The organism is Microcystis sp. 0824, from assembly GCF_003112475.1.
GTDB classification, from domain to species: domain Bacteria; phylum Cyanobacteriota; class Cyanobacteriia; order Cyanobacteriales; family Microcystaceae; genus Microcystis; species Microcystis aeruginosa_C.
In genome coordinates, this window is sequence record NZ_BDSM01000070.1 from 4,612 (window position 1) to 61,132 (window position 56,521).

The window sequence follows — 56,521 nt, forward strand, 5'->3', positions numbered from 1 at the left end:
TCGATTACTCGATCAACTTAAACGTCGAAAAGCTTAACACCATGGCAACACCATGATGAGTTGATATACTCTAAGGATAGCATCTTGAAATATTGAGTCAATGCAAGTTATTTAAGTAATAGATGACACATTATGTTTTTAACAAAACATCCCGATCTGAAGCTAAACATTCCTTGGTATTTAACTCAAATTAGTTTTTTGCTGTTGCCTATCAACCCCTTAGGGGGAATGTTAGTTATTTGTACAGCGATTATAATAATTTTTAGATTAAAATATAGAGTCATTATTTCTCAATATATTAATTGGGGATTTGCTATCTTAGGTGGCTCATTAATAATGACCAGCCTTTTTGCCTTTGATCGGGTTTCTGCCATCTCTGGATTGATAAATTTTTTCCCTTACTTCATTATTTTTGCTGGACTCAGCCAACTACTTTACTCAGTGAGTACATTAGAACAATTAGCAAGGATAATATACTTTGGTTCAGTTCCTATAACCGTGTTAGGCTTTGGACAAATTTGGTGGGGGTTACAAGGAGAAATACAAAATATATTGATCCCTGGATGGTATTTAAGAGCAATGGGCAATCCTTCTGGTAGGATGTCATCTTTATTTTATCATGCTAATTTTCTAGCAAGTTTTCTAACTATTATTTGGGTGTTGGGACTGGGCTTAATAATTCTAGAGTTAAGAAAATCGAATACTGATAAAAAATTTTTTTATCTTAGTCTGCTTTTGGTGATCAATTCCCTAACATTTATTGCTCTAATTTTAACTCATTCTCGTAATGGTTGGATGACTACATTAGTAACTTGTCTTGCTTTTGCTATTTATTTAGGCTGGCGATGGATTTTGCTAACAGTAGCAATCGTGAGCGGGGCGATTATTATCGCTGCTTTTGGCAATCCTCCAGTAAGAGATTGGTTTAGATTAATTGTTCCAATGTTTATTTGGGCTCGAATAAACGATCAATTTTATCCTAATCGAGATGTAGAAACTCTCCGAATAACTCTGTGGAAATTCTCCTGGCATTTAGCCCTTAAGTCACCTTGGAAAGGATGGGGTTTAGGAAGTTTTAAACATCTCTATCAGCCTCAATCTCAGATAGTAATAGGACATTCACACAACTTAACACTGATGCTTCTGTCTGAAGTGGGGATTCCCTGGACAGTTTTTTTCTATTTTTTAGTTGGCTGGATATTGGCAAAAGGGATTATACTTTTAACCAAAATAAATCTGGATAACTCAGAAGAAAAATTGATTATATTTACTTATTTAACAGCTTTTTTTGCTTGTATATTATTTCATGTCTTTGATGTTACTATTTTTGATGAAAGAGTCAATCTTATATCCTGGTCGATTTTGTCAGCGATTCATGGCTTAACAAATAATAAAAAAAGAAAATATTTTACCTAAACTAAATATTCTTGTAAATGCTCATGAAATTCAGTATTGTTATAACAACATATAATCGCTTACCATTTTTAAAATGGTCATTAGAATCGGCAATCAATCAAACTATAAACTGTGAAATTATTGTTGTAGATGATGCTTCTTCTGATCAAACTGAAGAATATATCAAGCAGTTAGGTGATCGAGTTATATATCATCGCAACTCGATAAATTTAGGACATTCAGAAAGTGTTAATATTGGAGTCAAAATTGCCAAAGGAGAATGGATTAAGCTGATTGATGATGATGATTATATTATGCCTGAATGTATCGAAATTATCGGCAAATCTCTCGTTTATTTTCCTGATGCTGTTATTTGCTCTTGTCAGGCAAAAAAAATTGATATAATAGGCAACATTATCGATGATAAACATCAAGTTCAATTTAATAATTTAGCTCTTTGTATTCGGCAAGAAGACATACACTACGGTATGCTTTTGGATATCTGTCCTTTGGGAACACCTGTTCAAGTTGCTTTTCAAAAAAAAGCATTTTTGCGATCGGGAGGCTGGGATAAAGACTTTGACGGTAATTATGATGATATTAACTCATGGATAGAAATTGCCAAGTACGGCGATGCTGTATTTGTCGGTAAGTGTCTATGTTTTAAAAGAGTATGGTCGGGATGTTGCAATAGCAATATATCAATAAAAGAGCGATACAAAAAAAATATTTTAATCAAACAAAAAATTTATGATATGGTACATCCTAAACATCGGAAAAAGTTACCAGAATTGTCAGTTATAGAAGGTTATATTTGCCTGCATTGGCTTTTGATTTATATTAAAAAATTAAACATAAAAATTGTCCTAGAATTGATCCGCTATGATGCAATTAATTGGGATGCTTTAAAATTGATGTTTAAAATAATATGTATAAAAAGATTTAGGCTTTTATTTAAAGAACTTTTACCAGAATTACAGCAAATTGATATTAAATAATGGTACAGCCAATACCCGACTAGATGCCGAAATACTAATGTTTTTTTGTTTGTCTAGGATTTAAGAGATTTCCTGTTGCTTTTCAATAGCACGGGCAATGAGAGGAGCTTTTCTTGCTAATCCCTCTAGGGTGATTTCACCTTGTTCATACATTCTAAACAACGGGAAGCAAACCTCAAATCCAAGCGGGGAAATCTGTTGCGCTTGCGAGGTGTTTCTGAGATTTCGGCAGCTACAGGGTAAACTAACGCCCCAACCGATTATGTAACCTATCTGATCGAGAAGTATCAATAATGCGAGTTCTGATTGATACCAATGTCATTCTTGATTTTCTACAAGAACGAGAGCTATTTGTGGAAAACGCAGCAAGATTATTTGAGCGTATTGATGCTGGGGAAATTCAGGGATTTATCGCATCAACGACAATAACTAACATTAGTGGATAGGATGCACAAAATTAGCATTCAGGTCTTGATTCAGCAACGCCTTTGACACTGGCAATGATTTGTCCGATGTCTTGAGGAGTGGCACCTGTTGCCAACAGCGAGGGGATAAGCAATTCCAGTGAAACCGACGGATCGCCATTTTCAGCTTTGGCAATCCGAGGTTGACTAGAGCCGATTTTATTGGCCAGTTCACTTTGAGTCATTATCTTCTGCCGCTGACTTTTCAAACTTTTGCTAAGAGCTAGTTTGATTTCAACAAGGATAATCTCTTCGGGCGTTAACTCTAAAAAGTCGGAAACGGTTCCGATTTTCCAGCCTTTTGATTCCAAAAGCCCTTTTTTAGTCTCTTCCATCCTCTTATTCCTGCTGATCAGTATCGTATTTACTCAAGCGTTTCTTACAAACCTCAATTACACTTTTGGGTGTTGCTCTTGTTGTCTTATTAAACACCTCAATAATCAAGATTGCATCTTCATCAATTCGATAAATAATCCTCCAATTTTTATCGATGTCTCTAATGCGTAGCTCATGACAATGATAGCCTACACTTGGCATAGGACGCGAATGTGGCAAACCAAGGGGTTCGCCTTCCTGTAGTTGCCTGAGTAAGACACCTGCTTCGATCCGTGCTTCTAAACTGAAAGGTGGGGTCTTGATCTCACCATGCAGCCAAGCTAAAGGTTTGCTTTGATCAGCCATGATGTGTTTATATCATATCTGATGTACTAAAATATGGCAATCGCCTCACTACTATCTAACAATTCAAAGGTGGCGGAGCGACAAAATATGAACAGTGAACCTACTTTGAGCAACTCTCAAACTGATTGGTAATCATTAGAGGCGATATTGATAGCGATGTGTGAGATTATTCTTGAGATAATATAAGGTCGATGTCTGATAACTGATAATTGATCGCTGAATTTAACTTCTTAAAGAAACTTGGAACTGTTTAACTAAAGCTTCTCGCACTTTTGTCATTAAGGGTTCCACATCTTCATCGGTTAAAGTTCGATCGCTGGCACGATAGACTAAACTAAAGGCCAAACTACAATGATTTTCTGGCACATTCTGCCCCTGATAGCGATCGAATAATTCGACTTTTTCTAAAAGAGTTCCCCCAGCATTTTTGATAGTTTTTGTCAATCTATCTACGGGTATATCTGTGGAAACAAAAAAGGCGATATCTCGTGCTGCCCCCGGATAGGTAGAATAGACCTGTAAACGCGGGGTAATTTTGGCACTATCGCTAAGAGTTGCTAACAGGATCGGGAACCGGATTTCAAAGGCATAAACTGCCTCAATTAATCCCTTTTGCTGACGCAATTGCGGGTGTAGTTGACCGAATATACCTAGGCGTTGTTTGCCAATCCATAAAGATGCTGTTCGTCCGGGATGAAAACGCGCATCTTCGGCATATTTTTCGTAGCTTACTGTCAGCGAAAGGCGATCGAATACTGCTTCTAAAATCCCTTTTGCTTCATACCAAGTCATGGCCACCTCTTTACCCGATCGCAGCCAACGTCCAGCAGGGAAGAAATCACCGCCAAAAATACCAGCAATTGCATCGTATTCGTTGATATTATCCGATTCTAAGCGAAAAACTCGCCCGATCTCGAAGCCATTTAAGGAACCGTTACCCTGAGACTGATTATACTCAAACGCTTCGATTAAACCGTCAAGGAGATTAGTCCGCAAAGCAGAATACTCGACAAAAAGGGGATTAGCGAGGACAACTTCCGCTAATTCCGGTTTAACTAGGGAATACTGGACTAATTCCGTCAAACCGACTGCTCGAAAAGCTTCCCGCACTCGACGCTGTATAGTTTCCTCAAAGGATAATCCTCCGGCTGCGGTTTTTGCTGGCAAAGTATCGACAAAGCGATCATATCCGTACAGTCGCGCCACTTCTTCAATTAAGTCAATTTCCCGTTCTAAATCCCGATAACGGTAGTCTGGGACTGTTACAGTCCACAGAACAGGATTTTTCGAGGTTAACTGCAATTCACAGCCTAAATTGCCTAAAATCCGTTCCACATCTTCGGCGATAATTTCACCGATCGCACCATTATCTAGGGTAACTTGACCCAGTAGCTGCTGCAAACGTTCTAAACGCAATTCGATCGAACCCCTGGACCGTTCGGCGCGATAATCAGCTTTAACCTGACTGCTGACAGTTCCCCCAGCTAACTCTAGAATCAAATCGATCGCCCTTTGACAAGCATATTCCAAAGCGGCGGGATTAACACCGCGTTCATAGCGTCCGGAAGATTCGCTGCGTAAACCCTGCGCTTTTGAGGAACGACGGATAGCGATCGGATCGAATAAAGCCGACTCTAGCACAAGATTAACGGTTTCCTCGTTAACTTCCGTATCTTGACCTCCCATCACCCCCGCTAGAGCTACTGGCTTATTATTGGCAGTAATTAACAAATTAAGCTCTTTTAAGCTTCTTTCCTGACCATCAAGGGTAATGATTTTTTCCCCTTCCTCGGCAAAACGGACCCCAATAGTAACGGATTTACCTCCGGCAAAACTTTGTAAACGATCGCGATCGAAAGCGTGTAAGGGTTGTCCCCACTCCAAGAGGACATAATTAGTAATATCGACCACATTATTGATCGATCGCAGTCCGGCTGCCTGTAAACGCTGTTGCAACCATAGCGGAGATGGGCCAATTTTTACCCCCTCGATCACCGTACCAATATAAGCAGGACAGGCTGTATTTTCTGATATTTCCAGCGTTAAATCTTTTTTAGGGGAAAATTCCCCTAATTTGACTTTTGGTAGGCTTAATTCTCCTCCTGTCAAAGCCGCCACTTCTCGCGCAACTCCGATCATACTCAAAGCATCGGCACGGTTAGCGGTGGGAGAAATATCTAAAATCACCTCATCGAGTCCTAAAAGGGGACGAACATCTGTACCTAAAGGGAGATTTTCCTGACTAAAAATGTGGATTCCTTCAGAATCCTTAGTTAATCCTAATTCTGCGAGGGAACAGATCATCCCTTCCGATTTTACCCCGCGCAATTTAGCCGGTTTAATCGTTAAATTGATTTTTGGTAAATGAGTTCCCAAAGTAGCCACGGGAACTAGAATATCAGCCCTAGCATTGGGCGCACCACAGACAATTGTACTAGGGTTTTCCTGACCGATATCCACCTGACAGACACTTAATTTATCTGCGTTGGGATGGGGTTGGCGATCGATAATTTTACCAATAACCACACCCTTTGCCCATTCTCGGCGATCCTCGATCTCTTCCACTTCTATTCCCGCAATTGTCAATAATTCGGCTAATTCTTGGGGAGATTGGACAATTTTGACTAATTCTCGTAACCAGTTGATCGAAATCCGCATCGTTAATTCTTGCTTGCCGTTGGTTCTTAACTATTGTAAACGGTGGGTTGTCACCGCGACTGGGTTGACAGGAAAGATCGCTTTCAGGTTTGCTGGGGATACTCATTTTTAAAAGTTGCCTTCAGCCAATTATTATTATAGACTATAAGTTACATGGAGTAAGAAAATCGATGAGGAAAGCAATCAGTCTATTTGCCTGTGGTGGAATTGGAGATATGGCTCTTCGCTCTGGGGGATTTGAAGTTGTAGTGGCGAATGAATTATTGAAAGATCGTGCAGAAGTATTTAAATTTAACCACCCAGAATCATTAATGATTATTGGGGATATATGGGATACAAAAAATGAGATAGTCGCAGAAACAAAGCAGCGACTCTCTGGACAAAATTTAGACATTGTTTTTGCGACTCCTCCCTGCCAAGGTATGTCTAGAAATGGCAGAGGTAAGCTGCTTAATTCTATTCGTAAAGGCTCAAAAAATGAAATCGACCAGAGAAATTTATTAATCATTCCCACCCTAGAAGTTTTTCTGGCTAGTGGAGCAGAAACACTGGTCATGGAAAATGTGCCAGAAATGCAAAATACTTATATACCCTTTCCCGAGAAAGACGATTATTTAGTAAATATTTTACATTATATAAAACAGCGTATTGGTGATAAATTTTTGAGTTCGCTTAGCATTATAGATTTTGCTGATTATGGAGTCCCGCAGAATCGTCAACGACTTATTTCAATATTTACTAAAAATGAGAAACTGAAGAATTATTTAAAAAAGAACAATTCTCTTTTTCCTAAACCAACTCATAGTAAAGAAGGATTAGAACTTCCTAAATGGAAAACTGTTCGAGACGCAATATATCATTTACCACCGCTTGACTCTCAACGAAAAGAAACTGCTAAATCAGATGATATACCATATCACTATGTACCCCTATTAGATGAAGAAAAATATTTTTGGATCAGTAATACACCCGAAGAAAAAAGTTCATTTGATAATCAATGTATTAACCCTGTTTGTAGATATAATGGTAATCCAACACACAGCGCACGCAAAAATAATGAAGGAATTAATCGAGCTAGTACAGAAACCCCCCTTTACTGCCTTAAATGTGGACACATTCTTCCTCGTCCATGGGTTAAAGAAGATGGAAAATACAGGTTGATGAAAGGTTATACCAGTGCCTATAAAAGAATGAGTTGGGACGCACCAGCCAGTACAATTACACGAAATCTCTCCTATGCTTGTAGTGACAATAAACTACATCCTATTCAAAATAGAGTATTATCTCTGTATGAAGCAATGATTCTTCACACAATTACCGAATACCCATTTTCATGGAAACGGGCAGATGACAAAAGAGTTAGTGATAAACTAATTAGAGAGTTAATTGGCGAAAGTATCCCACCTGCTGGATTACAAAAAATATTTGATCATTTAGTATCCATCCTCAATGATGATTGTTCTCTTGAGGAGCAAATCAAGGAAAAATATGAGCAGCTCTGTCTATTTTGAAATTAAATTGTCTTTGTTATATTTGTTGACAAAATCAATATATCTATCGTCATTCTTGATCATAATCCAGTTTTTATACATTTTCTTAACGCCTTGTCGTGACATAATTGAGACGCTAGTTGTTCTTCCACCGCCTTCTGTTGGCTGAACAATTTTACCCCAATCATTGTCAGTTAAGTTGTTGCAAAAAAAGACAGCAACTATTTGAGGTATAGTATTCTCAAAATCCCAGAGAATGCCAATAAGATTGTTAGTTTCTCTATGGTGAGCCTTCCAATCATAGCTTTTCATTACCTCGATTCTTGTGTCTCCCATATCGGGTTTTTCTTTTCCAGTCTTCTTTAATTCTCTTGGTGTAGGAACACTGCCACAAGTGGCTTTAACCTCTACTCCCCCATTAGCAAATGGACTAAATGGAGACTTATCTCGCATTCGTCTTTCTTGGGAAAGTTGTTCAAAAAAAACTTTGCCATTCTTATCCATTAACAGCAAATCTGGATAGCCGTCTTGATGCGGATTGTTGATAAATAATCCCTGGGATTTATTGGCAAATTCTATGGCAAATAGCTCACCAATAAATGCAGAAAGATTTCTTATACCTAGAATTCTAAATATATCTACGGGTATATCTTGGACTATTTTTTTAACAACAGAATGACATTCAACTAATGAATGCTCAAATATGACTTTATCGATAGTTATTTTCTGACCCTGTTTTGAGAAAAAGCTGGTATCAGAATGTTTATTTATGATATAACTCATTAATTTCTTCCGCAACAGTATTGACAAAAGTAACAATATCCATGTCCAGAGCTGAAATAATTTGTTCTAAGGAGTCCAAAGTAATGTTTCTTACTCCCCTTTCAACTCCAGATATGTAGGTTCTGTCAAGATTAGCTCTATACCCTAAAGCTTCTTGACTCAGATTACGTTTCTTCCGCAATTTTCTTACAGTCACAGCAACAGCAGTGACTAGCTTTCCTGCCATATATAAACTACCAAAGAAGATATTGAAATTCTCTACAGTCCATTTTCCTTCTATGATGACTATTAATCTACGGACTATAAGTCACAAAAGCTGATTCTGAATAAACCTGTATTCGGGAGCGGCAAAAACTCTGATTTTGTGTTTGACTAAAAATGTATCCTAAAGATTGCCATACCGTTGCGATTCTATCCGTGCCTTACTATTCCCAATATCCCGACGCTTTTACTCCCAGTTATCTGAGCGAACTACAAGGACAGATTCTCGCTTGTCCCCACTTCACAGTTAACAATTTAAATCGAGATTTCGTTAAAACCAAAGGCTTTTCTATCGCTTTTCGACGCACACAAATCAGCGAAGTTGCACGAATGTTTCCCTATTTTAAACCCTATCTTGATCGCAGTTTACAAGCTGACTGCAACGCTTTTTATCTTAATCCCTTACTCCTACAAACCGGTTCACGCGTCGATCCCCATATCGATCGCTCCCTGCGCTCCTATTGTAAAACAATCGATCCTCCGCTTCTAGTTAGCGTCCTTTATGTGCAGGTTCCTAAAGATATTCAAGGGGGGGAACTGGTACTAGCAACAGGCAATCGTTCCGTGGCCCAGATTCGTCCTTGTGCTAACACCCTGATCTTATTTCAAGGAGATCTCACCCATTCAGTTAATCCCGTTAGCTGTTCCGGTATTCGTCTCAGTCTTGTCTGCGAACAATATCGTTTAGATGCCGAAGAATTGCGAGAGATTCCCGAAATGCAGATAGAATCGCGAACCATAAAACCAGAAAAGAAAAAAAAGAAAGATCGGGTCGTTGCTCTACAATAAAAGGGCATTTTTGTAAAGATATTCTAGATGGTGATGCGCGAACCGATCGTCGAATTAAGGGGAGTGACTAAAGCTTTCGGTAAGAAAGTAATCTTAAATAGGGTATGCGGCAAAAAGTTTTTCCTGGGGGCAGGGTGTGGGGTTTTACCGATTTTGAGGTAGTCAGTTACCTAATTTTCAGCGAAAAAGTCCCGGAATTTTCCCCCCGATCCCCGCAATGGCTGGCACTTTTTGAGGGAAAAAAAGTCTAAAAGTCTTATCCAACAAAAGACATCTCCAAAAATTATAACCCAGTCACAGCTTGCTTTCGGTTTATGTACTAACTAAACAGTTCAATGGCTGCAATGTATATCTATCGTTGCTAATTCAATTTTACTGAAAAAATATGAGGCAATTAAAATAATTTTTATTCGGATAGATTCCTTAACTAGAAAGACTTTTAGTCTTAAGATAATATTAGGTCGAGGTCTAAAGTTTTTAGATTTATTCAGCAACCCCTATGTATGGGGGAAGTTCAGTTATGCAAGTCTTAGCTAGGGTTTGCTGAATAATGGTAAAACCCTTTTAAAATAAGGCTTTTAACCTGCTAAAATCCGATGTTCATGCTGCGAAAATAGGATTAAGACCTTCAAAAACCTTGCATTATCCTTCTTGCAGTACATAAACTGGTACAAAAAAGAGGATAACAAAGCCTGAAACGACCGGCTACTGACTCCTGATACCATTTTTCTAAAGTAATGGCAGAGATAGTTAATTGCCCTCACCCCAACCCCTCTCGCTTTCGGGGAGAGGGGAGTAGGATGTCTGCCACGAATAAAGAAAAATGGTATTATTTTTTACCAAGACGAAAGAGGTAATATACCAATTCTCGAATGGCTTGACAGCCTTCCTGATAAAGCTCAAAACAAAGGCTCTTCGGGACTTGGTATGGTTCGATAGGGGGGCATAAATCGACTAAATCCTTATCTGGCAAAGGATTTAATTGATTAGTTCGCTCCAGATCGCAAACAATTGACAAAAATTGCGGTAATGTCTGTCTCTATAAGGGTTTCATTCCTTATAACCCCGTCCATTGCATAAGACAAACCGAAGACCCAAAACAAATGCTTTGTCAAATTAGAAAGACTATAGCGGTGTGCAGTCGTATGAGGTACAGTATCACGAGCTATAAACCATGCTAGGCAAAGCTTGGTCTGTATCTCACTCAAGCGCTTACCGCTATAGCAGAACTAGGACATGAATTACGCAGACCAGAAGCAGACTTTTTGCGAGATAAAATTTATGAATTGAGAGTTAATTTTCAAGGAATAAATTATAGAATTCTTTATTTCTTTTATAAAAACCAAGCTGTGGTTATTTCTCATGGTATAATTAAAGAAAAAAAAGTTCCACCGCTCGAAATTGAGCAAGCAATTAAAAACAAGACTAAATTTGAAAAGAATCCCGAATTACACACTTATTTTCAGGAGTTAATATGAATACATCCCAAACAACAGCCGATGGCTTAAAAATTCTTTACCAACGTTATTACGCTAATAATCCAGAGCGTCAATTAGAATTAGAAAAGGCTCGTATTGATGACGAAGTAGCCAGAAAAATATTTAAGATCAAGGAAACATATCATCTTTCAAAAAAAGCTTTAGCAGAATTAATTAATACTGATGAATCCATTATTGAAGCTTTAGAAAATGCTGAATATGAAGTAAACTCTTTTTTGTTGTTAAATCTCATAGCTACAGCCCTAAAAATAAAGGTTGAATTTGAATTAGTTTTTTAGGTTTTTTTAGGAATAGCATAACGCACCCTACACTCTGTGATTGCGAGGGGGTGAGACCAGCGTTAATCTTTATCTATCTATCAACCAATATCCCCCGAGGCCATCTTCCCGTGGAACAGGCTAGAAGCCTATTTTAGATTAGGTACAATTAATGATACGATCGGTGCGTTACGGCGGCTTGTTAATTTTGGTTTTTTGACCGAATTGGTAGCCGCCTAACGCACCCTACATTTTACTAAATATATCGGTGAAAGAAAGGAGCATAAATTGGATGCTTACCTACAAAGCAATGTATAAATTTCTGGAACAGGGAGTCCATGGAGAAGTCTTGGATTTTCCCGGCGTGATTTCCTGGGGAAATGATCTAGCAGCAGTACGCCGTTCCTTAGCCAGTGCGCTGGTGGACATGGCAGAAGTTAATTTATCTAGGGGGGAATCCTTACCCTTGCCTAATGCGTTGTTAACAGACCCAGAAGCGGATTTAGAAGAACCAATTTATCTAATCTTTTCCGCATCAACCCATGTCCAAATTGTACCGACTTTGATAGCCTCATGAAGCGTCGAGATTTGTTACGTTATCTCAGTCAACAGGGTTGTCAATTGGTACGAGAAGGAAGTGAACATTCCATCTGGGAAAATCCACTCAATGGTCGGCGTACAGCCATCCCTCGACATAGAGAAATTGTCGAGTTTACTGCTGTGAGAATTTTTCGTCAGTTGGACATACCAGAACCTTGATCACAAGCGGCGATCGCTGACTACAATCAAGCGATTCAAATCAAACTTGACTATGCTTATCAGCAGCCTCCAAGACTCACCTCCCTTGGGGCTAGGCCTGCTGTAGAGAGTAAAACGTAGGGTGCGTTAGACGGCAAAAATTGCTGATTTGACTGGAAAGTGACAATCCGTCGTAACGCACCACCTATGATCAACATTTACTCATACCGGCGGTTACGTTTGCGGATAATCCAGAGGATAAACCAGATAACGAGGGCTATTAGAGCTATTTTTGAGACGGGAGCCAGATATTCTTCCACAAGGGGGTAATTTTTCCCTAAAAAGTAACCTGCTGCCGTTAAAAAAACGACCCAGAGGGTCGTGCCGATGGTGGAGTAAACTAAAAAGGGAATCATCGCCATGTGATTCATCCCAGCAGGCAGGGAAATCAAAGTTCGTACTCCGGGGACCAAACGACAGAGTAAAACCGCTTTACTACCGTGACGATTAAACCATTGATTGGCTTTTTGAATATCTTTAGCGGAAACAGTTATCCATTTGCCGTATTTATCGGCTAGTTTTTCGATTTTTTCCTCATCCACAACCCGACCGAGATAATACCAAGGTAGCGCTCCGACTACGGTTCCGACAATCCCCGCTACCACTGCCGGAATAAATTGCATTTGTCCCTCATGGACGGTAAAACCGGCTAGGGGCATAATTAATTCCGAGGGAATGGGAGGAAAAAGATTCTCTAAAAACATTAATAGGGCTATGCCTAAATAGCCCATAGAAGTCATTGTATTTGTAATCCATTCAGTCATATTTTTTTATGATTTAGAAAACAGTTTTAAAGTAAAGTATTTTCAGTAAACAGTAATCAGTAAAATGATAACTAATAACTAATAACTAATAACTAATAACTAATAACTAATAACTGATAACTAATAACTAATAACTGATAACTGATAACTGATAACTGATAACTGATAACTGATATTAGGTTCCGGAAGTCCAGGAGTTGATATATTCTAATTGGGCTTCGGTGAGAGTATCGATTTCAATCCCCATGGCTTGTAGTTTCAAGCGGGCGATTTCTTGGTCTAATTCGTAGGGAATCGAGTATATACCGGGGGCTAATTTACCCTTATTTTTAACCAAGTATTCTACACCGATCGCCTGATTAGCGAAACTCATATCCATAACGGCGCTAGGATGACCTTCGGCGGCTGCCAGGTTAACTAGGCGACCTTCACCGATAACAACGATGGATTTACCGCTTTTTAGGCTATATTGTTGGGTAAAGTTGCGAACTTCCTTGACATTATCGGCTTTTGCGCCTAAAGCTTGCAGGTCGATTTCAATATCAAAGTGACCGGAGTTGGAAACAATCGCCCCATCTTTCATCAGGTCAAAATGTTCGGCCCGGATAACGTGCTTGTTACCAGTGACAGTGATGAAGATATCGCCCTCCTTAGCGGCTTCATCCATGGGCATAACCCGGAAACCGTCCATCGCCGCTTCAATGGCGCGTACGGCGTTAATTTCGGTGACAATTACATTAGAGCCTAAACCTTTGGCCCGCATAGCCACGCCTTTACCACACCAACCATAACCAGCCACAACCACGGTTTTACCGGCGAGGAGGATATTGGTGGCGCGAATGATACCATCAAGGGTAGATTGACCTGTACCGTAGCGATTATCAAAGAAATGCTTGGTTTCTGCGTCGTTAACGTTCATTGCGGGGAAGGATAACACCCCGGCTTTGAGCATGGCTTGCAAACGGACGATACCGGTGGTAGTTTCTTCGGTAGTACCGATAATGTCGGGTAATTGGTGACTTCTTTCTTTAACCAGGGTGGCTACCACATCACAACCATCATCGATGATAATCTGGGGTTTATGATCGAGGGCGATTTGAACGTGACGGTGATAGGTGTCATTATCTTCCCCTTTGATTGCATAAACGGGGATGCCGTAATCAGCCACTAAACAAGCGGCCACATCATCTTGGGTGGAAAGGGGATTGCTGGCAATTAGTAACGCATCAGCGCCACCAGCTTTTAGTGCGATGGCCAAATTAGCGGTTTCGGTGGTAACGTGACAGCAAGCGACTAAACGCAGTCCAGCAAAGGGTTTTTCGATGGCGTAACGTTCGGCTAATTGACGCAAAACTGGCATTTCCCGACCGGCCCATTCGATGCGCTGTTTGCCGATGGGGGCTAAACTAATATCTTTGATGTCGTATTTCTGTTGAACTGGTGTTGCTACCATAAGGGGTTTTCCTTAAATACAAGCCTCGGCTATTGGTTAATTTAACTTAACATTGTCTGGGGATTTTCGCCAATGTCAAGCTTTCTACCGGTTTTTTATATAGGAAAAAGTTATCAATCCCTCGCTGACCTATCCAGAACTCAGTATATTGTCTCTATTCTGACCGATTATTTAGTACAATTAAACTATCACACAAGCTAAATTAAACTAGAAATCTCTATCTCGTGATGATAAGATCGACTAATGGGCGAGAAACTGACAGGCGTTAATCCCAAGATAATCCAATGGGCAAGAGAAAGGGCGAGATATTCTCTTGAGTCTGTGGCGGTCAAGTTTAAAAAAGATGTTTCTGTTATCGAAAAATGGGAGTCAGGAGAGGACTTTCCTACCTATAGTCAATTGGAAAAGTTAGCAGAAATATATAAACGTCCTCTCGCTTTATTCTTTTTCCCAGAACCTCCCCTAGAAGCGGAGGAAAAACAAGAATTTAGAACTTTGCCAGACTTTGAAATCGAAAATTTGGCCGCCGATACTATCTATGCTTTACGACAAGCCAAAGCGATGCAATTGTCGCTACAGGAAATTAATAATGGTATTAATCCTAGTACCAAGAAAATCTTTCAGGATATTGCGGTTAGCTCTAGGGATGATTTAAGGATATTAGCCGAACAGATCAGAAATTATTTAAACGTTACTCTAGAAGAACAACTGACCTGGAATGATCAGGAAACTGCCTTAAAAAAATGGCGGAGTGCCGTGGAAGAAGCCGGTATTTTTATTTTTAAGCGTTCTTTTAAGCAGCGAGAAATTTCGGGATTTTGCTTGATAGATATTGAATTTCCGATCATATATCTTAATAATAGCACGGAAAAATCTAGACAAATATTTACCATTTTTCATGAATTAGCACATATTCTTTTGCAGACTAATGGAATTACTAAGTCTGACGATAGATATATTAATAGTTTGCAGGGAGCAAATAAAAGTATCGAGATATTTTGTAATAAATTTGCTGCGGAGTTTTTGCTTCCTAATCATGTCTTTTCTGAGATAATCAGAGAAACAATAGTTAACGATAAAATTATCTCGAAAATTTCCAGTGATTATAAGATTATTCGAGAAGTAGTTCTACGAAAACTATTAGATAATAACTTTATTTCTCAGAAAGAATATACTATTAAAGTAAACGAGTGGTACAGTGAGCAGGTGGGAAAAAGTCAGGACAAAAATGAAAAATCTGGAGGTAATCCCTATGCTAATCAGGCGACATATTTGGGAGAAAATTACCTAAAACTTGTGTTCAATAAATACTATCAAGGCCAATACGATATCGAGCGTGTTGCTGATTATCTAAACATTAAAAAAGTTGCTACGGTGGAAAAACTTGAACAATATTTATTAGACAAAGGACTGTTTTGATGGTTTGCATTTTTGATACAAGTAGTTTTAAGGTTTTAGGAAACTATTTTCCCAAAAGTTTCCCCACCGTTTGGCAAAAAATCGATTTGCTTGTGTCAGAAGGTAAACTACAATCAGTACGCGAAGTGCTTAAAGAAGTAGAATATGGCAATAATCAACAATTTGTTTTAGATTGGATAGACTTCAATAAACAAATATTTTTACCACCCACTGAGCAGGAAAGTTTATTTATTCCTGAAATTTTTTCTATAAGAAACTTTAAGGATTTAGTGAGTGAAAAAGCAAGATTACAAGGAAAGCCAGTGGCAGACCCATTTATTATTGCCGCTGCTAAGATAAAAGACGGTTGCGTAATTACCGAAGAAGCCTTGAAGCCTAATGCTCCCAAAATCCCCACAGTCTGTCAACACTTTTCTATCGATTGTACCAATGTTCAGGGTTTAATGGAGCGAGAAGGTTGGCAATTTTAAAACTAAAATTAATGGATAAATTGCCAATAAATTTATATGTTGAAAAGGCTTTTTCTGGAAAACTAATAACCATGTTCAGCCAGAAATTCTAGGCTAATCTCGCTAGGAGGGTGATAAGAGCGCATTCCTAACAATTTTTCCACATATTTGCCTAAAATATCCCCTTCTAGATTCACCCAATCGCCTAATTTTAAATGGGAAAGATTGGTTTCGGCGTAGGTGTGGGGGATGACAGCCACTTTAAACCAGCTGCCGTAGGCATCACAATCGGCGACGGTTAAACTAATGCCATTAACAGCTATACTGCCCTTACCGACGATATAACGAGCTATGTAGTTATTCCACTGCTCTTCTAGGGAACTAGGGGCAGCAAAGGTCATTTCCCACGAATTAGCCACGATTATCGATTCGACTAAACAGCCAATACCGTCCACATGGCCGGTGACAAAATGACCGCCGATTTTACTACCCACCCGCAAAGAGGTTTCTAGGTTAACGTTGGTTTCTGTTTTAATCCTTCGTCCTAAAGTAGTGCGCTGTAGGGTTTCTGGGGAAGCGGTGGCCACAAAACCCTCTGGGAGAATTTCCTCGACTGTCAAACAAACCCCATCCACAGCCACACTATCACCAATCATTAAATCTCGGATAATTGTATCAGAGGATACAGACAAATATAGTCTATCGGTATCCACGACCCGAATCGTTGCCAAGGCTTGAATTAATCCTGTAAACATCGGCTTTTTTCTCGACTATAAATCCTTATGAGTGAAAGATTGGGCATTTTCCCCAGAATAATCGGCGACAATATGACCATCTCCGGCTAATTGATATTTGTAGGTCACTAATCCCTCTAATCCCACCGGACCGCGGGGAGGCATTTTTTGGGTACTGATACCCACTTCGGCCCCGAAACCGTAACGGAAACCATCGGCAAATCGAGTGGAACAATTATGAAAAACTCCGGCGGCATCGACTCGATCGCTAAAGGTTTTGGCCGTGTTAAAATTTTCGCTGACAATGGCTTCCGTGTGTCGAGAACCGTAATAATTAATATGTTCGATTGCCGATTCCAGACTATCGACAATTTTAATTGACAGGATTAAATCACTATATTCGGTTTGCCAGTCTTCTTCTGTGGCCAATGGTACGTTAATAATCTGACGAGTTGTTTCATCTCCTAATAATTTAACCTTTTTTTCCTCTAATGCCCGGGCTAATGCGGGTAAAAATTGTCTAGCGATGTCTTGATGAACCAATAAAGTTTCAATGGTATTACAAGCGGCAGGATATTGGGTTTTGCCATCGACGGTAATCCTAATTGCTTTGCTTAAATCGGCTTCTTTGTCGATGTAGAGATGACAGATACCATCGGCATGACCGAGGACGGGAATGCGGGTATTATTTTGGATATAACGAACAAATTCGTTAGAACCTCTAGGAATAATTAAATCGATGTATTGCTCAAGTTTTAATAGTTCCTGAATTTCTTCTCGTGTTGTTAATAATCGTACCGCCGCCGGATTAACTTTAGTTTGACTCAAGGCCTGATGAATAATTGTTACTAAAGCTTGACAAGAACGGATCGCTTCTTTCCCCCCTTTTAAAATAACGCCATTACCGGATTTAATCGCTAAACTGGTAATTTGAATTAAAGCATCGGGACGAGCTTCAAAAATAACCCCTAAAACCCCTAAAGGACAGGTTATTCTCCGAAGAGTTAAACCTTGATCTAATTCCCGATTAATTTGCATCGTAGCTAAAGGATCTGCTAATTTAGCCACATCTCGCACCCCGGCAATAGCGGCTTTTAATTTGCTGGAACTTAACTCTAATCGCGCACATAAAGCCTGAGATAATTCCATCGCCTTGGCGGTTTGAACATCGGCCATATTAGCTTCTAGTATCTTATCGGCATTGGCAGTTAAAGCCTCAGCAATAGCCTCTAAAGCTTCATTCCTTTCTTCGTTAGTCAGGATAGCCAGTTGACGACTCGCTTGACGGGTTTCTCGTGCGATTTCGGGGAGGGATAGAGAAGTTGTAACCATAGAAAATTAAACGTAATAACCGCTATCTTGTTTATTTTATCTTATTTTTGATCAAGTTTCAGGGTCATTAGACCTCATTGTAAAAATCAAAAATTGTTGTTAGGGTTAGGCTTCGGCCGTGAGCTCAGCCGAACGGAGTCGGTAGTTAGGAGAATTAAAGATGAATAATAATCAATTAAATGGTCTATTTAGGGATTTTATGGGTGCATCTCATTTTTGTAAATCTACTGAGTTGGGATTTTTAAGGGGAAACTCCCTGCTAAAATTGAGCGTTATTTCCGATTTTATCACTCAATCCAAACCTTTGGGGGGTTCTACCCCCCAAACCCCCCGTTGGGGGCGTGGCGCCGCCCCCAAACCCCCCGCGCATTAGCTTTTCGGTGAGATGCTTACACGCAGCTGCTGACACATTTGTAATCATTTAAGAGTCCCTGATAATTGCTGACTGTCGGTATTTCTGTAAGTGTGATACCATTTTTCTTTATTCCTGTCCCTCTCCCTTTCTGGGAGAGGGGTTCGGGATGAGAGTAATTAACTATCTCCACCATTACTTTATAAAAATGGCATAAGATGCACCTGATTTTAGGCAATTTAATCCTTATTTTTGCCGTTTTTGAACCATCAAAAATTAATTAGGCAAGAGGTTTATTGAAGGTTATCAACTTTTGTCATGACTGGCATAAATCTAGTTACCTAGAAAAAATAGCCGAAATTAGTGATTTTTCTATCCTAGACCTGTAGAGACATTATAGTTAACATCCCTACAGAATCTAGACTATCTAGACCGGATTGGCAATCAGACAGTTAGATACTTCTTGACGCGCCCAACTATCGGCGGCTAAAATATCATCTAGGCTAGGGGTAGAACTGTTATGAATCGCAAAACGATCGCACACTTTTTCAATCACCCGGGGAATATCTAAGAAACTAATCTTTTCTTCTAAAAATAATGCTACCGCTTGTTCATTGGCCGCGTTTAATACTGCTGGCATTGCCCCACCTGCGCGGCCGGCTGCATAAGCTAATCCCATACAGGGATATTTTTGATGATCGGGTTCTTTGAAGGTTAAACTGCCGGCTTTAACTAAATTTAAAGGTTCCCAATCCGTATAAATTCTTTCGGGCCAAGACAAGGCATATAACAGGGGTAAACGCATATCAGGCCAGCCTAATTGGGCTAAAACTGAGGTATCCTGTAACTCAATTAAAGAGTGAATAATACTTTGGGGATGAATAACAATATCGATCGCATTATAATCGACACCAAATAAATAATGAGCTTCGATAACTTCTAGACCTTTATTCATTAAAGTAGCCGAATCGATGGTGATTTTTCTGCCCATCGACCAGTTAGGATGTTTCAGGGCATCAGCTACGGTTACTTGCGGCAATTTTTCCACCGGTAAATCGCGAAAAGCACCCCCAGAAGCGGTGAGAATAATCTTTTTTAATCCCCCGGGGGGAACTCCCTGTAAACATTGAAAAATAGCTGAATGTTCCGAATCGGCAGGTAATAATTTAACTCGGTGTTTTTCCACTAAAGGCAGCACCACCGGACCGCCAGCAATCAGAGTTTCCTTATTAGCGAGGGCGATATCTTTACCGGCAGTAATAGCGGCAATCGTGGGCAGCAATCCCGCACAACCGACAATTCCCGTGACGACGCTTTCGGAATCGCCATAACGGGCCACTTCGATTACTCCTTCCTTTCCTGCTAGGATAATCGGGGTATAGTCAAGGTCGGAAATTAGGCTTTTTAGGTCTTCTAGTTGACTTTCGTTATTAATCGCCACGATTTGCGGGCGAAATTGCCGAATTTGCTCCGATAGTAGTTGAATATTATTACCCGTGGCTAATCCTACCACTTGAAACTTATCGGGATGATCGGTGACAATATCGAGAGTTTGAGTGCCGATCGAGCCTGTAGAGCCTAAAATCGAGATTTTTTTCATTAGAAACTTAATATAATTTGGGGATTAGCTTTAAATATACGTTCTCCGGGGTCTTTCCGGCACAGCAGCGTAAATATTAAACATTTGTTAAAAAAGTTGATAGTTTGACCTTTTTATGCTACGGCTTAGAAAAAGTTAGCGATAGAGATGGTGACAGAGAAGAAATCGAATAGAAAGGCCAATGGATTAGGCTGTCTAGCGGGGGGTCTGGTTTTTTGCCTCTTATTTCCCCTGTGTTTTTTCTTTTTTGGTTGGTTATCCTTCGCTCTTGGGATGAGTTGTGCTTTCCCCAGTCAATGTTCGACAGAGGAGGAAATAATCAAGTTTATCCTATCAATGATTTCGTTTTTTGGGGGAGGATTCGCCGTACCTATATTCCTCAGTTGTGCCGTGGGAAAAGCCGTCAGATTTGGGTTAAGTCGTAGAAAAAATAACCGAACTTAAACATAAGTTCGGTTAGATTTAATTTAACAACTGGATAAAACTAACTTTCTGTCGCCGTTGCTGTGGTGGGAGGCAACTTAATATTAGTAGCTAATCCCAGAATTTGCAGCAGACGAATGGTCATCCAAGTCAGGTCAACTTCCCACCATTGTAGGCCATGACGGGCAGAATACTGATAGGCATGGTGATTATTGTGCCAACCTTCACCGAAAGTTAAGAGAGCAACCCACCAACAATTTTTAGAATTATCGTGGGATTCATGGCTAACATAACCAAATTTGTGGGTGGCACTGTTGACAAACCAAGTGGAGTGGAAAACTAAGACCAAGCGAACAAAAATTCCCCAAATTACAAACGGCCAACCACCCATAGCATAGAGAATTAAGCCTAAAACAATTTGGATAGGAACAAAATAATTTTGACAGAATTTATAGAAAGGATCGTCGGCGATATCTTGGGTAAAACGGGCAATTTCTTCGTCGGCAGGAATTTCGTGTAACATCCAACCCATGTGACTCCACCAGAAACCTTTATTAGAATCGTGGGGATCGGGAGCAGTATCAGAATATTTATGATGAATACGATGTAAACCTATCCATGCGATCGCACCCCCCTGACAAGCGAGGGTTCCGCACAAAACCAAAAAGTATTCTAACCATTTGGGAGTCTTAAAACTCCGATGGGAGACCAAACGATGAAAACCGAGGGTAATTCCTAAACCCCCAGTAATCCAATAGAGAATTAATGTCACTCCCACAGCACCCCAGCTAAAATTGCCAGGCAAGAAGGCTAAAAGAGCCACTAAGTGGATAAAAGCCATGTAGATGAGAGTCACCCAGTCGATGGGAAGTTTTTCGGAAGTCGCAACAGTCATTGAATAACCCAAAGGGAAACAACAGGAGACAGAGCATCATTGTCTTATCTGTCTCGATTTGACACAGGGGGAACTTTGACGCTTATTGACACTCCCGTCGCTAAAAGCGAGGGATTCTTGGTTCAACGAGTCCACTTAAATTAGATGCCTTGCGTTATCCAACCCAGAGGTGGTTCTCTCCCCAAGCATTACTTTTCGTATGCCCCACGATAGTTGTATTTCTACAAAATTTGCTTGAATTGAAGTGTTAGCTTCAAATACTGCTTTGTCTAGTTCCTGCAAAGATTTTACCTACCTACAGGTAGAAACTAGAACAATTAGGCAGAACCCCAGCTCTTGATTGTCAAGGTGCATATAGCGTAGTGATTAGACTACATGGGTTTTTAGAGCGGTTGATTACCCTATCCGCTATACTTGTATGGTAGCTATTTTGCCTGGATAGGTCAAGACCCTTAAAAGAAGAAGTTATTCGAGATTTTGTCAGGAGACTGGACACCTATTTTTAATCGTGCTTCGTGTCACTGAGCTTGTCGAAGTGCTGTTCTAGGCTGCCCTTTGTTTCATCCCGTCGCTAAAAGCGAGGGCTTCGGCCGTGAGCTTAGCCGAACGGTCTTCACCCCGACACTTGAGATAAATAGTAACAAATATCACAGTCTATTGTTTGATGGATATCCCCTCTCTACTCCACAGGGCAGAAAAGGCCCTACTCCCCATCTTTTCGGAAATTGACGCACAGGTCAAGGAAAATCTCCGTAAAGTCCTCGCTGCTTTCCGTGAAAACCGCGTCGGGGTGCATCATTTCGCTAGTGTTAGTGGTTATGGTCATGATGACTTGGGACGGGATACTTTAGATCAAGTGTTCGCCCAAGCCCTGGGGGCCGAAAAGGCAGCGGTGCGGGTACAATTTGTTTCAGGAACCCATGCGATCGCCTGTGCCTTGTATGGGGTTCTTCGACCGGGGGATGAGATGTTAGCGGTAGCCGGTGCGCCCTACGATACCCTAGAGGAAGTAATTGGGATTAGGGGCAGTGGTCAAGGCTCTTTAAAGGATTTTGGCGTTAGTTATCGGCAATTAGAGCTAGATTCTACTGGTGCGATCGATTGGTTTGCCTTGACAACAGCAGTTAAACCCCAAACCCGTTTAGTGCATATTCAAAGGTCTTGCGGTTATTCGTGGCGATCGAGTTTGTCTATTGACGAAATCGAGAGAATTGTCCGTATAGTTAAACAACAAAACCCGCATACGGTCTGTTTTGTTGATAATTGCTATGGGGAATTTATCAACACCCAAGAACCCACCGACGTGGGAGCAGATCTGATGGCCGGTTCTCTAATTAAAAACCCCGGAGGTACAATTGTCACGGCCGGGGGATACATAGCAGGTAAAGCGGAATTAGTGGAAATGGCCTGCTATCGTCTAACAGCACCGGGGATCGGTGGGGAGGGAGGGGCAACTTTTGACCAAAATCGTCTTCTCTATCAGGGATTGTTTCTAGCGCCGCAAATGGTGGGAGAAGCGATGAAAGGCAGTCATTTAATTGCCTATGTGGGCGATAAGTTGGGTTATCCGGTCAATCCTGCCCCTTTTGTGCCTCGACGCGATATTATTCAAGCAATTAAACTCGGTTCTCCCGATAAGCTGATCGCCTTCTGTAAAGCCATTCAAGCCTATTCTCCCATCGGTTCCTACTTGGAGCCCATTCCTGCCCAAATGCCGGGCTATGAGAGCCAAGTAGTGATGGCTGGTGGCACGTTTATCGATGGCAGCACCTCGGAATTCTCCGCCGATGGACCCCTGCGGGAACCCTATATCGTTTTTTGTCAGGGAGGAACCCATTGGACCCATATTTCCTTGGCCTTAGAACAAGCGATCGCTGCTTTATCTTGAATGGTTCCTCTTAAAAAGTTTTTCTTGGGGGTAGGTTTTGGGGTGTTAGGGAATTTAGCCAAAATTTCCCCATCTCCCTAAATCCCTATCTCCTAACTTCCTGTCTTTGTGGTTAACAAAAAGGGAACAGTCAAGAAGCAAAAGTGCCATTAATACAGATTTTCCCCATCATTATTTATTCCTTTTTTATTTTTGTTCAGGACTTATTGATTCATTTAGGCTCTTTTTTGGGGACAATTCCTAATTTTTAAGATCAATGTAGATTGACAAAAATGAGATGCAGCCACTTCTCGAATTGGTTTAACTCGATGCCGGACGGGAAAATAACCACAAATCTAACTATACTCATTACAATATAAATATCAACGACCACGATAAAAGCTCTTATGCGGGTAACTCTAAAATCGGCCTTGAGTGACAGTAATATCGATGCTAATCAAAGCAGCAGTCAACGTCAACTGATGCTATCGATCGCCGCCACCAGTGAACAGATCAACACAAATTTACCGATTAATCTTTGTTTAGTTCTCGATCATAGCGGTTCTATGCAGGGAAAACCCCTAGAAACGGTCAAAAAAGCGGCTTTAAGTTTAATAGAATCCCTTGGTATTAATGATCGTCTCTCGGTGATAGCTTTCGATCATCGCGCTAAAGTTATTCTTCCCTCCCAATCACGACAGGATGATCTGACCTTAATTCGCTCAAAAATTAAACAGTTACAAGCGGGAGGAGGCACGGCGATCGATGAAGGGATAAAATTAGGCATTCAAGAAAGTTCTACCAGCAGCAAAGGTTATGTGTCTCATATTTTTCTGCTTACCGATGGTGAAAATGAACACGGAGATAATCAACGCTGTTTAAAATTAGCCGCAGTAGCAGCTGAGTACGGTATCACCTTAAATACCTTCGGTTTTGGCGATCATTGGAATCAAGATATCCTAGAAAAAATTGCCGATATCGCTGGCGGAAGTTTATCCTATATCGAAAGACCCGAACAAGCTTTAATTGAATTTACTCGTCTATTTAACCGTCTGCAATCTGTGCGGTTAACTAACGCTTTCCTCCAATTAGAATTAGATGCCCAGACTCATTTAGCGGAGTTAAAACCCATTGCCCAAGTTGCCCCAGAAACCATAGAAATGAGCCTACAAAAAGAGGGGAATTTTTACATCACCCGTTTAGGGGATTTAATGATAGATGAAGAAAAAATTCTCCTCCTCAATCTTTATATTGACCAAATTCCCCCCGGTACTCACACCATAGCTAAGGTAAAGATTCGCTACGATGATCCCGCTTCCGGTCAAAAAGGGCTAGAAACTGCGACTGTTAGCCTTGATATCACCTCCCAAGCTCTCTATCAATCCCAATTAAACGATCAAGTTCAGAAATCGATTCTGACTTTAGCCAAATATCGTCAAACCCAAATCGCTGAAGAAAAATTAAAACAGGGCGATCGAGCGGCCGCCGCCACCATGCTACAAACCGCGGCCAAAACAGCCCTACAATTGGGAGAAAAAAATGCCGCCACTGTCCTCCAAACTAATGCCACCCGTTTACAGGTGGGAGAAGAATTGAGCGAGGGAGATTTAAAGAAAACCCGCATTATTGCTAAAACAAGACTACAAACCGATGGATAAACCACTTATTGAAACAAAATCCCGATTCCCAGCAAAGCAATCATCACCCCGAAAATCGCCCGCAAGTTAATCCGATCCCCCATCATGGCAGCGATCGGCAGGACAAATAAAGGACTGGTGGCGGTGAGAGTTTGGGCAATACCCACAGGAGAGAATTTTAAAGCAGTTTGCTGTAACCATATCCCTAAAAACGTACTGCCAAAAGCGGTGACAATAATAATAGCAATCAGACGCAATGACCAGTTAATCGCTGGTGATGATTCCTGACGGCGAAAAAACATCATAATTAACACTATTCCCGTCCCCGCTAACAGACGAAAAAGGGTACTCTGCAAAGACGACATTCCCGACTCCACCAGTGCCTGACGAGATAAAACCGCCCCCACCGCTTGGGAAATCGCAGCGATTAAAGCCCAGGCAATTCCTCGCCGCCAAGGACGTTGACTATTGATTTCGGGAGTTTTTTCGGAAATAACCCAAGCAACCCCGAAGATGGTCAAAATAATGCCAATATAAGCCGATATTTTCAGGGATTCCCCCAAAAAAGTCGCCGCCAGAATCGCCCCCAAGGCAGGCGAAAGGGTTTCTAACAGGAGGGTTTTTCGCGGTCCCAAATAATTAAGGGCGGTAAAATAGGCCGTGTCACCGATTCCTATACCAATTGCGCCACTTGTCAAGAGTATAAATACCGAACTTTGTTGATTAACATCGCGCCATTGTCCGGAAAGGGGCAGCGTCAGGGCAATTAAAGCGATCGCGACTACTCCTTTCAGAAAATTAAGCAATAAAGGCGGGATTTTCTGGCCTAATAGGCTATAAATCGCCGCAGAAACCGCCCAAAGCGCCGCCGCACTCAAAGCCGCTATCTCTCCCGTTAAATTTTCACCGAGACTAAATCCGTTGGGCATTATCATATTTGTCAGGAGACAGTATTAAGAAGACTCCGAGACTCCGAGACTATTTTTATTTATTATCCCCATTTCCCACACGCCACACCCTTGACAATCAAGACAGTCGCTAATTTAGTGATTTAATAAAACCGACCACTGCTGCAGAAGATAAAAACTATGTGTATTCTCGGTTTTGATCCGGGTAAGGATAAATGTGGGATCGCCGTCAGGTCATCGACGGGGAAAATTTATACCCATGAGGTGATAGCATCGTCACAAGCGATCGAGCGTTTAGCCAGTCTCTGTCAACAATATCCGATCGAATTACTGGTGATGGGGAATCAAACCACCTCAAAAAGTTGGCGCGAAAAAATTGCCGCTCGTGTCACCATCCCGATTACTCTAGTAGATGAACGCAATAGTACCCTAGAAGCTCGCGATCGCTATTGGCAAATGTTCCCTCCCAAAGGATTACAGAAACTCATCCCCCAAGGTATGCGTCTTCCCGATCGCCCCATTGATGATATAGTAGCGATTCTGCTGATTGAACGTCATTTACAGTCCAAATAATGTCACACTACAAAATAGACACAGCAGGGTGAATTGACGATGCTCCTAAGTAAAGGTTTTGAAGTGGAAATGTACACCGGAACGGCAGCCGGAGAAGTTATCGGTTTATCCGATCGCATTGTCAAGGATTTAGATGGTTTTGTCCGAGAACCGGATAGTCGTAACGTAGAATATACTACGGCCCCCATGACTAACTATGACCGTCTTTTATGCGCTACTTTAAAACCTCGTCTGGCTCTACGGCAATATTTGCGTCGTTTAGGCGATTATACCCTCATCCCCGGCAGCACCCTCTCCTTGGGCGATAGTCAATATTTTTATCGCAGTGACCCCCACAATCCCTATCATGACTATATCGAACAGACCTACGGCACTAATGTAGTCACGGCCAGTATTCATATTAACGTCGGTATTAGCGATTATGAGGATTTAATGCGTGCCTGTCGCTTAATTCGCCTAGAAGCTCCTTTATACTTGGCTTTAAGCGCTTCCTCTCCTTTTCTCGATGGTAAAATCACCGGTTCCCATTCCCGTCGTTGGCAAGTTTTCCCCCAAACTCCCGCTTCTGTTCCCCTCTTTGAAAGTCATAAACATTTTGTCACCTGGACTGAGGAACAATTAAAACTCGGTACGATGCAGAATGTTCGTCATCTCTGGGTTTCGGTACGTCCTAACGGTAGCAATCGTCCCTATAATCTCAATCGTTTAGAATTGCGAATTTGTGACCTGATTGCTAATCCTATTAGTTTATTAGCAGTTATGGCTTTTTTAGAGGCCCGTTTAACTCAACTTTTACAGGATCCCCAATTAGACCCCTTAATTTTAAGTCAATTACCCAGCAGCAATCGCAGCGATGATTTATTAACTTTAACCCAAGAAAACGAACAGGCCGCCGCACGTTTTAGTCTTGATGCAACCCTGAAACATTGGTACGATGGCCGGGAAATCTTAGCTAGGGATTGGATTAAAGACCTCTATGTTCAAGTTTATCCGATCGCTAAAGAAAGGGGTTTTAGTTGTTTCCTCTCTCCCCTACAAAAAATCCTCCGCGAGGGTAACACCGCACAACAATGGTTAAAACAATACGACCAGGGTATGGATGTTAAAAGTATTATCAAACAGGCGATTATTACCCTAGAAAAACAGGAACGAGACTTAGAACATAAATTATGTCAGCATATTCTAGTCGCTTAAATAATTATTTTAAGGCCATGGTAATTAAACCCTGTTGACCGAGAAGAATTTCCCGCAGCAGCGTACAAATTCCCACCCAAATAATCGGAGAAATGTCAACTCCTCCCAAGGGGGGTATGAGTTTACGCACGGGGATTAAAAAAGGTTCCGTTGGCCAGGCAATCATATTAAAGGGAAAGCTATTTAAATCTACCTGTGGATTCCAAGTCAGCACGATCCGTAAGATAAACAAAAGGGTCATCAACCCTAAGATAATTCCCAATGTCCAACTTAATGCGATCGCTGTGTCCATAGTCTCCAATCCCTTCTTTTTTACCGATTATCTTCCCTAAAATATAACAGTTTTTGTCTCATAATCGCCCCAGCACCCTGCCAGTTATTCTTGTCAACCTCCCGGGTAAAAATGCCTCCAAGAAAAAGTCCCCATAGGGCTTGACAAATCAGCCAGACTTGACTTATACTTTTGTTATAATGGGAATCCGTGTCGTCCAGGAGACCCTCTCTTTTCAGGCCAGATAACGACCATCTTTTGCTGACCTCAGAAGTAATTAGGGTTTGCTGAACATCAGTGGGAGCCTTGCTAGAAAAAGGTTTTACTACTTTTTCAGAAAGAAGTGCAAGAAACAAATGTTGAGAAATCGATCCGAGGTACTCAAAACCCTTGCACTTTCGCTCCTCGATTGCAAAGAGTTCCGCTTCCCAGAGTGCGAGGTTATTCTGTTATTCTGACTTCCCCTACCGAAGACTGGCGGCCGGATTCTGACTCCTGACTCCTGAATACTGAATACTGACTCCTAACCCCACCAACAAACTTTTTGCCGCAAACCCTAATCAAAGATGACAGAATTTCGCATCGAGAAAGACAGCATGGGAGAAATTCCCGTACCTGCCGATAAACTTTGGGGAGCGCAGACCCAAAGATCCCTACAATACTTTAGTATCGGTGATAATCTCATGCCCCGGGAGATGATCCGGTCCTATGCCATTCTCAAAAAAGCCTGTGCAATTGTCAATCAGCAAAAAAATCGTCTCAGTCAGGAGAGAAAAAATCTTATCTGTCAAGTCTGCGATGAAATTTTAGCCGGACAACACGCAGATAACTTTCCCCTCTACGTTTGGATGACGGGAAGTGGCACCCAATTTAACATGAACATCAACGAAGTCATCTCCAATCGTTGTAGTCAACTGACGGGGAATCCTCTGGGTAGCAAAACTCCCGTGGATCCCAACGATCATGTTAATATGTCCCAATCGACTAATGATTCCTTTCCCTCGGCCATGTATATTGCCGTTGCCTTGGCAGTCAAGGAAAAATTAATTCCCAGTCTGCAACTATTACGGAATAGTCTCGATGAAAAGGCGCAATTATGGGCAAATATAGTTAAAATTGGTCGCACTCACCTACAGGATGCCACCCCTTTAACCCTCGGACAAGAATTCTCCGGTTATGTGGGTTTATTGGATGATGGCAGCGATTGGCTAGAAAAATGTCTAGAAAAAGTCTATCGTTTATCCTTGGGAGGAACTGCCGTCGGTACGGGAATTAATGCTCCCCCAGATTTTGATCGAGATGTGGCTGCCGAAATCGCTAATCTGACCAAATTACCCTTTATTACGGCTCCTAATAAGTTTACCGTGCAAGGTTCCCACGATGCTCTAGTTTTCTTGAGCGGGGGACTGAAAACTATCGCTAGTTCCCTCTATAAAATTGCTAATGATATCCGTTTACTTAGCTGTGGTCCCCGTTGTGGATTAGGAGAATTACAGCTGCCGGAAAACGAACCGGGTTCTTCAATTATGCCTGGGAAAGTTAATCCCACCCAATGCGAAGCTTTATCGATGATAGCAGTGCAGGTGATGGCTAATGATTTAGCGGTGACGATGGGAGGCGCCGGGGGACATCTGGAAATGAATGTCTATAAACCGCTGTTGATTCATAATCTCATGCAGTCTATCCGGCTGCTCACGGATGGTTGCGCTAATTTCTGTCAGTTTTTGGTTAAGGGGATGACTGCTAATCAAAAACAAATTGAGACTTTTTTAAATCAGTCCTTGATGCTGGTGACTGCTTTAAGTCCCGTGATTGGCTACCAAAAGGCTGCCTACGTCGCTCATTATGCCCTAGAAAGGGATTTAACCCTGAAAGTGGCAGCCTTGCAACTAGGATACATCAACGAGGCAGATTTTGATCGCATTGTTGACCCCGCTAAGATGGTGAATCCCTACGTTGCCGATGGTTAATTGTCTGAGGGGATAACTGCTGTAAAAATTAGAGGTCGCAGGCAGGCACGGATTCCCATTATATATATAAGCATAAGGCAAGCGGCGGGATTTGTCAAGCCCCGCCAGCAGAAATTTCTCCTAAACTTGGCTAATGATAGCGAAGAAAACAAAGAGAAAAATCATAAATGCTGCTGCCATGCGGAAGAAGGATTTAGGAAGATTAATAACTTTCTCCAGTTGTAGGAAACCCACCAGAAAATAAGCTGCGATTGCCAGGAGAATCGGGATAACTAAGCGCAATATTGCGCCAAGGGGACCAGAGAAAAACTCACCGATTTTATAGCGGGGTGTATTTTCTTCTGCGTGAGGAGGAATAGTTACACTTGTCCAAGTTTCTCCCCCATCGGTGGAACGAAAAACTGTAGTTTTAGCGCCACCAAAACCGAATAAAGTTTGATCTTGGGCGTAATTAGGAGAAAACTGGACGGAGATCCCAGAGGAAGGGATACTATGAATTTTCACTAGGGGTATTTTAGGATCACCAATTGATTTAAAAGTTTCTCCGCCATCGGTAGATTTAAACAATCCATCTCCCTGTAAACTAACTATTACCGTGCGATCATTAGCATAATCAGGAGAGATAGCAATGGTTTCTACTGATGCTTGCGGATTAAACCCCGGTTTCTCTAATTTTGTCCAACTTTTAGCCCCATCTTTGGTGACAAACAAACCAGAAATTGTCCCAGCAAAAATAGTTCCATCGCTGGGATAATTGGGAGACATTGCCAACTGCACATTAGAGCTTTTTGATAGGGGGGTTCCTTGACTGACATTTTTCCAAGTTAGTCCACCATCAACACTTTGATAAATCCCCTCTTTTCCCGTGACAAACAAAGTTTTATCCTTAGCAAAATCGGGGGAAGCTACCATAGCAGGGGCATAATTACCAGAAATTCTGCCCACTTCACTGATATTTTTAACCGTATTTCCTCCATCGGTAGAACGAAATATTCTACCCTGCTGATTGGTGAGAAAAAGAGTTTTATCCTTGGCAAAATCTGGAGAAGGAACTATCCTCGGACCGCGGACTCCTTTGTCAATTTCGATAATTTTCCAGAAATCACCACCGTTATCGGATTTGGCAAATCTATTGCGTAAAAACCCAGCAAAAATAGTTCTATCTTCTCCATAGTTAGGAGAAAAAGCAATGTCAAAGAAACGCCGGGGATCCTGTCCTGATTCTTCGGGATCTTTACCAAGTCGATAAACCTCTAAACCGCGATTAATTGGTGTCCAAGTTTCCCCTTTATCGCGACTGATGAAGATATTGCCTACATAATTAGCAATGACGACAGTACCATCCTGGGCATAATTAGGAGAAACCGCCATAGCGGTAACTGTTGCCCGGGCTAAAGTTTCTGTTTCCTGCCATTTCTTGCCGCTATCCGTGGTTTTAAATAAGCCATTAAATCCCCCTAAAAACATCGTGTCTTCAACGACTTTTAAATCCATAAAGTGGGGAACTTTATAATCATCAGCCTGTTTATCTTTCGTTAAACCCTCGCTCATTCTTGTCCAACTTTTGCCCCCATCCTGAGAAACATACATTCCGTCATACCAAGTAATGGCATAAAGGGTGGAGTTTTGGGCATAGTCGGGAGAAATAACGATGTCTTCGATGATTTTATCCTTAATTCCTTCGTTGACGGATTGGAAGGTTTTACCATCATCAACGGTTTTAAAAATACCTGCTTTTTTTGTGCCGACAAAAAAGGTTTTATCCCTGTCCAAATTAGGAGAAAAAGCAATTGTATCTACTGCCCCCACATTGGTAGGTAAGGGGAGATTCTGCCAAGTTTTCCCCCCATCGGAGGAACTGTATAATTTACCTTCTTCATCCCCGAAAAAAATTCGCCCCGGATTGTTGGGGGTAATAGCTAGAGAGGTTATCAGTGCCGTGGTGGGGAAAATATTTGACCAATTTTTACCGCCATCTTCGGTTAAATAAACCCCTTTTTCTAATCCCACTGCCGCTGCTATATTGGGATCAGAAGGGGCAATTTCTACGAAGTTAATAAAGTTAGTTTCTAAACCCTGATTAACTTTCTGCCAAGATTCCCCCGCATCTTCACTTTTATAAATACCATCGGATCTTGAAGCTAAATAGAGAATATTTTTATTGAGGGGAGATAGGGACAGGGAACTTAATTCCCCCGTATAATCTAAACCTTGAATTAATCTTTTCCAGTTGCTACCTCCATCGCTAGACTTATAAAAGTTATTTCGCACCAAGATATATACTGTATTATCTGTCTGGAAATCAGGAGAAACTTCCACTTGACTAATTACATCATGGGGACGATGGGAAAAAGCAGCATTACCCCAAAGACAAAAAACTGTAGCGATTATCAATAAAATGAGATTAAACTTGTGGCCGAATCTCAGCAAACTTTGGCGATTAATCATAGTTAAACTGCTAATATCGAGGATAAAAATTGACCTAATCTAGCAAAGGGCGATCAAAATTTAAGCAAGGGTTCTGTAAGAGTATAGACGAAAATGGCGATTATAACCATTACTAAAATCGGGCTTATTTGCCATCAGCATAGATTAGAACCAATCTCTACACTTTGATTATTGTAGAGACTCATTGCCTTTTGTAACCCTTGTTTGAGACCAAGTTCGATCGCTTTTCTGGACAAGTCTAACACTTTCAAGATCACTTCGTTTTCTTGGGGAGTGAATCGGCCTAAAACATGGGAAATAGTCGCTTTTTCGGTTGATTTACCGATTCCTATGCGTAAACGAGCGAATTTTTCCGTGCCAACGTGGGCAATCATCGATTTAATACCGTTGTGTCCGCCCGCCGATCCCGATAGACGGATTCTCAACCGGCCTAGGGGCAGATCCATATCATCGTAAATGACTAAAATCGACTCTGGTGCTAGTTTATACCAGTCCAGCACCGAGCGCACCGATTGCCCGGAGCGATTCATATAGGTTTGGGGTTTCAAAAGACGAATTTTGCCAGGGAGGGGACCGTCACCCTCGGCGATAAAACCTTGAAATCGCTTGTTTTCCTGCCAAGATAGCCCCCAATCCCTCGCTAATGAGTCCACAGCTTCAAAACCGATATTATGACGGGTGCGATCATATTTGGGTTCGGGATTACCCAAACCGATAATTAGCCGAGGAATAATTAAATTAGGGGTTTTATCGGAATTCATAGGGGAAAATCGGGTTTTTAACCAGGACCCGATTCTTATTATCACCGAATTAGCACTCCGAGCGCTGGAACAAAGTTTCTAGATAAACCTTGGCACAGCTATTTTGTTCCTCAAAATTCATCCTTTCGGGGGATTGACAATTAAGTAGGAAAAATGATAATGCCGCCGTAAACACACCATCTTGATCCCAACTGGGGTGAGTTTCTAGGTATTGTTGTAGGGATTGGTGGAGGATTTCGGGGATTTCTGCCAAGATACTGACTGATGTATTCATATCGTTTACCTCTGATCGGAAGTGGGGAAATCCCTGACTGGTGCAGTGGACAGTAAGGACTATTGTGAGCCAAGTTGGGGGGAGTTGCAATATTACCAGATGTAAAGGAATGCTTTAGAAAAACTTAATATTTACGAGGGAATAAGGGTTAGAGCTAGATTTTATTTACTTAACTTAACAGTAACTCAGTATCTATCGATGGGGATTTTGACAATCAAGATTAATTTTTTCTCGAAGCAAGTGCCGATTCTATCGCTGTTGCCTGTGGAAAAGTCTGGGTAAACTGTGGAAAACTTAAGAGTGAGTGGGGAAATACCGGGGAATGTATGGGGGAAAACATCGGGGAAAAATAAGATTTGCAAATTTTAGTCAGCAGTGATGGCAAATTAATTTTCATCTTTGAAATAGGCACTCTTGCCAGAGTACCTTTTCTAGCTGAATGCTGGCTGCTATGCTTTTACCACCAATACTGAACAGGTAGCTTCTGCCACCACGAGACTACTAACAGAATCTTCGATCACCCGTTGAACTCCCGTTAATCCCCGACTGCCGATCACGATCAGATCAGCATGATAGATATTAGCTAAACGAATAATTTCCTCCGCTGGATCGCCAAAGATGACCTCGATTTCACTGGGGGCAGCAATCTGGGATTGATAGCAGCGCAATTGATCTTCAATGATCTCACGGGAGGGGTGAGGACGATCCACTGCCGATTCATCTCCCTCCTTACCAAGAATATGGGTGATGATGATGTAAGAATTTGCCGTTAGAGAAAGGTAATTCAAGGAATGAAGGACTCGATGCGATAATTCCCCACAATCTAAGGCAACAACGATATTTTTAAACATTTTGACTAAATCCTGCCACTAAATAAATTTTCAATTAAGATTCCGGAGCAAAAAATCTATAGACAATTTTATAGGTTATTGCGATCGGTTAAGATTTCGTAACCCGTGGCGGTTACTAAGACGGTATGCTCAAATTGAGCGGAGAGAGCATTATCCATCGTCACCACCGTCCAACGATCGCGCAAAGTTCTGGTATGTTTAGATCCACCGTTGACAATTGGTTCAATTGCCAGAGTCATCCCGGTGCGGAGCTTGACATTGGGTAACTGATGAGTGCGAAAATTAAATACCGACGGTTCTTCGTGGAGATTTCTGCCGACTCCATGACCGGTAAAATCTTCTACCACTTGGAAACCGTTAGCTTGAACGTGATCTTCGATCGCTCCAGCGATATCGAGCAGATAATTGCCCGCTTTTACCTGATTTATGCCTTTATATAAAGCTTCTTCCGCCACGCGGATTAATTTTTCGGTTTTTGGAGAGACGGAACCGATAGCGATCGTGATACAGGAATCCCCATGATAACCTTGGTAGTAAGCCCCCGTATCTACCTTTAACACAGAACCGGCTTTGAGGCGTTTTTTCGGGCTAGGGATACCGTGAACGACTTCGTTATCGACGGAGGCACAAATCGAGGCAGGAAAGCCATAATAACCTTTGAAACTGGGAGTAGCACCCATTTCGCGGATACGTTTTTCCGCATAGACATCCAGATCCGCCGTCGTCATCCCGGGTTGAGCGATCTCGGCAATTTCCTTGAGGACTGTGGCGGCAATTTTACCCGCTTGTCGCATAATAACGATTTCTGCGGCGGATTTGGTTTCGATTCCCCGGCGGCTTTTCTGTACTCGCGGTGAACCTACTTGCTCTGGGGTTTTAGTTTCGGGAAAAAGCAGCTTGGTTAGGATGTTCATGGAAAGTTGGCTGTCGAGTCTTTACTTAACTTAGCATTTTCCCGGCGATCGATGACTGCTCTGGAGAAATCAAAAATCTTCGGTTAGGTGAGGAGATAGGAGACTCCGAGACTCCGAGACTCCGAGACTCCGAGACTCCGAGACAGGAGCGGGGAGACAGGAGACTCCGAGACAGGAGCGGGGAGAAGGGAGCAGGGAGTGGGGGAGAAGGGAGATGAGGATAAAAAACTATCCTAGGCATAAAACCGAAGATTATCGCAAATTTATCTGATTTTTAAGATATTTTGAGCCGATAGGTAGTCGGACATAAATTCTGTTGTCTATCTTAATAAATGTAAATTGCCGCAATTCTTACTGACTCCTTACTCCTGACTCCTTACCCCACAGTTAACTTTACTTTTGTCCAACTACTTAGCGGCTCGAGAACTGACTTTTACAGGAGGCCTCAGGAACATCCAGAAAAGCTATAGTAGGAAAAGGCTATTTTTCTGGCGAGGTGATAATTTATGGCAGTCAAAAAAGAGTTTTCCAGTTTTCAGGAACTGTTGCAAACCACTAATCTCCCCGTGTTAGTGGATTTCTATGCCACTTGGTGCGGTCCTTGTCAAATGATGGCTCCGATTCTAGAACAAACGGGAATGTATTTCAAAAATCGCCTACAAATTGTCAAAATTGATACAGACAAATATCCCAATTTAGCCAGTAAGTACGGTATTCAAGCCTTACCCACTTTAGTAGTCTTTAAAAATGGTCAACCGATCGATCGAATTGAGGGAGTGATGCAGGTTAACCAACTGGTTCAACATTTACAAACTCTGTTGTAAGATAATTTTGAACCGGAACTAGGAGTTAGTGTCATGGCAAAGGCGATTTGGAATGGTGCAGTGGTAGCGGAAAGCGATAACTGTGAAATTGTCGAGGGAAACTACTATTTTCCCCCCGATACCATCAAAGCTGAATATTTTCAACCCAGTAACACCCATACCATTTGTTCTTGGAAAGGAGAGGCTAGTTACTATACTCTTAGGGTAGATGGACAGGACAATAAAGATGCCGCTTGGTATTATCCCGATCCTAAGCCAAAAGCCCAAAATATCAAAGGATATATCGCCTTTTGGCGAGGTGTGAAGGTTGAGAAATGATCGCCATCTACCCCGGCAGCTTCGATCCAGTTACATTCGGTCATTTAGATATTATCGAACGCAGTGTGCCACTATTCGAGCGAGTCATCGTGGCAGTTCTCTGCAATCCCCATAAAAACCCCCTGTTTACCGTCGAACAACGCATAGAACAGATCAGCTACTGTACAAAACACCTGAAAAACGTTGAGATAGACAGTTTTTCGGGATTAACGGTTGAATATGCCAGATTAAAAGGTGCTAAGGTACTTTTGCGGGGGTTGCGCGTTCTCTCGGACTTTGAAAAAGAACTGCAAATGGCACACACCAATAAAACTCTCTGGGAAGGAATCGAAACGGTTTTTTTAGCCACCACGAAAGAATATAGTTTTTTAAGCAGTAGCGTGGTTAAAGAAATCGCTCAATTCGGTGGCTCCATCACCCATCTAGTCCCGGAAAACGTTTCTAGGGATATTTACTCATACTACAGTTAACATACTAAAATACAGTAATGAGGACGATCTGAACCTATGGCGCGCCGAGAACCTAATGATCCCAGAAAAGCAGTACCTAACACTTCTAATAGTGGGGTTCCCAGTCCACCCGTCGATTTCGATATCTATCAGGATCTGGCGCGTCTGCAAGAGATGATTTTTGATAGTTTCCATATCCCCCTCACCCGTTGGACAATGATCGATGAGGGACAGATTTCCGAACAGATCGATCTCATCTATGAAACCGTGCCACCAGCAGTACAGAAAGCTTTAGCAATTTTGCAGGAAGAACAGGAAATTATCACTAAAGCAGAGGAATACGCTCAACAAGTCCTTCGTTCCGCTCAACAAAGAGCCGCCCAAATTCTCGATGAGTCCGGTATTATTCAACAAGCAGAACGGCAAGCAGCCCAAATTCGTCAACGGGTTCAGCAGGAGTGCGAATCCTTGCAACAACAAACCCTCGATGAAATCGAACAGATGCGTCACAGCACCTTGCAGGAAGTGCAACAGTTACGACAAAAAACCCAAGCTGAATGTCATGAAATTCAAAAAGGTGCTGACAACTATGCCGAAGCGGTTTTAGAAGATCTCGAGGGACAATTAGGGCAAATGTTACAAGTTATCCGCAACGGTCGTCAACAGGTAAGATCGAAACCAACATCGTTAAAAAATCTACCCGGAGAACGTCTTTAATCAGTGATCAGTTATCAGTTATCAGATGTAAGTTTTAAGTTAATTAGTTAGTTAGTTATCTTTATCCCTGATTACTGTTTACTGTTTACTGTTTACTGATCGCTGAAAAGAACCAAACCCCCAATTACTCACCGATAACTGATAACGGAATTTCATGAATAACTCCTCCTCGAATTCCCATCTATTCGGACGCTTTCTTAGCGGGTTATTCAGCTGGAAAATTTGGTTATTTGTCCAGATATTTCAAGGTAGTAAAAGCTTTTATCGATTCCTGTATCATTATTTATATCGTCGTCCTAAAATCGATCGCATTCTCAGTAGTGATGTCATCTATATTCCCGATAAAAAACTTTATAGCATTCCCCTCGATGTGCTGAAAATGGAGCAGCAAATGGTTAATAGTGATCGCCAGCAGTTGACTTCTATTACTACTTGGAAAGTTAAAACGATTCATCCCACCATCACTGAAACCGAGATACAATTCCACGATATTACTGTCGATTTACAACAGGTACACCTGATTAAATCAGACCTTAATAACTACGATTATACTAACACTCGCCGCTTGGCTCCTCTGGTGAAAACCTTACTTTTTGAAATTAACCCCAAAATTGCCAGTTTAGTAGAAAAGAGAAATCAATTACATAGACTGCGAAATCTGGCCGCATCCTCGGAAATTTTTCATTCACAAACCCCATTGTATGATCGAGCAATTAATCAAGTCCAGCTAATTATCGATCAAGCGGAAGCTTTAGGACAAGAATGTTTAAAATTTATCCGAGAAACCCTAATTGAACGGGAATTAGTGCAATCCGATATCGATAGCAATCTCGTTGATTGTCACCTCGATTTTGCCAGTCAATATCAACTAATTCAAGAAAAATATCAACTCTGGAAAGAGGAAGTACAAGCTTATTTTGAATTAAAAGATTCTTCCCTACCCAAAAATTAACTATAGCCGTCAGTTATCAGTTATCAGTTATCAGTTATCAGTTATCAGTTATCAGGAGATTATTTTGATTTATTCTCCCCACTTCATAATTCATAATTCATAATTCATATACTTTTTCAACAGGATTTAGTATTATGTCTAATTTAATGGCAATTCGTGAACATATTTTTGCTTGGGGAAAACGCACCTATATCATGGGTGTTTTGAACGTTACTCCCGATAGTTTTAGTGATGGGGGAGAATTTGACAATGTTGAAAATGCCCTGCTACAGGCGATGAAAATGATCGAGGCTGGGGCTGATATAATCGATATCGGTGGTCAATCCAGCCGTCCGGGAGCGCAAGAAATTAGCCTAGAAGCAGAATTATCGCGAGTTATCCCCGTAATCACCGCTATTCGACAACAAAGTTCTATTCCTATCTCTCTCGATACCACTAGGGCGATTGTAGCAGCCCAAGGTATCGCCGCCGGGGCCGATTTGATCAATGATATTTCCGGGGGAACCTTCGATCGCCTATTATTGCCGACGGTGGCTAAATTGGCCGTTCCCATCATCCTCATGCACCTGCGGGGCAATCCGCAAACCATGCAATCTCTAACACATTATGATGATTTAGTCAAGGAAATTAAAGAATTTTTACAGAATCGTGTTAAGGAAGCTTTACAGTGGGGTATTGCTAGGGAAAATATTATCATCGATCCGGGGATTGGTTTCGCCAAAACTGGCACACAAAATCTTGAGTTATTGCGAGAATTAGGGCAATTTCGGGATTTAGGTTTACCTATTTTAATTGGATTGTCGAGAAAACGCTTTATCGGCGAGATTACAGGCAAAGATGACCCAAAAGAACGAGTTTTCGGAACGGCGGCGGCCTGTGCTATAGCGATCGCTAAGGGGGCCGATATCCTGCGCGTCCATGATGTGGCCGCGATCCTAGATGTGAGTAAAGTGGTGGACGCAATCGAGCGAGGTTGAAAATTTTTGCTAGTCTTAAAATCATCCACACTTCGATCGAAATTAGCGATGAATAGCCAACTAACCAGCGATCATTGTATGCTACCCGTGATTCGATCTCCCCGGGATTATCAAGTTTTTCGCATTAGCGCTGGGGATACGAATCGTTTAGCGATCGTCTTCGATTCTACCGTAGCGGGGGATTCCTTGACCGTCTGTGTGGAAATTTTCGATCCCCACGGTTGCACCCCTACCCATCGTCATCATTTTGCCGTAGAAATGTTTTTTATCCTCAAAGGGGAGGGAATGGCTATCTGTGATGGTAAACCGATTCCCCTAGGTCCAGGGGATAGTTTATTAGTCCGTCCCACGGGTATTCACGAGATTAGAAATGTGGGGGACGGAAGACTTTATGCACTATGTTTTATGGTTCCCAATGAGGATTTTTCGGAATTAATTCGCAATGGTATCCCAGAGGAGTTAGACGCAGAAGATTTAGAGGTGTTGATGGGAACTATTAAAGGATAATCAAGCCATATTATCCCTTAAATTTTGTCCTTTTTTTTCAGGAAAAGAGCGATAAAAAAGGTAAAGGTTCCCCCCAGAAGGCCGAAGATTAGCCAATTTAATCTTGGATAGCCTTTATTGATAGCGATGATTGTAGCAATAGCACCGATGAGACAATGCCAGAAAAAAAGCAACAAGAACAAATCTAAGTTCGGAGAAATATCACCAATTAGTTTCATATTTTATCAGTAGAGCGAATAGAATCTTTCCAATGACCGAATCCCTTGTCCGGTGTTATGTTTATTAACCTCTATAAGTATTTCTATTTTTTTTTCCAAGGCCATTTTGTTCCCATCTCGGTTAAAGCTGAAAAAACTAGATAGAGAATGAGAAGGGCAACACCAAAGAGAAAAGTCAATAAGTCGTTATTCATCGAGTCATCACTGATAGGTTAAAGGTCACTGATTCGCTACTATCCCTTTGTCCACTACTTAGCAATTACTGCTTTTCTAGACTGTTGAAACAGGATTGATCATTGTTGCTGTTGTGCCAAATAGTTAAGCACTGTTTCCAGAGTCAAGTCTAAGCGTTCCGAGATTTGTTGCGGGGTTAAACCGAGGTCTTGCAATAGAGGAATTGTGTTCAATTTTTGCAAGTTTATTCCCTGTTCAATTCCCTGTTCAATTCCCTGTTCAATTCCCTGTTCAATTCCATCTCCAAAAGCTTCTTGATAGAAACGAGTTTGTTTTAGGTCTTGTAGTTCTAACATAGCTTCAATTTCCTCTCGACTTTTTTGGGGTAACTTATAAATGATTATGGTTTCGATTAAATCAATGACATTTCTCTGCACTAAGCGATCGCTCACTTCTCTTTGAGCCTGTTTAATTAAAATCTTAGCAGAATTAACAGCTTGACTCTCACTTTCCGTAACTAATTTGACCATGGCGATCGCTAAGGAAGGAGTCTCATCATTTGCCAATTCATCCAGATAGATTCTTTTAATCCTGTCCAAAGATAAAAAATCGGCAAATTGCTGGGGATGTTCTCGCTCAATGTCTCGACTGGGATAAATAACAACTATCTGCCAGGGTGACAAAGGTTTATACTGTCTAAGATACAAGAAAAGTTCCGAAAATAATCGATAATATAGGTCTTCATCCTTTTGAAACTGCACTTCTACCAGATAAAAAGGCAAATTTTCCAGATTATCGAGCGGCAAAAATAAACCATCCAATCGAAAAGCTAGTTGTTTGACTTCTTGGGAAGTAAATCGATAATTGCTAACCCTAGCATCGGTTCGCTCGATTAATTCAAAGAACGAATCGGGAAAATCGAGAAACATTCGATAGAATATGCTGTCAGTTTTCATGTCATCGCTGATAGCTTAAAGGTCACTGATTCACTACTATCCATTCTACTTAGCAATTGCGGCTTTTCTAGACTGTTGAAACAGGATCGATCATAGTTCCTGTTGTGCCAAATAGTTAAGCACTGTTTCCAGAGTCAAGTCTAAGCGTTCCGAGATTTGTTTTGGGGTTAAACCGAGGTCTTGCAGGAGAGTAATTGTTTTCAATTTTTGCAAGTTTATTCCCCGTTCAATTCCCTGTTCAATTCCCTGTTCAATTCCATCTCCAAAAGCTTCTTGATAGAAACGAGTTTGTTTTAGGTCTTGTAGTTCCAACATAGCTTCAATTTCCTCTCGATTACTGCTTTTCTAGACTGTTTAAACAGGATTGATTATTGTTGCTGTTGTGCCAAATAGTTAAGCACTGTTTCCAGAGTCAAGTCTAAGCGTTCCGAGATTTGTTGCGGGGTTAAACCGAGGTCTTGCAATAGAGGAATTGTGTTCAATTTTTGCAAGTTTATTCCCTGTTCAATTCCCTGTTCAATTCCCTGTTCAATTCCCTGTTCAATTCCATCTCCAAAAGCTTCTTGATAGAAACGAGTTTGTTTTAGGTCTTGTAGTTCTAACATAGCTTCAATTTCCTCTCGACTTTTTTGGGGTAACTTATAAATGATTATGGTTTCGATTAAATCAATGACATTTCTCTGCACTAAGCGATCGCTCACTTCTCTTTGAGCCTGTTTAATTAAAATCTTAGCAGAATTAACAGCTTGACTCTCACTTTCCGTAACTAATTTGACCATGGCGATCGCTAAGGAAGGAGTCTCATCATTAGCCACTTCATCCAGATAGATTCTTTTAATCCTGTCCAAGGATAACAAATCTGCAAATTGCTGGGGATGTTCTCGCTCAATTTCTCGACTAGGATAAATAACAACTATCTGCCAGGGTGACAAAGGTTTATACTGTCTAAGATACAAGAAAAGTTCCGAAAATAATCGATAATATAGGTCTTCATCCTTTTGAAACTGCACTTCTACCAGATAAAAAGGCAAATTTTCCAAATTATCGAGCGGCAAAAATAAACCATCCAATCGAAAAGCTAGTTGTTTGACTTCTTGGGAAGTAAATCGATAATTGCTAACGATAGCATCGGGTTGAGCGATTAATTCAAAGAACGAATCGGGAAAATCGAGAAACATTCGATAGAATATGCTGTCAGTTTTCATGCTGTCACAAAATTACCTGTAATTTCAGCTTAATCCGCCAACAAAAGAGAATTAACCTATGATCATCCCATCGTTTCTGCAACCCGGCGCTAAAGTTTCTCTGGTGGCCACCAGTGGCGCCGTCAAGGAATTAGCCGCCCTAGAAAAAGGCGTAGAAATCTGGCGATCAAGGGGTTATCAAGTGGAATTTAGCGAGAATTGGTCGAATCGTCTCGGTTATCTCGCCGGTAGCGACAAGGAACGTCGTCAAGCTTTAGCCCAAGCATGGCAAGATCCCGATTGTCAAGCAATTCTCTGTGCTAGGGGGGGTTACGGTAGCGCTCGCCTCTTGGAAAATTGGACATGGGCAAAAACTAACCCGAAATGGTTAATCGGTTTTTCTGACGTGACGGGGATTTTATGGAGTTTAGCGAAACAAGGCATCTGTAGCGTTCACGGGCCAGTTTTAACCACCTTAGCCCAAGAAAGTCCCCAATCAATTGATCGCCTCTTTTATCTTCTGGAAGGTCGTCCTTTAGCCCCTCTTATCGGTCAAGGTTGGGGTGGGGGCAAAGTGCGGGGACGCTTATTACCAGCTAATTTAACCGTAGCCACCCATCTCCTCGGAACCTCGGTTCAACCCACCCTAGAGGGGGTAATTTTAGCCCTAGAGGACGTAACCGAGGCCCCCTACCGGATCGATCGAATGTTGACTCAGTGGCGAATGCTGGGCATTTTCTCCCAAATTAAAGGCATTGCCCTCGGTCGTTTTAGCCGTTGTCTGGCGGCCTCCGGTAGTGATAGTCAAACCGTAGAGGAAGTCTTAAAAGAGCGTTTGGGCGATTTGGGTATTGCGGTTATTGCTGAGTTACCTTTCGGTCATGATGGCGATAATGCCGCTTTACCGGTGGGAACAATGGTAGAACTGGACGGGGATCGGGGAATCTTAGAATTTTTCTATCCAGAATGATCCACTTTTTTGATACTATCTTAGAGAAGTGTTAACAAATGTAACAAAAAATTAATTATAGATGAAAGTATTAGTTGTCGGTGCGACGGGAACCCTAGGGCGACAGATCGTGCGTCATGCCATCGATCAGGGACATCAAGTGCGTTGTTTGGTACGCAGTCAGAGAAAAGGGGCTTTTTTGAAGGAATGGGGCGCGGAATTAGTCGGGGGAACCCTACGCGATAAGAGTACCATTATTGCCGCTTTAGAGGGAATGGACGCGGTGATCGATGCCGCTACTGCCCGGGCGACGGACTCGGCCAGCATTAAACAGGTGGATTGGGATGGTAAAGTTAATCTGATTCAAGCGGCCAAAACTGCCGGAGTCGATCGCTTTATTTTCTTTTCGATTCTCAATGCCGAAAAATATCCCAACGTGCCTTTAATGGAGATAAAACGCTGTACGGAGAAATTTCTAGCAGAATCGGGCTTAAAATATACAATTCTCCGTCCCTGTGGCTTTATGCAGGGTTTAATCGGTCAATACGCCATCCCGATGTTAGATAATCAAACCGTCTGGATCACGGGGGAAAGTACAGCGATCGCCTATATGGACACCCAAGATATCGCTAAATTCGCCGTTCGCGCCCTAGAAGTCCCCGAAACTGTCGGTCAATCCTATCCCGTGGTCGGCAGCAAAGCGTGGAAAGCTGAAGAAATTATCGAAGTTTGCGAGCGCCTATCGGGTAAAGAGGGGAAAATTTGGCGTTTACCCATGGGATTACTGCGTTTTATGCGAGGAATAACCCATTGTTTCCAATGGACCTATAATATATCTGACCGACTAGCTTTTGCGGAGGTTCTCGCTAGTGGTCAAGCTCTTGATGCTCCAATGAAAGAAGTTTATCAAGTATTTGGCCTTGATCCGAGTCAAACAACTACTTTAGAATCCTATTTACAAGAATACTTTAGCCGCATTCTCAAGAAGCTCAAGGAAATCGACTTCGAGAAACAAAAAGCTCAGAAGAAGAAGAAAACTCCTTTCAAAAAGAAAGCGTGATTCAGCAGTAGGAAAATTTGTCAATGCCCAAAATCGGCATTATTTACAACGATATTAAGCCTATCGCTTGTAAAACAGCCCATCAGATACAAGATCAGCTACTTTCCTTAGGTTGGCAGGTGTTTATGGCTACCGGCAGCGGTGGCCTACTAGGCCATTCTAAACCCTCTCGTCCGGTTTGTTTTACCCCGATCGATCAGTTAGTCCCCCCCCACTTCGATCAGGATTTAAGTTTTGCGATCGTTTTGGGGGGCGATGGTACAGTCCTATCGGCGGCCCGGCAATTGGCCACCCTCAATTTGCCCCTGTTAACGGTCAATACGGGACACATGGGTTTTTTGACCGAAATTTACCTAAATCAGCTTGAACCCGCCTTAGAGCAGGTTTTAGAGGGGAATTACACCATCGAAAATCGCTCGATGATCACGGTGCGACTGTTTCGCGAAGATACCCTCCTCTGGGAGGCACTTTCTCTCAATGAGGTGGTCGTCCACCGGGAACCCCTCACCAGTATGTGTCATTTTGAGATTCAAATTGGTGAACACGCACCCGTCGATATCGCTGCCGATGGGGTGATTCTCTCCACTCCTACTGGTTCTACTGCCTATGCTCTCAGCGCCGGTGGTCCGGTAATAACTCCCGATGTGCCGGTATTACAATTAGCCCCCATTTGTCCCCATTCTTTAGCTTCCAGATCCTTGGTATTTTCTGACAAGGAAACTGTGAATATTTTTCCAGCAACTGCTAACCGGATGGTGATGGTAGTGGACGGTAATGGCGGTTCTTATATCTTGCCAGAAGATCGAATTAATGTGCAGAAATCGCCCCACCAAGTCCATTTTATTCGTCTGCAATCGACGGAATTCTTCCGCATCCTCCGGGAAAAATTGGGCTGGGGTTTGCCTCATATTGCTAAACCAACTTCGGTGGAATTACCTTAATCAGTTATCAGTTATCAGTTATCAGTTATCAGTTATCAGATGGGATTTTTCAGTTCACTGATTACTGGTTACTGTTTACTGATAGCTGAATTTATACTAAATCCAGTTATTAAAGACTGATTATTTATTCCTCCTTTTGCCTCTTGCCTCTTGCCTGTCCTCATAAATAGCCTATACTCAGCGTATTTAGTATTATGCTCTCTTTTCGTGCCAAGATAGCTTTTTATTTAGAGGATGTCACCACGGCGATCGGACTGACGGTAAATCTGCTTATCTTGGCATTAATTTTACTCTCTTTGGTGATTTATGTGACTCAAACCTATCCCTTATCCGCCACTTGGCAAATGTGGTTACGTCAGCTTGATTGGGGAATTTTAAGCTTATTTTCCCTAGAGTATTTAATTCGGTTTTGGTGTGCGGAATCAAAACTAGGCTTTGTTTTTAACATTTTTTCCATCCTAGATTTATTGTCAATTCTGCCTCTATTTTTTGGTTTTTTTGATATTAGATTTTTTAGAATTTTTCGCTGGTTTAGAATTTTGCGAGTCATTCGTTTTTTTGGTTCAGATCTTTCTATTTTTCAAATCAAAACTTCCGATCAGATAGTATTTACTCGCATATTACTAACTCTATTTTCGATTATTTTTGTTTATGCTGGTTTAATTTATCAGATCGAACACCCAATTAATCCCCAAGTCTATCGGACATTTTTTGATGCTTTTTACTTTGCCGTTGTGACTATGACTACCGTGGGATTTGGGGATGTGACTCCCCTTTCTGATGGGGGCAAAATGGTGACAGTTTTAATGATTTTAACGGGAGTTTTGTTAATTCCCTTGCAAATTAGCGATCTGACCAAACAAACATTAAAATCTGGCACTCAAATTGATTATCCTTGTCCAGATTGTGGTTTACCCCGTCACGATATAGATGCCAACTTTTGTAAAAACTGTGGCGCAAAACTCCTAAAAAAACCTGATTGAGACTAATTCTGGCGAAATGGGGAGCGGGGAGCTTTTCAGTGTTGCCAAAGGCACGGCGTAGCCGTCCAGTAAACAGTAATCAGTAATCAGTGAACTGAAAAGGCTCTCTTGGATATTGGCTGAAAAATGTTCACATTGTTACATTATGGGCGCAAGCAGTTCGATAAACTCACTGACCACGTTACGCCCCTACATTGCACCTGTGTGATTGGTAGGGACCTATAGCCCACGCCCTTTCTTCGATAAGAGCTGCTCATCACCATAACCCCAAGAGAGCCACTGATAACTGATTCAAGGCTGATGGCTGAGAGCGGTGGGAATCATGACAATTTACAATTGCTTAATAATTGTTGCCACTGCCGTGATAATATGTGTTGTGGCTCACCTGAGCGTCATAGCTCGGAAAGCAATCCAGATATTGAGATTAGTCTATCGCTGATTTAGGTGTACCTTGTCTGACCCATCGATCGAATCTCCCCCAACCCCAGAAACCAACCCGCCGTCAGATCCGATGCGGGAATACTATCAACTACAAAACACCCTATTGATCACCACCCTGATCTTAAGCGGTCTGATCTTTATACCCGTGTGGCTGTTTTATTCCCTCAATACCGCCCTTAATTACCTATTAGGGGCAATGGTGGGAGTTGTTTACCTAAAACTCCTCGCCGGGGAAGTGGAAAAATTGGGGGTAACGAAAAATCGCGTGGGCAAAAAAGGATTAGCCCTATTCGCCGGATTAATCATCATCGCCAGTCGTTGGCAAGAACTGCACATAGTGCCAGTTTTTTTGGGGTTTTTGACCTATAAAGGGGCGATCATCGTCTATACCCTGCAAACCATCTTCAAGCTGGAGCAGAAAGCCGATTCCTAAACCCTTTGACCGTTAAAATAACCCTGATTTGCGAACCCGAATCTCTCTAAGGTAGAAATGTTAGACAGTTTAAGTGTGCTTAATTTTTATAGCCTCGCTTCTCTGGAAGTGGGACAACACTGGTACTGGCACATCGGCGGACTAAAAATTCACGGGCAAGTGATCGCGGTCTCCTGGATCGTCTTCGCTATCTTAATCATCGCCTCGATCGCCGCTACCCGCAAAATCCAGAAAGTCCCTAGCGGTATTCAAAACCTCATGGAGTACGTTCTGGAATTTCTGCGCGATTTAGCCAAAAACCAGCTAGGAGAAAAGGAATATCGACCCTGGTTGCCCTTCATCGGCACCCTATTTTTATTTATTTTCGTTTCTAACTGGTTAGGGGCTTTGATTCCTTGGAAGTTAATCGAACTGCCCGAAGGAGAATTAGCCGCCCCCACTAACGACATCAATACCACGGTGGCGTTAGCCCTACTGACTTCCCTCGCTTACTTCTACGCAGGCATCAGTAAAAAAGGACTCGGTTACTTCGCTCACTACCTAGAGCCGATTCCCGTGCTATTACCGATCAAAATTTTAGAAGACTTTACCAAACCCCTCTCCCTCAGCTTCCGTCTTTTCGGAAACATCCTCGCGGACGAGTTGGTAGTAGCCGTATTAGTCTTCCTCGTCCCCCTAGTCGTACCCCTACCCCTGATGGCTCTCGGTTTATTTACCAGCGCTATCCAGGCCCTTGTCTTCGCCACCCTTGCCGGGGCCTATATCCATGAGGCCCTGGAATCGGAACACGAAGAAGAACACGCTTAAAAGCGAGGGACGAAAACAGAAAAATTTCTTAGGGAAAAGTGTCCAAATAATAGGATAATAACTAAGAAATTATTGGTCGAATTCAGTATGAGCAACTGAATTCTAGGATCGTTCTTTCCCAAAAACTCTTTCGGGAGTTTTGAGCAGAAAACCAGCTATTTTTTACGGCTGAGAACGCGCTCTGTAAACAACAGATTGAAATTGATTAGTAAATAGAGGAAAAAATCACCATGAACCCCACAGTAGCTGCCGCTTCCGTTATCGCCGCCGCCCTCGCCGTTGGTTTAGCCGCTATCGGCCCCGGTGTTGGTCAAGGTACCGCTTCTGGAGAAGCTGTTTCCGGTATCGCCCGTCAACCCGAAGCTGAAGGAAGAATTCGTGGTACCCTTCTCCTCAGCTTGGCATTCATGGAATCCTTAACCATCTACGGCTTGGTTATCGCTCTCGTTTTACTGTTCGCTAACCCCTTCGCCTAATTAAAAAAGCAGTCGGTTATCAGCCCCCAGTCCCCAGCTTGGCAGCGGAGTTTTCAAAACTCTCAAAAAACGCCGAAGCAGCTAACTAAAAAGTCTGGTTTTTGGGACAGAAGGCTGATAGCTAATTAAGGGAATTTTGCTGATCCCCCCTGACTGTTCATCGTTAAATCAGGGGGATCGTCTTCCTTTTTTGAACCTGTCTATAGCTTCTATTTATCAGGAATAAATCAATGTTTGATTTCGATGCCACCCTGCCAGTGATGGCACTACAGTTTATTCTTTTGGCAGTGATCCTGAACGCCGTTTTTTATAAACCCCTCAGTAAAGTTTTAGATGAACGGGCGGAGTATATTCGGCAAACGGAAGGCGGAGCCAAAGAACAACTAGCCAAAACCGAAGCACTGGTACAAGAGTACGAACTACAATTAAGTTCGGCTCGTAAACAATCCCAAGAGATTATCGCCCAAGCGCAAGCTGAAGCCCAAAAACTAGCCAGTGAACGAGTTGCCGCAGCCCAAAAAGAAGCGATCGCCCGTAAGGAAGCCGTCGCCGCCGAAATTGCCCAACAGAAAGAAGAAGCCTTTCGTTCTCTAGAAGGACAAGTGGCCTCTCTTTCCCGTCAAATTCTCGAAAAACTCCTCGGCCCCGAACTCGTTCGCTAAACCCCAGCCATTGGTTAATAACAGTGATCAGTAAAAAGATAAAACTCAGTCGTCAGGAGTTAGTCCCGATGCCAAAGTTGGCACCGCCAAGCATGAAAGTAGTACCTACTTCCCACTTCCCACTTTCAAGTTAGAAGACTGATAACTGATAACTGATAACTGATAACTGATAACTGAACAACCTACTCCCCGCCCTCAATAATCATGATCATCGACACAGTTTTATTATTAGCCACGGAGGCGAAGGAAGCGGCAGCAGAGGGATTCGGCATCAACACCGATATCTTAGGAACTAACCTATTTAACCTCTCGATTCTGCTCGGTTTAATCATCTTCTACGGCCGCAAAGTTCTCGGACAAATCCTCGGAGAACGTCAGTCGAAGATTGCTGAAGCTTTAGCCGAAGCTGAAGACCGGAAAAATATTGCCGCTAACGCCCTCGCCGAAGAACAGAAAAAACTCGCCCTGGCAAAACAAGAGGCCGAAAAAATTATCGATAACGCTCGAACTAGAGCTAAAACTGTCACCGCCGACATCGCCGCCCAAGCCGAACTCGATATTCAAAGAATGCGCGAAAGTGCCGCTAAAGATCTCTCGGCGGAACAGGATCGCGTTTTAGTAGAATTACGCCAAAGAATTACCGCTTTAGCCTTAGCTAATGTGGAATCCCAATTAAGCACCGGCCTGGAAGAATCGGTACAACAAACCCTAATTGATCGCAGTTTGGCCAACCTAGGAGGTAAATAGATGCAGGGAAGTTTAATCAGTTCAGAAATAGCCGAACCCTACGCCCAAGCATTACTTTCCGTCGCCCAAAGCAGCGGACAATTAGAAGCGATCGGCGGCGAAATTAAATCCCTCTTAGAATTCTTGGAAAATGCTCCCGATCTAAGAGCTTTTATCGGCAATCCCGTCATCAAAGAAGAAGCTAAAAAAGCCGTTCTTTCCCAAGTAATGGGGAGCAGTGCCAATCCCTATTTAACTAACTTCATGATGTTATTAGTCGATAAACGTCGGATTCAATTTTTAGAACCCGTTTGTCAACAATATCTCACCCTGGCCAGAGCGCTGACTAACACCGTTTTAGCGGAAGTTTCCTCGGCCACCGAATTGAACGATAGCCAAAAACAAATCGTCATCGACAAAGTGAAAACCCTAACCGGGGCGAACGTGGTCGAACTGAAAACCAAAGTTGATACCAGCCTGATCGGTGGTGTGGTGATCAAAGTCGGTTCTCAGGTCTTTGATGCCAGCATTCGCGGTCAACTACAACGCCTCAGCCTCTCCCTGCGCTAAGGTCATCTAATCTCTCTTTTTTGCAGTTTTTTCACCTTCTAATTTTTTACCTTTTCCCAGATTAAACTATGGTAGCTATCAGACCCGACGAAATTAGCACGATTATTCGTCAACAGATCGAATCCTATAACCAAGAAGTACAGGTCTCCAACGTGGGAACCGTCCTGCAAGTGGGTGACGGTACTGCCCGCATCTACGGCCTACAACAGGCCATGTCGGGAGAACTATTAGAATTTGAAGATGGAACCGTCGGCATCGCCCTTAACCTCGAAGAAGATAACGTCGGCGCGGTGTTAATGGGTGACGGTTTCGGAATTAAAGAAGGCGGTACGGTGAAAGCTACCGGTAAAATCGCTCAGGTTCCCGTCGGTGACGCCTTAGTCGGCCGCGTGGTTGATGCTCTCGGTCGTCCCATCGACGGGAAAGGAGACATCCTCACCAGCGAAACCCGTCTGGTGGAATCCCCCGCCCCCGGTATTGTCGCTCGCAAATCCGTCTGTGAACCGATGCAAACTGGCATTACCGCTATCGATGCCATGATTCCCGTCGGTCGCGGTCAACGGGAGTTAATTATCGGTGACAGAAAAACTGGTAAAACAGCGATCGCCATTGACACGATCATTAACCAGAAAAGCGAAGACGTGATCTGTGTCTATGTCGCCATCGGTCAAAAAGCCTCCACCGTCGCCCAAGTAATCGACACCCTCACCCAAAGAGGCGCCATGGATTACACCGTGGTGGTGGCCGCTAACGCTAACGACCCCGCCACCCTCCAGTATATCGCCCCCTACACCGGAGCTTCGATCGCCGAATACTTCATGTATAAAGGCAAAGCGACCCTAGTTATCTACGATGACCTCACCAAACAGGCTCAAGCTTATCGTCAGCTATCCCTGCTCATGCGTCGTCCTCCCGGTCGGGAAGCTTACCCCGGCGACGTTTTCTATCTCCACTCCCGTTTACTAGAGCGCGCCGCTAAACTCAGCGATGCCCTCGGTGGTGGTAGCATGACCGCCCTGCCGATTATCGAAACCCAAGCCGGTGACGTTTCTGCCTACATTCCCACCAATGTAATTTCGATTACTGACGGTCAGATATTCCTCTCCACCGACCTCTTTAACGCTGGTTTCCGTCCCGCGATTAACGCTGGTATTTCCGTATCCCGCGTGGGTTCGGCGGCCCAAACGAAGGCAATGAAAAAAGTTGCCGGTAAATTAAAACTGGAATTAGCCCAGTTTGACGAATTAGAAGCTTTTGCTCAATTCGCTTCTGACCTTGATGCGGCCACCCAATCACAACTGGCTCGCGGTCAACGTCTGCGTCAAATCCTGAAACAGCCCCAAAACTTCCCCCTCTCCGTTTGGGAACAGGTGGCGGTGGTTTATGCCGGTTTAAACGGTTATCTCGACGATATCCCCACCGATAAAGTTATCGATTTCTGCACCGGTTTACGCGAATACCTGAAAACCAGCAAACCTCGCTACGTTGAGATCGTCAGCACTGAAAAACAACTCAACGACGAAGCAGAAGGCCTGCTCAAAGATGGCATCAACGAGTACAAACAGGCTTTCAAGTAAACTTCTGTGAGCTTTAAGCTGTCAGCCTTTTCAGTTATCAGTGATCAGTAAACAGTGACCAGTAAACAGTGAAAAGATGGCCAGAAACTACTATTTAGTACTGCTCACTTAACACATACTGCTCACTTAAAACTCCAATCTGATAACTGATAACTGATGACTGATAACTGATAACTGATAACTGATAACTGAATTATGCCTAATCTCAAAGCGATTCGCGACCAAATTCAATCGGTCAAAAATACCAAAAAAATTACCGAGGCCATGCGTCTGGTGGCGGCCGCCAAAGTGCGCCGCGCCCAAGAACAAGTTCTCTGTACCCGTCCTTTTGCCGATGCCCTCGCTCAGGTACTTTATAATCTCCAAGGTCGTTTAGCCTTTAGTGATGTTAATTTACCCCTACTGGCCCAACGGGAAGTAAAAACCGTGGCTCTGTTGGTAGTCACAGGCGATCGAGGTCTTTGTGGCGGTTATAATACTAACGTCATCCGTCGTGCCGAACAACGGATGAATGAATTAAAAGAGCAAGGGATTAACTATCAATTAGTTGTTGCTGGCCGAAAAGCAGCACAATATTTCGAGCGCCGCAATGCTCCCATTGCCGCTAAATTTATTAACCTCGAACAGATTCCCACTGCCGATGAAGCTGGCACGATTGGGGATGAATTGCTTTCCTTATTTTTATCGGAAACTGTTGATCGTGTCGAGTTAATTTATACTCGTTTTATCTCCCTGATCAGTTCCACTCCGGTGATTCAAACCCTGTTACCTTTAACTACCCAAGGTTTAGCGGTACAGGATGACGAGATTTTCCGTTTGGTGACTAAAGAGGGAAAATTTAAGGTACAACGGGAAAAAATGGCCAGCCAACCAGCGCAGGTTTTTCCCCAAGACATGATTTTTGAGCAAAATCCCGTCCAAATTCTCGATTCTCTCCTACCTTTGTACTTAAATAACCAATTACTGCGCGCCCTCCAGGAATCGGCAGCTAGTGAATTAGCAGCCCGGATGACAGCGATGAGTAACGCCAGCGATAACGCCAGCGAGTTAATTGGCACTTTAAGCCGTACCTACAACAAAGCGCGTCAAGCCGCTATTACGCAAGAATTGTTAGAAGTAGTAGCGGGAGCCAATGCTCTCTAGGTTTAAGCCAGTTTTTCTTTTAATTATCAGTAGGAGTGATTATTTTCACTCCTTTTTTTTATAGTAGCTGGCGTAAAATCCCACACCCTGCCCCACGAAAAACCTTTTCGGCAAACCCCAGATAGCCGTGGTTTAGACTTCTCAGGCCAGAATTAGCTTCAAATAGAGTCGGGGCAATCCCTAATGCCTTTTTTGACATCTTCGGGCCTCTTGAAAAGCCCCATCTCATCCTGTATTGTAAGTCAGCGGAAGAACTATAAATGTCAATCGATTAAGCTAAATCTTAAACTATAATCCTTAAACTATAATCATTACCCGATCGCCCGGTATTGGAGGGACAAAACAACTCGTGAGTATAACTGATTTAATCCAAAAAGGCGGAGTGGCTATGTGGCCGCTGCTTTTTCTGTCTATTTTAGCTCTTAGCACTATTATCGAACGAATTTGGTTTTGGAGTCGCACCCTCCTGAGTGAGGGCCAGATTTTAAATCGCATTATGGAATCCGCCATCCGTAACTGGGATTTGGCAGCAAAAGTCGCTAGGGATTCCCGCAATCACCCCATCGGTAGCTATCTTTATGCTCCCCTGCGCTTAGAAAATCCAGATCCAGAGGTTTTTCACTTTGCCCTCGAATCGGCTGCCGATGAACAATTATCCTTAATGAAACGGGGCGATAAAATTCTTGAGGCAGTCATCGCCCTTTCTCCCCTGCTAGGATTATTAGGGACGGTACTCGGTTTAATTACCTCTTTGGCCAATATTCAACTGAGTGACCTGGGAACTTCCTCCACAGCCGGAGTAACTTTAGGTATTAGTGAAGCTTTAATTTCCACCGCTACCGGCTTAATTGTCGCTATCTTTAGCCTCGCTTTCTATCGTGTTTTTCAGGGACTCTGGTTCAATCAAGCTAGAATTTTTCGCAAGGCCGGCAGTGATTTAGAAATTATCTACCGTCAACGTTGGCTAGATGGAGAAGACCAACAATACTCCCTCAGTGCTAACCTAGAAAAACCTCTCGATCGCTAAATCTCTCCCTAATCACCCATGGCCGAAACTAAATCTCTTAACCACAAAAAGCCAAAAAGTAGCCATATTACGGCTCGTCCGCTCAAATTATGGCATGATCAACACCGCATTCAAGAGGATGTGCAGGTTAATATCGTTCCCCTGATTGATGTAATTTTCTGTATTCTCACCTTCTTTATTCTCGGTGCAGTGGGATTATCTCGCCAACAGGCCATCAGCCTCGATTTACCGAAAGCTAGTACCGCCACCACCCCGATGCGGGAAATGTTGGTGGTTAGTCTCGATGATTTCGGACAACTCTACGTCGAAAAACAGATGGTGACTCGTCCCCAGTTATTCGAGGCAATCAAGAATTATCATCAATATAGTCCCAATGGACTGATGGTACTGAATGCCTCCAGAAATGCCAGTTATAACGAAGTGGTAGGGGTTTTAGACCTGCTGCGACAGGTGGGCGGCGATCGCGTGGCTTTAGCGACTCTATCGGGGGAGGCTAACAATCCCACCCTAGAAAATAGCAATCCTTTGCCCAATTTACCGACTAATCCCACCTTACCCGGTTCAACCAATCCTCTGGGCAGAAATTAACTAGGAATGGATGCGATAGCTGAGTAATTGTTCTTCGAGAGCAGCAATGCGATTGTAAGCCGCCGTCAATTGTGCCGTTAATCGGCGAATTTGGATTTCATCGGCAAAAGAATTATCTCCACTGACAGCCGGGGCCTGTTTGCCACCGTGATCCCGGAGAATATCTTTATGATCGTAGAGGCTATTATCGGATAACTCGGAAAAACCCACCATTTCTAGGGATTCTCGCGGAGAACGACTCGATTTATCCCCAGCTAGGATAGCAATTTGCCGGCTGAGGCTTTCGACAATATCCTGTAGATGATCGACTTTCCGATCAAGACTGATAATCTGTTGTTGTAGTCCATTCATGCAATTACCTAGGGATTAAGGAGGTTTCCCCTCTATGCTAGGCTCTAGAAGAGATGGACTATAACAATTTATGATTGATTTAACGATTCCTTTACTGCCCTTAACTCATCTTAATATATTGCCAGAGTCAACCGGCTGCACCCGATAGTACTTCTATTAGAAATTAAGGTAAGCTGTTGAGCAGTAAGCCTCGATTTTAAGGAACTAATTATGTTTAAAAATTGGTCTTTCGACGATTGGATGAATCATATTCTTTTTCTGGCTACAATTGTGGCTTTGCTGACGATTTGGCTGGGTAGATAAATAAAAACTATTTTTCTTTCCTTGCTTTACCGAAAATTTGGGTTTCAGGTTCCCCGTCCATTTTACGGCAGGGAGTGTCAAAATAAGAAACAAAACCCTCAGCGATCGATATGACTGACTCAAGCCCAAAAATTTGTATTCTCGGTGGTGGTTTTGGTGGACTCTATACTGCTTTACGTTTGAGTCAATTGCCTTGGACCGATCAACACACCCCCCAAATTACCTTAATTGATAAAAACGATCGCTTTTTATTTTCTCCCCTTCTCTACGAATTAGTCACCTCAGAACTGCAATCCTGGGAAATAGCTCCCCCTTTCAGCGAATTACTCGCTAATACCCCCGTTGACTTCCAACAGGGAACCGTCACGGCGATCGATGTTAATAATCATAAAATAACCCTTGACAATAAAAACGATATATGCTATGACCGCCTCGTGATCGCCCTCGGTGGTCAATCTTCCCTTGACTTCCTACCCGGGGCCAGAACCCACGCTATCCCCTTTCGTAGTCTAGAGGATGCCTATCGTCTTCGGGATCGACTTAAAACCCTAGAACAATCCGATCGCGATAAAATTCGGATCGCCATTATCGGGGGCGGTTATAGCGGCGTAGAATTAGCCTGTAAGCTGGCCGATCGCCTCGGAGAAAGGGGAAGAATTCGTCTGATCGAAAGAAATAGCGATATACTTGGACCTTCAACCCAATTTAACCGCGACACCGCCAAAAAAGCCCTAGAAAAACGTCTGGTTTGGTTAGACCTCGAAACCACCGTCGCCGATATCCAAGCGGATCGCCTCTCCCTTGACTACAAAGGACAGATCGACAATATCCCCGTTGATCTAATTCTCTGGACCGTTAGTCCGATCGCCTCCCCACTGCTCGCTAATTTGCCCCTAGCACATAATGAGCGCAAATTACTAAAAGTTAATCAATATTTACAAACTGTCGAAAACCCCAGCATCTACGCGATCGGCGATGCGGCCGATAGTCGCGATCAAGACGATAAACCATACGCTGCCACGGCCCAAGTGGCCCTTCAACAGTCC

Annotated in this window: 60 protein-coding genes and 1 pseudogene (1 of these 61 cut by a window edge); 38 read left to right on the forward strand and 23 right to left on the reverse strand. The window is 42.5% G+C overall.

The genetic code is table 11. The features are described from left to right. Window positions 1-132: 132 nt before the first annotated feature. The 3 genes from N0824_RS19210 (at window position 133) to N0824_RS19225 (ending at window position 2,839) form a co-directional block, all read left to right on the forward strand. Window positions 133-1,416 (forward strand): O-antigen ligase, encoded by a 1,284-nt coding sequence (locus N0824_RS19210; protein WP_108937911.1) that lies wholly within the window; start codon window positions 133-135, stop codon window positions 1,414-1,416. A 23-nt stretch (window positions 1,417-1,439) separates the two neighbouring features. Next, entirely contained in the window at window positions 1,440-2,393 is a 954-nt protein-coding gene (locus N0824_RS19215) for a glycosyltransferase family A protein (RefSeq protein ID WP_233256485.1), read from the forward strand. 293 nt (window positions 2,394-2,686) lie between these two features. Further along, complete coding sequence (locus tag N0824_RS19225) at window positions 2,687-2,839, forward strand: PIN domain-containing protein (protein ID WP_002763721.1); 153 nt, start codon at window positions 2,687-2,689, stop codon at window positions 2,837-2,839. Window positions 2,840-2,850: 11 nt separating this feature from the next. Here N0824_RS19225 and N0824_RS19230 read toward each other — a convergent pair whose 3' ends face one another. The 3 genes from N0824_RS19230 to pheT all read right to left on the reverse strand — a co-directional run bounded on the left by N0824_RS19230 (window position 2,851) and on the right by pheT (window position 6,196). Next, the gene (locus N0824_RS19230) at window positions 2,851-3,192 is read right to left on the reverse strand and encodes a helix-turn-helix domain-containing protein (protein ID WP_002763718.1); all 342 of its coding nucleotides are present in this window, start codon (window positions 3,190-3,192) and stop codon (window positions 2,851-2,853) included. 4 nt (window positions 3,193-3,196) lie between these two features. Beyond that, window positions 3,197-3,538: a type II toxin-antitoxin system RelE/ParE family toxin gene (locus tag N0824_RS19235; protein WP_002763716.1), complete on the reverse strand. Its 342-nt coding sequence runs from the start codon at window positions 3,536-3,538 to the stop codon at window positions 3,197-3,199. Between the two features lie 222 nt (window positions 3,539-3,760). Next, window positions 3,761-6,196 carry a phenylalanine--tRNA ligase subunit beta gene (gene pheT, locus N0824_RS19240; RefSeq protein WP_108937914.1) on the reverse strand — a complete coding sequence of 812 codons (2,436 nt, stop codon included), beginning with the start codon at window positions 6,194-6,196 and terminating at the stop codon, window positions 3,761-3,763. A gap of 170 nt (window positions 6,197-6,366) precedes the next feature. On the opposite strand from pheT, the gene N0824_RS19245 reads away from it, so the two are divergent. Then, entirely contained in the window at window positions 6,367-7,707 is a 1,341-nt protein-coding gene (locus N0824_RS19245) for a DNA cytosine methyltransferase (RefSeq protein ID WP_108937915.1), read from the forward strand. Here the strand turns inward: N0824_RS19245 and N0824_RS21490 are convergent. Both N0824_RS21490 and N0824_RS19255 read right to left on the reverse strand, forming a co-directional pair. Continuing rightward, window positions 7,699-8,469, reverse strand: coding sequence for a hypothetical protein (locus tag N0824_RS21490; protein ID WP_233256486.1), 771 nt, complete (start codon window positions 8,467-8,469; stop codon window positions 7,699-7,701). The genes N0824_RS19245 and N0824_RS21490 overlap by 9 nt on opposite strands. Next, on the reverse strand, window positions 8,450-8,695 hold the full coding sequence (locus N0824_RS19255; protein WP_002749478.1) for a helix-turn-helix domain-containing protein: 246 nt from the start codon (window positions 8,693-8,695) through the stop codon (window positions 8,450-8,452). The genes N0824_RS21490 and N0824_RS19255 overlap by 20 nt, the downstream gene beginning before the upstream one ends. A gap of 191 nt (window positions 8,696-8,886) precedes the next feature. On the opposite strand from N0824_RS19255, the gene N0824_RS19260 reads away from it, so the two are divergent. The 5 genes from N0824_RS19260 to N0824_RS19295 all read left to right on the forward strand — a co-directional run bounded on the left by N0824_RS19260 (window position 8,887) and on the right by N0824_RS19295 (window position 12,034). Continuing rightward, complete coding sequence (locus tag N0824_RS19260; RefSeq protein ID WP_002763712.1) at window positions 8,887-9,519, forward strand: 2OG-Fe(II) oxygenase; 633 nt, start codon at window positions 8,887-8,889, stop codon at window positions 9,517-9,519. 1,220 nt (window positions 9,520-10,739) lie between these two features. Beyond that, on the forward strand, window positions 10,740-10,997 hold the full coding sequence (locus tag N0824_RS19280; RefSeq protein ID WP_373456635.1) for a type II toxin-antitoxin system RelE/ParE family toxin: 258 nt from the start codon (window positions 10,740-10,742) through the stop codon (window positions 10,995-10,997). Next, window positions 10,994-11,296 (forward strand): hypothetical protein, encoded by a 303-nt coding sequence (locus tag N0824_RS19285; RefSeq protein ID WP_108937918.1) that lies wholly within the window; start codon window positions 10,994-10,996, stop codon window positions 11,294-11,296. The genes N0824_RS19280 and N0824_RS19285 overlap by 4 nt, the downstream gene beginning before the upstream one ends. A 271-nt stretch (window positions 11,297-11,567) precedes the next feature. Further along, the gene (locus N0824_RS19290) at window positions 11,568-11,852 is read left to right on the forward strand and encodes a type II toxin-antitoxin system HicB family antitoxin (RefSeq protein ID WP_108937919.1); all 285 of its coding nucleotides are present in this window, start codon (window positions 11,568-11,570) and stop codon (window positions 11,850-11,852) included. Beyond that, entirely contained in the window at window positions 11,849-12,034 is a 186-nt protein-coding gene (locus N0824_RS19295) for a type II toxin-antitoxin system HicA family toxin (protein ID WP_108937920.1), read from the forward strand. The genes N0824_RS19290 and N0824_RS19295 overlap by 4 nt, the downstream gene beginning before the upstream one ends. Window positions 12,035-12,231: 197 nt before the next feature. Here the strand turns inward: N0824_RS19295 and N0824_RS19300 are convergent, their stop codons facing one another. Continuing rightward, on the reverse strand, window positions 12,232-12,837 hold the full coding sequence (locus N0824_RS19300; RefSeq protein WP_108937921.1) for a DedA family protein: 606 nt from the start codon (window positions 12,835-12,837) through the stop codon (window positions 12,232-12,234). Window positions 12,838-13,012: 175 nt separating this feature from the next. Continuing rightward, window positions 13,013-14,290, reverse strand: a complete 1,278-nt coding sequence (gene ahcY, locus N0824_RS19305; RefSeq protein ID WP_008206926.1) for an adenosylhomocysteinase — start codon at window positions 14,288-14,290, stop codon at window positions 13,013-13,015. Window positions 14,291-14,533: 243 nt separating this feature from the next. Between ahcY and N0824_RS19310 the strand changes: the two genes are divergently transcribed. Together N0824_RS19310 and N0824_RS19315 are read left to right on the forward strand one after the other, a co-directional pair. Continuing rightward, on the forward strand, window positions 14,534-15,709 hold the full coding sequence (locus N0824_RS19310; RefSeq protein WP_108937922.1) for an ImmA/IrrE family metallo-endopeptidase: 1,176 nt from the start codon (window positions 14,534-14,536) through the stop codon (window positions 15,707-15,709). Beyond that, the gene (locus N0824_RS19315) at window positions 15,709-16,179 is read left to right on the forward strand and encodes a PIN domain-containing protein (RefSeq protein WP_108937923.1); all 471 of its coding nucleotides are present in this window, start codon (window positions 15,709-15,711) and stop codon (window positions 16,177-16,179) included. Before N0824_RS19310 ends, N0824_RS19315 begins: the two co-directional genes overlap by 1 nt. A 62-nt stretch (window positions 16,180-16,241) precedes the next feature. On the opposite strand, the gene N0824_RS19320 is transcribed toward N0824_RS19315, so the two are convergent. From N0824_RS19320 to N0824_RS19345, 4 genes are all read right to left on the reverse strand, one after another. Then, window positions 16,242-16,913 carry a riboflavin synthase gene (locus N0824_RS19320; RefSeq protein WP_108937924.1) on the reverse strand — a complete coding sequence of 224 codons (672 nt, stop codon included), beginning with the start codon at window positions 16,911-16,913 and terminating at the stop codon, window positions 16,242-16,244. Window positions 16,914-16,928: 15 nt separating this feature from the next. After that, window positions 16,929-18,224 carry a glutamate-5-semialdehyde dehydrogenase gene (proA, locus tag N0824_RS19325; RefSeq protein WP_108937925.1) on the reverse strand — a complete coding sequence of 432 codons (1,296 nt, stop codon included), beginning with the start codon at window positions 18,222-18,224 and terminating at the stop codon, window positions 16,929-16,931. A 779-nt stretch (window positions 18,225-19,003) separates the two neighbouring features. Continuing rightward, the gene (gene dxr, locus N0824_RS19335; protein WP_108937927.1) at window positions 19,004-20,176 is read right to left on the reverse strand and encodes a 1-deoxy-D-xylulose-5-phosphate reductoisomerase; all 1,173 of its coding nucleotides are present in this window, start codon (window positions 20,174-20,176) and stop codon (window positions 19,004-19,006) included. Window positions 20,177-20,660: 484 nt separating this feature from the next. Beyond that, the gene (locus N0824_RS19345) at window positions 20,661-21,494 is read right to left on the reverse strand and encodes an acyl-CoA desaturase (RefSeq protein WP_002748596.1); all 834 of its coding nucleotides are present in this window, start codon (window positions 21,492-21,494) and stop codon (window positions 20,661-20,663) included. Between the two features lie 664 nt (window positions 21,495-22,158). Between N0824_RS19345 and N0824_RS19350 the strand changes: the two genes are divergently transcribed. Together N0824_RS19350 and N0824_RS19355 are read left to right on the forward strand one after the other, a co-directional pair. Continuing rightward, the gene (locus N0824_RS19350) at window positions 22,159-23,382 is read left to right on the forward strand and encodes a methionine gamma-lyase family protein (RefSeq protein WP_108937929.1); all 1,224 of its coding nucleotides are present in this window, start codon (window positions 22,159-22,161) and stop codon (window positions 23,380-23,382) included. A 386-nt stretch (window positions 23,383-23,768) separates the two neighbouring features. Beyond that, complete coding sequence (locus N0824_RS19355) at window positions 23,769-25,019, forward strand: VWA domain-containing protein (RefSeq protein WP_108937930.1); 1,251 nt, start codon at window positions 23,769-23,771, stop codon at window positions 25,017-25,019. A gap of 5 nt (window positions 25,020-25,024) precedes the next feature. Here N0824_RS19355 and N0824_RS19360 read toward each other — a convergent pair whose 3' ends face one another. Next, entirely contained in the window at window positions 25,025-25,927 is a 903-nt protein-coding gene (locus N0824_RS19360; protein WP_108937931.1) for a DMT family transporter, read from the reverse strand. 159 nt (window positions 25,928-26,086) lie between these two features. On the opposite strand from N0824_RS19360, the gene N0824_RS19365 reads away from it, so the two are divergent. Beyond that, complete coding sequence (locus tag N0824_RS19365) at window positions 26,087-26,479, forward strand: pre-16S rRNA-processing nuclease YqgF (protein WP_108937932.1); 393 nt, start codon at window positions 26,087-26,089, stop codon at window positions 26,477-26,479. A gap of 39 nt (window positions 26,480-26,518) precedes the next feature. Beyond that, on the forward strand, window positions 26,519-27,673 hold the full coding sequence (gshA, locus tag N0824_RS19370; RefSeq protein WP_108937933.1) for a glutamate--cysteine ligase: 1,155 nt from the start codon (window positions 26,519-26,521) through the stop codon (window positions 27,671-27,673). 4 nt (window positions 27,674-27,677) lie between these two features. On the opposite strand, the gene N0824_RS19375 is transcribed toward gshA, so the two are convergent. Continuing rightward, window positions 27,678-27,965, reverse strand: coding sequence for a YggT family protein (locus tag N0824_RS19375; RefSeq protein ID WP_108937934.1), 288 nt, complete (start codon window positions 27,963-27,965; stop codon window positions 27,678-27,680). Window positions 27,966-28,510: 545 nt separating this feature from the next. Here N0824_RS19375 and fumC point away from each other — a divergent pair. Further along, the gene (fumC, locus tag N0824_RS19380; RefSeq protein WP_108937935.1) at window positions 28,511-29,914 is read left to right on the forward strand and encodes a class II fumarate hydratase; all 1,404 of its coding nucleotides are present in this window, start codon (window positions 28,511-28,513) and stop codon (window positions 29,912-29,914) included. A gap of 120 nt (window positions 29,915-30,034) precedes the next feature. Here fumC and N0824_RS19385 read toward each other — a convergent pair whose 3' ends face one another. The 5 genes from N0824_RS19385 to map all read right to left on the reverse strand — a co-directional run bounded on the left by N0824_RS19385 (window position 30,035) and on the right by map (window position 35,162). Continuing rightward, on the reverse strand, window positions 30,035-32,362 hold the full coding sequence (locus tag N0824_RS19385; RefSeq protein ID WP_108937936.1) for a YCF48-related protein: 2,328 nt from the start codon (window positions 32,360-32,362) through the stop codon (window positions 30,035-30,037). Between the two features lie 134 nt (window positions 32,363-32,496). Then, window positions 32,497-33,123: an aminoacyl-tRNA hydrolase gene (gene pth, locus N0824_RS19390; RefSeq protein ID WP_046663320.1), complete on the reverse strand. Its 627-nt coding sequence runs from the start codon at window positions 33,121-33,123 to the stop codon at window positions 32,497-32,499. Window positions 33,124-33,172: 49 nt separating this feature from the next. Next, window positions 33,173-33,397, reverse strand: a complete 225-nt coding sequence (locus N0824_RS19395; protein ID WP_002779871.1) for a DUF2811 domain-containing protein — start codon at window positions 33,395-33,397, stop codon at window positions 33,173-33,175. 449 nt (window positions 33,398-33,846) lie between these two features. Further along, complete coding sequence (locus N0824_RS19400) at window positions 33,847-34,248, reverse strand: universal stress protein (protein WP_108937937.1); 402 nt, start codon at window positions 34,246-34,248, stop codon at window positions 33,847-33,849. Between the two features lie 68 nt (window positions 34,249-34,316). Beyond that, a complete protein-coding gene (gene map / locus N0824_RS19405) occupies window positions 34,317-35,162 on the reverse strand; it encodes a type I methionyl aminopeptidase (RefSeq protein WP_108937938.1) in 846 nt (281 codons plus the stop codon). 506 nt (window positions 35,163-35,668) lie between these two features. Between map and trxA the strand changes: the two genes are divergently transcribed. The 7 genes from trxA to N0824_RS19440 all read left to right on the forward strand — a co-directional run bounded on the left by trxA (window position 35,669) and on the right by N0824_RS19440 (window position 39,906). Then, complete coding sequence (trxA, locus tag N0824_RS19410) at window positions 35,669-35,986, forward strand: thioredoxin (protein ID WP_002758059.1); 318 nt, start codon at window positions 35,669-35,671, stop codon at window positions 35,984-35,986. Between the two features lie 33 nt (window positions 35,987-36,019). Further along, complete coding sequence (locus N0824_RS19415) at window positions 36,020-36,304, forward strand: DUF427 domain-containing protein (RefSeq protein WP_002743550.1); 285 nt, start codon at window positions 36,020-36,022, stop codon at window positions 36,302-36,304. After that, the gene (gene coaD, locus N0824_RS19420) at window positions 36,301-36,774 is read left to right on the forward strand and encodes a pantetheine-phosphate adenylyltransferase (RefSeq protein WP_108937939.1); all 474 of its coding nucleotides are present in this window, start codon (window positions 36,301-36,303) and stop codon (window positions 36,772-36,774) included. The genes N0824_RS19415 and coaD overlap by 4 nt, the downstream gene beginning before the upstream one ends. Window positions 36,775-36,810: 36 nt before the next feature. Continuing rightward, a complete protein-coding gene (locus N0824_RS19425; RefSeq protein ID WP_108937940.1) occupies window positions 36,811-37,470 on the forward strand; it encodes a hypothetical protein in 660 nt (219 codons plus the stop codon). Between the two features lie 154 nt (window positions 37,471-37,624). After that, window positions 37,625-38,422: a hypothetical protein gene (locus N0824_RS19430; protein ID WP_108937941.1), complete on the forward strand. Its 798-nt coding sequence runs from the start codon at window positions 37,625-37,627 to the stop codon at window positions 38,420-38,422. Window positions 38,423-38,556: 134 nt separating this feature from the next. After that, window positions 38,557-39,399: a dihydropteroate synthase gene (gene folP, locus N0824_RS19435; RefSeq protein WP_108937942.1), complete on the forward strand. Its 843-nt coding sequence runs from the start codon at window positions 38,557-38,559 to the stop codon at window positions 39,397-39,399. 48 nt (window positions 39,400-39,447) lie between these two features. Continuing rightward, window positions 39,448-39,906, forward strand: a complete 459-nt coding sequence (locus N0824_RS19440; RefSeq protein ID WP_002800061.1) for a cupin domain-containing protein — start codon at window positions 39,448-39,450, stop codon at window positions 39,904-39,906. Window positions 39,907-39,923: 17 nt separating this feature from the next. Here N0824_RS19440 and N0824_RS19445 read toward each other — a convergent pair whose 3' ends face one another. From N0824_RS19445 to N0824_RS19460, 4 genes and pseudogenes are all read right to left on the reverse strand, one after another. Continuing rightward, the gene (locus N0824_RS19445; protein ID WP_108937943.1) at window positions 39,924-40,124 is read right to left on the reverse strand and encodes a hypothetical protein; all 201 of its coding nucleotides are present in this window, start codon (window positions 40,122-40,124) and stop codon (window positions 39,924-39,926) included. A gap of 293 nt (window positions 40,125-40,417) precedes the next feature. Next, window positions 40,418-41,254, reverse strand: coding sequence for an Rpn family recombination-promoting nuclease/putative transposase (locus N0824_RS19450; RefSeq protein ID WP_108937944.1), 837 nt, complete (start codon window positions 41,252-41,254; stop codon window positions 40,418-40,420). 90 nt (window positions 41,255-41,344) lie between these two features. Continuing rightward, a pseudogene (locus tag N0824_RS19455) lies at window positions 41,345-41,587 on the reverse strand (flagellar assembly protein H); the annotation flags it as partial. A 35-nt stretch (window positions 41,588-41,622) separates the two neighbouring features. Next, the gene (locus N0824_RS19460) at window positions 41,623-42,459 is read right to left on the reverse strand and encodes an Rpn family recombination-promoting nuclease/putative transposase (RefSeq protein WP_108937946.1); all 837 of its coding nucleotides are present in this window, start codon (window positions 42,457-42,459) and stop codon (window positions 41,623-41,625) included. A gap of 58 nt (window positions 42,460-42,517) precedes the next feature. Here N0824_RS19460 and N0824_RS19465 point away from each other — a divergent pair, with 58 nt between their 5' ends. The 14 genes from N0824_RS19465 to N0824_RS19530 all read left to right on the forward strand — a co-directional run bounded on the left by N0824_RS19465 (window position 42,518) and on the right by N0824_RS19530 (window position 54,821). Beyond that, entirely contained in the window at window positions 42,518-43,408 is an 891-nt protein-coding gene (locus N0824_RS19465; protein WP_108937947.1) for an LD-carboxypeptidase, read from the forward strand. A 61-nt stretch (window positions 43,409-43,469) separates the two neighbouring features. Next, on the forward strand, window positions 43,470-44,447 hold the full coding sequence (locus N0824_RS19470) for an SDR family oxidoreductase (RefSeq protein ID WP_108937948.1): 978 nt from the start codon (window positions 43,470-43,472) through the stop codon (window positions 44,445-44,447). Window positions 44,448-44,470: 23 nt separating this feature from the next. After that, window positions 44,471-45,388: an NAD(+) kinase gene (locus N0824_RS19475; RefSeq protein ID WP_046663339.1), complete on the forward strand. Its 918-nt coding sequence runs from the start codon at window positions 44,471-44,473 to the stop codon at window positions 45,386-45,388. Between the two features lie 194 nt (window positions 45,389-45,582). Then, window positions 45,583-46,371: an ion transporter gene (locus N0824_RS19480; RefSeq protein WP_108937949.1), complete on the forward strand. Its 789-nt coding sequence runs from the start codon at window positions 45,583-45,585 to the stop codon at window positions 46,369-46,371. Window positions 46,372-46,882: 511 nt separating this feature from the next. Continuing rightward, window positions 46,883-47,245: an ATP synthase subunit I gene (locus tag N0824_RS19485; protein WP_002739749.1), complete on the forward strand. Its 363-nt coding sequence runs from the start codon at window positions 46,883-46,885 to the stop codon at window positions 47,243-47,245. A 57-nt stretch (window positions 47,246-47,302) separates the two neighbouring features. Further along, window positions 47,303-48,052 carry a F0F1 ATP synthase subunit A gene (atpB, locus tag N0824_RS19490; protein WP_002739857.1) on the forward strand — a complete coding sequence of 250 codons (750 nt, stop codon included), beginning with the start codon at window positions 47,303-47,305 and terminating at the stop codon, window positions 48,050-48,052. Between the two features lie 230 nt (window positions 48,053-48,282). Beyond that, a complete protein-coding gene (gene atpE / locus N0824_RS19495) occupies window positions 48,283-48,528 on the forward strand; it encodes an ATP synthase F0 subunit C (protein WP_002740068.1) in 246 nt (81 codons plus the stop codon). Window positions 48,529-48,758: 230 nt separating this feature from the next. Beyond that, window positions 48,759-49,190, forward strand: coding sequence for a F0F1 ATP synthase subunit B' (locus N0824_RS19500; RefSeq protein WP_002769600.1), 432 nt, complete (start codon window positions 48,759-48,761; stop codon window positions 49,188-49,190). A gap of 204 nt (window positions 49,191-49,394) precedes the next feature. After that, a complete protein-coding gene (locus N0824_RS19505; protein ID WP_108937950.1) occupies window positions 49,395-49,937 on the forward strand; it encodes a F0F1 ATP synthase subunit B in 543 nt (180 codons plus the stop codon). Beyond that, a complete protein-coding gene (gene atpH, locus N0824_RS19510) occupies window positions 49,938-50,486 on the forward strand; it encodes an ATP synthase F1 subunit delta (protein WP_108937951.1) in 549 nt (182 codons plus the stop codon). Between the two features lie 68 nt (window positions 50,487-50,554). Next, window positions 50,555-52,063, forward strand: coding sequence for a F0F1 ATP synthase subunit alpha (gene atpA, locus N0824_RS19515; RefSeq protein ID WP_108937952.1), 1,509 nt, complete (start codon window positions 50,555-50,557; stop codon window positions 52,061-52,063). A gap of 195 nt (window positions 52,064-52,258) precedes the next feature. Continuing rightward, complete coding sequence (locus N0824_RS19520) at window positions 52,259-53,206, forward strand: F0F1 ATP synthase subunit gamma (RefSeq protein WP_046663344.1); 948 nt, start codon at window positions 52,259-52,261, stop codon at window positions 53,204-53,206. 388 nt (window positions 53,207-53,594) lie between these two features. Continuing rightward, entirely contained in the window at window positions 53,595-54,233 is a 639-nt protein-coding gene (locus tag N0824_RS19525) for a MotA/TolQ/ExbB proton channel family protein (protein ID WP_108937987.1), read from the forward strand. An 18-nt stretch (window positions 54,234-54,251) separates the two neighbouring features. After that, window positions 54,252-54,821: a biopolymer transporter ExbD gene (locus N0824_RS19530; protein ID WP_108937953.1), complete on the forward strand. Its 570-nt coding sequence runs from the start codon at window positions 54,252-54,254 to the stop codon at window positions 54,819-54,821. On the opposite strand, the gene N0824_RS19535 is transcribed toward N0824_RS19530, so the two are convergent. Then, complete coding sequence (locus N0824_RS19535) at window positions 54,822-55,172, reverse strand: hypothetical protein (protein WP_108937954.1); 351 nt, start codon at window positions 55,170-55,172, stop codon at window positions 54,822-54,824. A 413-nt stretch (window positions 55,173-55,585) separates the two neighbouring features. Here N0824_RS19535 and N0824_RS19540 point away from each other — a divergent pair, with 413 nt between their 5' ends. Beyond that, window positions 55,586-56,521 carry the 5' portion of an NAD(P)/FAD-dependent oxidoreductase gene (locus tag N0824_RS19540; protein WP_108937955.1) on the forward strand. Its footprint extends 258 nt past the window's final position, so 936 of the gene's 1,194 nt are visible here — the first part of the coding sequence; its start codon is at window positions 55,586-55,588; the stop codon falls past the right edge of the window.

Excerpts from the sequence above, each read along its gene's own strand:
- N0824_RS19210 (WP_108937911.1), top strand. The coding sequence starts at position 133 with ATGTTTTTAACAAAACATCCCGATCTGAAGCTAAACATTCCTTGGTAT.
- N0824_RS19215 (WP_233256485.1), top strand. The coding sequence starts at position 1,440 with ATGAAATTCAGTATTGTTATAACAACATATAATCGCTTACCATTTTTA.
- N0824_RS19225 (WP_002763721.1), top strand. The coding sequence starts at position 2,687 with ATGCGAGTTCTGATTGATACCAATGTCATTCTTGATTTTCTACAAGAA.
- N0824_RS19230 (WP_002763718.1), bottom strand. The coding sequence starts at position 3,192 with ATGGAAGAGACTAAAAAAGGGCTTTTGGAATCAAAAGGCTGGAAAATC.
- N0824_RS19235 (WP_002763716.1), bottom strand. The coding sequence starts at position 3,538 with ATGGCTGATCAAAGCAAACCTTTAGCTTGGCTGCATGGTGAGATCAAG.
- pheT (WP_108937914.1), bottom strand. The coding sequence starts at position 6,196 with ATGCGGATTTCGATCAACTGGTTACGAGAATTAGTCAAAATTGTCCAA.
- N0824_RS19245 (WP_108937915.1), top strand. The coding sequence starts at position 6,367 with ATGAGGAAAGCAATCAGTCTATTTGCCTGTGGTGGAATTGGAGATATG.
- N0824_RS21490 (WP_233256486.1), bottom strand. The coding sequence starts at position 8,469 with ATGAGTTATATCATAAATAAACATTCTGATACCAGCTTTTTCTCAAAA.
- N0824_RS19255 (WP_002749478.1), bottom strand. The coding sequence starts at position 8,695 with ATGGCAGGAAAGCTAGTCACTGCTGTTGCTGTGACTGTAAGAAAATTG.
- N0824_RS19285 (WP_108937918.1), top strand. The coding sequence starts at position 10,994 with ATGAATACATCCCAAACAACAGCCGATGGCTTAAAAATTCTTTACCAA.
- N0824_RS19290 (WP_108937919.1), top strand. The coding sequence starts at position 11,568 with ATGCTTACCTACAAAGCAATGTATAAATTTCTGGAACAGGGAGTCCAT.
- N0824_RS19295 (WP_108937920.1), top strand. The coding sequence starts at position 11,849 with ATGAAGCGTCGAGATTTGTTACGTTATCTCAGTCAACAGGGTTGTCAA.
- N0824_RS19300 (WP_108937921.1), bottom strand. The coding sequence starts at position 12,837 with ATGACTGAATGGATTACAAATACAATGACTTCTATGGGCTATTTAGGC.
- ahcY (WP_008206926.1), bottom strand. The coding sequence starts at position 14,290 with ATGGTAGCAACACCAGTTCAACAGAAATACGACATCAAAGATATTAGT.
- N0824_RS19310 (WP_108937922.1), top strand. The coding sequence starts at position 14,534 with ATGGGCGAGAAACTGACAGGCGTTAATCCCAAGATAATCCAATGGGCA.
- N0824_RS19315 (WP_108937923.1), top strand. The coding sequence starts at position 15,709 with ATGGTTTGCATTTTTGATACAAGTAGTTTTAAGGTTTTAGGAAACTAT.
- N0824_RS19320 (WP_108937924.1), bottom strand. The coding sequence starts at position 16,913 with ATGTTTACAGGATTAATTCAAGCCTTGGCAACGATTCGGGTCGTGGAT.
- proA (WP_108937925.1), bottom strand. The coding sequence starts at position 18,224 with ATGGTTACAACTTCTCTATCCCTCCCCGAAATCGCACGAGAAACCCGT.
- dxr (WP_108937927.1), bottom strand. The coding sequence starts at position 20,176 with ATGAAAAAAATCTCGATTTTAGGCTCTACAGGCTCGATCGGCACTCAA.
- N0824_RS19345 (WP_002748596.1), bottom strand. The coding sequence starts at position 21,494 with ATGACTGTTGCGACTTCCGAAAAACTTCCCATCGACTGGGTGACTCTC.
- N0824_RS19350 (WP_108937929.1), top strand. The coding sequence starts at position 22,159 with ATGGATATCCCCTCTCTACTCCACAGGGCAGAAAAGGCCCTACTCCCC.
- N0824_RS19355 (WP_108937930.1), top strand. The coding sequence starts at position 23,769 with ATGCGGGTAACTCTAAAATCGGCCTTGAGTGACAGTAATATCGATGCT.
- N0824_RS19360 (WP_108937931.1), bottom strand. The coding sequence starts at position 25,927 with ATGCCCAACGGATTTAGTCTCGGTGAAAATTTAACGGGAGAGATAGCG.
- N0824_RS19365 (WP_108937932.1), top strand. The coding sequence starts at position 26,087 with ATGTGTATTCTCGGTTTTGATCCGGGTAAGGATAAATGTGGGATCGCC.
- gshA (WP_108937933.1), top strand. The coding sequence starts at position 26,519 with ATGCTCCTAAGTAAAGGTTTTGAAGTGGAAATGTACACCGGAACGGCA.
- N0824_RS19375 (WP_108937934.1), bottom strand. The coding sequence starts at position 27,965 with ATGGACACAGCGATCGCATTAAGTTGGACATTGGGAATTATCTTAGGG.
- fumC (WP_108937935.1), top strand. The coding sequence starts at position 28,511 with ATGACAGAATTTCGCATCGAGAAAGACAGCATGGGAGAAATTCCCGTA.
- N0824_RS19385 (WP_108937936.1), bottom strand. The coding sequence starts at position 32,362 with ATGATTAATCGCCAAAGTTTGCTGAGATTCGGCCACAAGTTTAATCTC.
- pth (WP_046663320.1), bottom strand. The coding sequence starts at position 33,123 with ATGAATTCCGATAAAACCCCTAATTTAATTATTCCTCGGCTAATTATC.
- N0824_RS19395 (WP_002779871.1), bottom strand. The coding sequence starts at position 33,397 with ATGAATACATCAGTCAGTATCTTGGCAGAAATCCCCGAAATCCTCCAC.
- N0824_RS19400 (WP_108937937.1), bottom strand. The coding sequence starts at position 34,248 with ATGTTTAAAAATATCGTTGTTGCCTTAGATTGTGGGGAATTATCGCAT.
- map (WP_108937938.1), bottom strand. The coding sequence starts at position 35,162 with ATGAACATCCTAACCAAGCTGCTTTTTCCCGAAACTAAAACCCCAGAG.
- trxA (WP_002758059.1), top strand. The coding sequence starts at position 35,669 with ATGGCAGTCAAAAAAGAGTTTTCCAGTTTTCAGGAACTGTTGCAAACC.
- N0824_RS19415 (WP_002743550.1), top strand. The coding sequence starts at position 36,020 with ATGGCAAAGGCGATTTGGAATGGTGCAGTGGTAGCGGAAAGCGATAAC.
- coaD (WP_108937939.1), top strand. The coding sequence starts at position 36,301 with ATGATCGCCATCTACCCCGGCAGCTTCGATCCAGTTACATTCGGTCAT.
- N0824_RS19425 (WP_108937940.1), top strand. The coding sequence starts at position 36,811 with ATGGCGCGCCGAGAACCTAATGATCCCAGAAAAGCAGTACCTAACACT.
- N0824_RS19430 (WP_108937941.1), top strand. The coding sequence starts at position 37,625 with ATGAATAACTCCTCCTCGAATTCCCATCTATTCGGACGCTTTCTTAGC.
- folP (WP_108937942.1), top strand. The coding sequence starts at position 38,557 with ATGTCTAATTTAATGGCAATTCGTGAACATATTTTTGCTTGGGGAAAA.
- N0824_RS19440 (WP_002800061.1), top strand. The coding sequence starts at position 39,448 with ATGAATAGCCAACTAACCAGCGATCATTGTATGCTACCCGTGATTCGA.
- N0824_RS19445 (WP_108937943.1), bottom strand. The coding sequence starts at position 40,124 with ATGAAACTAATTGGTGATATTTCTCCGAACTTAGATTTGTTCTTGTTG.
- N0824_RS19450 (WP_108937944.1), bottom strand. The coding sequence starts at position 41,254 with ATGAAAACTGACAGCATATTCTATCGAATGTTTCTCGATTTTCCCGAT.
- N0824_RS19460 (WP_108937946.1), bottom strand. The coding sequence starts at position 42,459 with ATGAAAACTGACAGCATATTCTATCGAATGTTTCTCGATTTTCCCGAT.
- N0824_RS19465 (WP_108937947.1), top strand. The coding sequence starts at position 42,518 with ATGATCATCCCATCGTTTCTGCAACCCGGCGCTAAAGTTTCTCTGGTG.
- N0824_RS19470 (WP_108937948.1), top strand. The coding sequence starts at position 43,470 with ATGAAAGTATTAGTTGTCGGTGCGACGGGAACCCTAGGGCGACAGATC.
- N0824_RS19475 (WP_046663339.1), top strand. The coding sequence starts at position 44,471 with ATGCCCAAAATCGGCATTATTTACAACGATATTAAGCCTATCGCTTGT.
- N0824_RS19480 (WP_108937949.1), top strand. The coding sequence starts at position 45,583 with ATGCTCTCTTTTCGTGCCAAGATAGCTTTTTATTTAGAGGATGTCACC.
- N0824_RS19485 (WP_002739749.1), top strand. The coding sequence starts at position 46,883 with ATGCGGGAATACTATCAACTACAAAACACCCTATTGATCACCACCCTG.
- atpB (WP_002739857.1), top strand. The coding sequence starts at position 47,303 with ATGTTAGACAGTTTAAGTGTGCTTAATTTTTATAGCCTCGCTTCTCTG.
- atpE (WP_002740068.1), top strand. The coding sequence starts at position 48,283 with ATGAACCCCACAGTAGCTGCCGCTTCCGTTATCGCCGCCGCCCTCGCC.
- N0824_RS19500 (WP_002769600.1), top strand. The coding sequence starts at position 48,759 with ATGTTTGATTTCGATGCCACCCTGCCAGTGATGGCACTACAGTTTATT.
- N0824_RS19505 (WP_108937950.1), top strand. The coding sequence starts at position 49,395 with ATGATCATCGACACAGTTTTATTATTAGCCACGGAGGCGAAGGAAGCG.
- atpH (WP_108937951.1), top strand. The coding sequence starts at position 49,938 with ATGCAGGGAAGTTTAATCAGTTCAGAAATAGCCGAACCCTACGCCCAA.
- atpA (WP_108937952.1), top strand. The coding sequence starts at position 50,555 with ATGGTAGCTATCAGACCCGACGAAATTAGCACGATTATTCGTCAACAG.
- N0824_RS19520 (WP_046663344.1), top strand. The coding sequence starts at position 52,259 with ATGCCTAATCTCAAAGCGATTCGCGACCAAATTCAATCGGTCAAAAAT.
- N0824_RS19525 (WP_108937987.1), top strand. The coding sequence starts at position 53,595 with ATGTGGCCGCTGCTTTTTCTGTCTATTTTAGCTCTTAGCACTATTATC.
- N0824_RS19530 (WP_108937953.1), top strand. The coding sequence starts at position 54,252 with ATGGCCGAAACTAAATCTCTTAACCACAAAAAGCCAAAAAGTAGCCAT.
- N0824_RS19535 (WP_108937954.1), bottom strand. The coding sequence starts at position 55,172 with ATGAATGGACTACAACAACAGATTATCAGTCTTGATCGGAAAGTCGAT.